The sequence below is a fragment of the Cellulomonas terrae genome (genome assembly GCF_007990265.1).
GTDB lineage: Bacteria > Actinomycetota > Actinomycetes > Actinomycetales > Cellulomonadaceae > Cellulomonas > Cellulomonas terrae.
Genome location: NZ_BJWH01000026.1, coordinates 1 through 56,428, shown reverse-complemented (window position 1 = coordinate 56,428; position 56,428 = coordinate 1). Strand labels below are relative to the sequence as shown.

At 69.1% G+C, this 56,428-nt stretch carries 38 protein-coding genes and 1 other RNA gene; 24 read left to right on the top strand and 15 right to left on the bottom strand.

The genetic code is table 11. From position 1 onward, the window contains the following. The first annotated feature begins 392 nt into the window (after positions 1–392). From CTE05_RS18060 to CTE05_RS18020, 9 genes are all read left to right on the top strand, one after another. Positions 393–1,514 (top strand): sugar ABC transporter substrate-binding protein, encoded by a 1,122-nt coding sequence (locus CTE05_RS18060; RefSeq protein ID WP_222595512.1) that lies wholly within the window; start codon positions 393–395, stop codon positions 1,512–1,514. A gap of 155 nt (positions 1,515–1,669) precedes the next feature. Continuing rightward, the gene (locus CTE05_RS18055) at positions 1,670–2,536 is read left to right on the top strand and encodes an ATP-binding cassette domain-containing protein (RefSeq protein ID WP_186814930.1); all 867 of its coding nucleotides are present in this window, start codon (positions 1,670–1,672) and stop codon (positions 2,534–2,536) included. Then, positions 2,533–3,810, top strand: a complete 1,278-nt coding sequence (locus CTE05_RS18050) for a sugar ABC transporter permease (RefSeq protein ID WP_146847685.1) — start codon at positions 2,533–2,535, stop codon at positions 3,808–3,810. Before CTE05_RS18055 ends, CTE05_RS18050 begins: the two co-directional genes overlap by 4 nt. 22 nt (positions 3,811–3,832) lie before the next feature. After that, entirely contained in the window at positions 3,833–5,077 is a 1,245-nt protein-coding gene (locus CTE05_RS18045) for an ROK family transcriptional regulator (RefSeq protein ID WP_146847684.1), read from the top strand. Between the two features lie 149 nt (positions 5,078–5,226). After that, the gene (ftsE, locus tag CTE05_RS18040) at positions 5,227–5,916 is read left to right on the top strand and encodes a cell division ATP-binding protein FtsE (RefSeq protein WP_055920845.1); all 690 of its coding nucleotides are present in this window, start codon (positions 5,227–5,229) and stop codon (positions 5,914–5,916) included. Further along, complete coding sequence (gene ftsX / locus CTE05_RS18035; protein ID WP_146847683.1) at positions 5,916–6,830, top strand: permease-like cell division protein FtsX; 915 nt, start codon at positions 5,916–5,918, stop codon at positions 6,828–6,830. Before ftsE ends, ftsX begins: the two co-directional genes overlap by 1 nt. 2 nt (positions 6,831–6,832) lie before the next feature. Further along, on the top strand, positions 6,833–8,128 hold the full coding sequence (locus CTE05_RS18030) for a M23 family metallopeptidase (RefSeq protein ID WP_146847682.1): 1,296 nt from the start codon (positions 6,833–6,835) through the stop codon (positions 8,126–8,128). A gap of 73 nt (positions 8,129–8,201) precedes the next feature. Continuing rightward, complete coding sequence (gene smpB, locus CTE05_RS18025) at positions 8,202–8,672, top strand: SsrA-binding protein SmpB (protein WP_056592414.1); 471 nt, start codon at positions 8,202–8,204, stop codon at positions 8,670–8,672. Further along, positions 8,669–10,519: a DUF2207 domain-containing protein gene (locus tag CTE05_RS18020; RefSeq protein WP_246123739.1), complete on the top strand. Its 1,851-nt coding sequence runs from the start codon at positions 8,669–8,671 to the stop codon at positions 10,517–10,519. The genes smpB and CTE05_RS18020 overlap by 4 nt, the downstream gene beginning before the upstream one ends. 7 nt (positions 10,520–10,526) lie before the next feature. Here CTE05_RS18020 and CTE05_RS18015 read toward each other — a convergent pair whose 3' ends face one another. Next, positions 10,527–14,108, bottom strand: coding sequence for a glycosyltransferase (locus CTE05_RS18015; protein ID WP_146847680.1), 3,582 nt, complete (start codon positions 14,106–14,108; stop codon positions 10,527–10,529). A 170-nt stretch (positions 14,109–14,278) separates the two neighbouring features. On the opposite strand from CTE05_RS18015, the gene CTE05_RS18010 reads away from it, so the two are divergent. From CTE05_RS18010 to ssrA, 3 genes are all read left to right on the top strand, one after another. Further along, entirely contained in the window at positions 14,279–15,334 is a 1,056-nt protein-coding gene (locus CTE05_RS18010) for an ATP-dependent DNA ligase (RefSeq protein ID WP_146847679.1), read from the top strand. Between the two features lie 537 nt (positions 15,335–15,871). Next, the gene (locus CTE05_RS18005) at positions 15,872–16,726 is read left to right on the top strand and encodes a S1C family serine protease (RefSeq protein WP_246123738.1); all 855 of its coding nucleotides are present in this window, start codon (positions 15,872–15,874) and stop codon (positions 16,724–16,726) included. A gap of 78 nt (positions 16,727–16,804) precedes the next feature. After that, positions 16,805–17,171, top strand: a transfer-messenger RNA (tmRNA) gene (gene ssrA / locus CTE05_RS18000). 206 nt (positions 17,172–17,377) lie between these two features. Here the strand turns inward: ssrA and CTE05_RS17995 are convergent. The 5 genes from CTE05_RS17995 to dcm all read right to left on the bottom strand — a co-directional run bounded on the left by CTE05_RS17995 (position 17,378) and on the right by dcm (position 25,407). Continuing rightward, positions 17,378–17,890: a very short patch repair endonuclease gene (locus tag CTE05_RS17995; RefSeq protein WP_281286198.1), complete on the bottom strand. Its 513-nt coding sequence runs from the start codon at positions 17,888–17,890 to the stop codon at positions 17,378–17,380. A 47-nt stretch (positions 17,891–17,937) separates the two neighbouring features. Next, positions 17,938–18,882: a PD-(D/E)XK motif protein gene (locus CTE05_RS17990; protein ID WP_146847677.1), complete on the bottom strand. Its 945-nt coding sequence runs from the start codon at positions 18,880–18,882 to the stop codon at positions 17,938–17,940. A gap of 100 nt (positions 18,883–18,982) precedes the next feature. After that, entirely contained in the window at positions 18,983–21,805 is a 2,823-nt protein-coding gene (locus CTE05_RS17985; RefSeq protein ID WP_146847676.1) for a Z1 domain-containing protein, read from the bottom strand. Next, entirely contained in the window at positions 21,802–24,048 is a 2,247-nt protein-coding gene (locus CTE05_RS17980; RefSeq protein ID WP_146847675.1) for a DUF262 domain-containing protein, read from the bottom strand. The genes CTE05_RS17985 and CTE05_RS17980 overlap by 4 nt, the downstream gene beginning before the upstream one ends. A gap of 15 nt (positions 24,049–24,063) precedes the next feature. After that, complete coding sequence (gene dcm / locus CTE05_RS17975; RefSeq protein ID WP_146847674.1) at positions 24,064–25,407, bottom strand: DNA (cytosine-5-)-methyltransferase; 1,344 nt, start codon at positions 25,405–25,407, stop codon at positions 24,064–24,066. Between the two features lie 1,041 nt (positions 25,408–26,448). Here dcm and CTE05_RS17970 point away from each other — a divergent pair. The 3 genes from CTE05_RS17970 to CTE05_RS17960 are packed head-to-tail and all read left to right on the top strand — an operon-like array spanning position 26,449 to position 35,995. Next, a complete protein-coding gene (locus CTE05_RS17970) occupies positions 26,449–29,406 on the top strand; it encodes a hypothetical protein (protein ID WP_146847673.1) in 2,958 nt (985 codons plus the stop codon). Continuing rightward, positions 29,406–34,826, top strand: a complete 5,421-nt coding sequence (locus tag CTE05_RS17965) for a DEAD/DEAH box helicase (protein ID WP_146847672.1) — start codon at positions 29,406–29,408, stop codon at positions 34,824–34,826. The genes CTE05_RS17970 and CTE05_RS17965 overlap by 1 nt, the downstream gene beginning before the upstream one ends. Then, on the top strand, positions 34,823–35,995 hold the full coding sequence (locus CTE05_RS17960; RefSeq protein WP_146847671.1) for a PD-(D/E)XK nuclease family protein: 1,173 nt from the start codon (positions 34,823–34,825) through the stop codon (positions 35,993–35,995). The genes CTE05_RS17965 and CTE05_RS17960 overlap by 4 nt, the downstream gene beginning before the upstream one ends. A gap of 170 nt (positions 35,996–36,165) precedes the next feature. Here CTE05_RS17960 and CTE05_RS17955 read toward each other — a convergent pair whose 3' ends face one another. The 3 genes from CTE05_RS17955 to CTE05_RS17945 all read right to left on the bottom strand — a co-directional run bounded on the left by CTE05_RS17955 (position 36,166) and on the right by CTE05_RS17945 (position 40,529). Continuing rightward, on the bottom strand, positions 36,166–37,731 hold the full coding sequence (locus tag CTE05_RS17955) for a DEAD/DEAH box helicase (protein ID WP_186814929.1): 1,566 nt from the start codon (positions 37,729–37,731) through the stop codon (positions 36,166–36,168). 89 nt (positions 37,732–37,820) lie between these two features. Further along, complete coding sequence (locus CTE05_RS17950; RefSeq protein ID WP_246123737.1) at positions 37,821–39,482, bottom strand: nuclease-related domain-containing DEAD/DEAH box helicase; 1,662 nt, start codon at positions 39,480–39,482, stop codon at positions 37,821–37,823. A 102-nt stretch (positions 39,483–39,584) separates the two neighbouring features. Then, positions 39,585–40,529 carry a hypothetical protein gene (locus CTE05_RS17945; protein ID WP_146847668.1) on the bottom strand — a complete coding sequence of 315 codons (945 nt, stop codon included), beginning with the start codon at positions 40,527–40,529 and terminating at the stop codon, positions 39,585–39,587. Between the two features lie 172 nt (positions 40,530–40,701). Here CTE05_RS17945 and CTE05_RS17940 point away from each other — a divergent pair, with 172 nt between their 5' ends. Together CTE05_RS17940 and CTE05_RS17935 are read left to right on the top strand one after the other, a co-directional pair. Next, complete coding sequence (locus CTE05_RS17940) at positions 40,702–41,820, top strand: M10 family metallopeptidase domain-containing protein (RefSeq protein ID WP_146847667.1); 1,119 nt, start codon at positions 40,702–40,704, stop codon at positions 41,818–41,820. 553 nt (positions 41,821–42,373) lie between these two features. Continuing rightward, complete coding sequence (locus tag CTE05_RS17935; RefSeq protein ID WP_146847666.1) at positions 42,374–43,531, top strand: class I SAM-dependent methyltransferase; 1,158 nt, start codon at positions 42,374–42,376, stop codon at positions 43,529–43,531. On the opposite strand, the gene CTE05_RS17930 is transcribed toward CTE05_RS17935, so the two are convergent. Together CTE05_RS17930 and CTE05_RS17925 are read right to left on the bottom strand one after the other, a co-directional pair. Next, complete coding sequence (locus CTE05_RS17930) at positions 43,516–43,953, bottom strand: hypothetical protein (RefSeq protein ID WP_146847665.1); 438 nt, start codon at positions 43,951–43,953, stop codon at positions 43,516–43,518. The genes CTE05_RS17935 and CTE05_RS17930 overlap by 16 nt on opposite strands. Before the next feature lie 68 nt (positions 43,954–44,021). Next, the gene (locus tag CTE05_RS17925; RefSeq protein ID WP_146847664.1) at positions 44,022–44,483 is read right to left on the bottom strand and encodes a putative universal stress family protein; all 462 of its coding nucleotides are present in this window, start codon (positions 44,481–44,483) and stop codon (positions 44,022–44,024) included. A 69-nt stretch (positions 44,484–44,552) separates the two neighbouring features. Here CTE05_RS17925 and CTE05_RS17920 point away from each other — a divergent pair, with 69 nt between their 5' ends. The 5 genes from CTE05_RS17920 (at position 44,553) to CTE05_RS17900 (ending at position 50,608) form a co-directional block, all read left to right on the top strand. After that, positions 44,553–44,864 carry a putative quinol monooxygenase gene (locus CTE05_RS17920; protein WP_146847663.1) on the top strand — a complete coding sequence of 104 codons (312 nt, stop codon included), beginning with the start codon at positions 44,553–44,555 and terminating at the stop codon, positions 44,862–44,864. 73 nt (positions 44,865–44,937) lie between these two features. Next, on the top strand, positions 44,938–46,278 hold the full coding sequence (fucP, locus tag CTE05_RS17915) for an L-fucose:H+ symporter permease (RefSeq protein WP_146847662.1): 1,341 nt from the start codon (positions 44,938–44,940) through the stop codon (positions 46,276–46,278). A gap of 32 nt (positions 46,279–46,310) precedes the next feature. After that, positions 46,311–47,696, top strand: coding sequence for a MoxR family ATPase (locus tag CTE05_RS17910; RefSeq protein WP_146847661.1), 1,386 nt, complete (start codon positions 46,311–46,313; stop codon positions 47,694–47,696). After that, positions 47,689–49,671, top strand: a complete 1,983-nt coding sequence (locus CTE05_RS17905) for a vWA domain-containing protein (protein ID WP_146847660.1) — start codon at positions 47,689–47,691, stop codon at positions 49,669–49,671. The genes CTE05_RS17910 and CTE05_RS17905 overlap by 8 nt, the downstream gene beginning before the upstream one ends. 40 nt (positions 49,672–49,711) lie before the next feature. Next, positions 49,712–50,608, top strand: a complete 897-nt coding sequence (locus CTE05_RS17900; RefSeq protein ID WP_146847659.1) for an SDR family oxidoreductase — start codon at positions 49,712–49,714, stop codon at positions 50,606–50,608. A 3-nt stretch (positions 50,609–50,611) separates the two neighbouring features. Here CTE05_RS17900 and CTE05_RS17895 read toward each other — a convergent pair whose 3' ends face one another. The 3 genes from CTE05_RS17895 to CTE05_RS17885 are packed head-to-tail and all read right to left on the bottom strand — an operon-like array spanning position 50,612 to position 52,577. Beyond that, a complete protein-coding gene (locus CTE05_RS17895) occupies positions 50,612–51,388 on the bottom strand; it encodes an SCO1664 family protein (protein ID WP_246123736.1) in 777 nt (258 codons plus the stop codon). Continuing rightward, complete coding sequence (locus CTE05_RS17890) at positions 51,367–51,885, bottom strand: DUF3090 domain-containing protein (protein WP_146847658.1); 519 nt, start codon at positions 51,883–51,885, stop codon at positions 51,367–51,369. Before CTE05_RS17890 ends, CTE05_RS17895 begins: the two co-directional genes overlap by 22 nt. A 5-nt stretch (positions 51,886–51,890) precedes the next feature. After that, complete coding sequence (locus tag CTE05_RS17885; protein ID WP_146847657.1) at positions 51,891–52,577, bottom strand: histidine phosphatase family protein; 687 nt, start codon at positions 52,575–52,577, stop codon at positions 51,891–51,893. A 138-nt stretch (positions 52,578–52,715) separates the two neighbouring features. Here CTE05_RS17885 and CTE05_RS17880 point away from each other — a divergent pair, with 138 nt between their 5' ends. Both CTE05_RS17880 and CTE05_RS17875 read left to right on the top strand, forming a co-directional pair. Further along, positions 52,716–54,146 carry a glycoside hydrolase family 18 protein gene (locus CTE05_RS17880; protein WP_146847656.1) on the top strand — a complete coding sequence of 477 codons (1,431 nt, stop codon included), beginning with the start codon at positions 52,716–52,718 and terminating at the stop codon, positions 54,144–54,146. 51 nt (positions 54,147–54,197) lie between these two features. Then, positions 54,198–54,824 (top strand): DNA alkylation repair protein, encoded by a 627-nt coding sequence (locus tag CTE05_RS17875; RefSeq protein WP_146847655.1) that lies wholly within the window; start codon positions 54,198–54,200, stop codon positions 54,822–54,824. Positions 54,825–54,831: 7 nt separating this feature from the next. On the opposite strand, the gene CTE05_RS17870 is transcribed toward CTE05_RS17875, so the two are convergent. Further along, positions 54,832–56,428 (bottom strand): phospholipase D family protein (locus CTE05_RS17870; RefSeq protein ID WP_307724303.1); only part of this gene is annotated, 1,597 nt, incomplete at its 5' end.

The following is a 56,428-nucleotide window of genomic DNA, read 5'->3' as shown; positions in this document are numbered from 1 at the left end:
CTGCGACCCGGCGACCCGGCGACCCGGCGACCCGGCGACCCGGCGACCCGGCGACCCGGCGACCCGGCGACCCGGCGACCCGGCGACCCGCGCGTCCGCACCTCCGGTCGCCGGGACGTGCTGAGAGCCGGAGGGGTTTGTTGCCGGGGGGAACATGGTTCGCCCAGGTGGGCGAATCGGACATCCCAGAAAGCGCTTGCTGAGCCTGCTAGGTCACGGTTTGACCACAGAAAGCGCTTCTGACCTTGTGAGACACCCTGCCCCGCCATATGTTGTCGCCCGCAACATAGTCCGAGCGTCCGAAAAGCGCCGGGTGGAGACGAGCGCAACGGGGCGTCGTCGAGAGAGGGAGCACGATGCGACGAAGCATGATCCTGGCGACGGCGGCTGTCATGGCCTCCGGATTGCTGCTGGCCGGCTGCGGCAGCGACACGCCCAGCGGTGACAGCACGGAGAGCGGCGACGGCGGCGGGACCACCCCGAAGGTCGGTGTGATCCTTCCGGACACGAAGTCCTCGGCCCGGTGGGAGACCGCCGACGCCAAGTACCTGGAGGAGGCCTTCACGGCTGCGGGTGTCGAGTTCGACATCCAGAACGCCCAGGGCGACGTCAGCCAGTTCCAGACGATCGCCGACCAGATGATCACGAGCGGCGTCAACGTCCTCATGATCGTCAACCTGGACTCCGGTTCGGGCAAGGCGGTGCTGCAGAAGGCTCAGGCGCAGGGCATCGCCACCATCGACTACGACCGGCTCACGCTGGGCGGCGGCGCGGACTTCTACGTGTCGTTCGACAACGTCAAGGTCGGCCAGCTGCAGGGCGAGGGTCTGGCGAAGTGCCTCGCGGACGCCGGCAAGACGACGGGGAACATCGCGTTCCTCAACGGCTCGCCGACGGACAACAACGCCACCCTGTTCAAGGAGGGTGCTGCCACGGCGCTCGGCCTGGCCGAGGCTCCGGACCCGGTCAACCTCAAGGGCCAGACGGCGACGGTGGACGGCGCCGAGTACGCGGTCGTCGCCGACCAGGCGGTCGAGAAGTGGGACAACCAGATCGCCGGCACGATCTTCGAGCAGATGTGGACGGAGAACGCCGGCAAGATCGACGGCGTCCTCGCGGCCAACGACGGTCTCGGCAACGCCGCGATCGCCATCCTGAAGAAGAACGGCGCCAACGGCACGGTCCCCGTGACCGGTCAGGACGCGACGGACCAGGGCCTGCAGAACATCCTCGCGGGCGACCAGTGCATGACCGTCTACAAGGCCGTCAAGAAGGAGGCCGACGCCGCGTCGGCCCTCGCCGTGGCGCTCGCCAAGGGTGAGGACACGGCCGACCTGGCCACCGGCACCGTGACGGACACCGAGACGAACGAGGAGGTCGCGTCGGTCCTGCTGGACCCCGAGGCCATCTTCTTCGACTCGGTCAAGAACGTCATCGCCGACGGCTACACCACCAAGGAGAACGTCTGCACCGCAGAGCTCGAGGCCAAGTGCACCGAGGCCGGGATCTCCTGACGCACGACTCCCGGGAGCACGACCCCGGGTGACCAGGCGGGGCCGGTCCGCGAGAGCGGCCGGCCCCGGCCTGGCGTCCGGAGGAGCCAGGACGAGAACGACTGCACAGACCCGCGACGACGCGGGGTGAACCGACGGACCCGACGAGGTGGACGATGACACAAGCACCTGACCTGGCACCTCCGCCGACCCTCGAGGTCCGGGGCGGCAGAAAGAACTTCGGGGCGGTGCACGCGCTGCGCGGCGTCGACCTGGTCGCGAGGGCAGGCGAGGTCACGGCCCTGGTCGGCGACAACGGCGCCGGCAAGTCCACGATGATCAAGTGCGTCGCGGGGATCTACGCGTTCGACGCCGGTGAGGTGCTGTTCGAGGGCGAGCAGACGCACATCAGCGCCCCGGCGGACGCGAACGCGCTGGGCATCGAGGTCGTGTACCAGGACCTCGCGCTGTGCGACAACCTCGACATCGTCCACAACATGTTCCTCGGCCGGGAGCTGAAGAACGGCTTCCGGCTCGACGAGTCCGCGATGGAGACGCGCGCCGCGGAGGTCCTCGCCAGCCTGTCGGTGCGGACGGTCCGGTCGATCCGCCAGCACGTCGCGAGCCTGTCCGGCGGTCAGCGCCAGACGGTCGCGATCGCGCGGGCCGTGCTGTGGAACTCCAAGCTCGTCATCCTCGACGAGCCGACAGCCGCACTGGGCGTCGCGCAGACCGAGCAGGTGCTGCAGCTCGTCCGCAGGCTCGCCGACGCGGGTCTGGCCGTCGTGCTGGTCTCGCACAACATGAACGACGTGTTCGAGGTCGCGGACTCCATCAACGTGCTCTACCTGGGCCAGACCGCGGCGCAGGTGCGCACGAAGGACACGTCGCGCATGGAGGTCATCGAGCTCATCACCAGCGGCTCGGCGGGCATGCCCCCGGGGACGGTGGCTCCGAGGATGTCACCGGACGCGCCGGACCGGGCGGCCACGCCCGTGATCAGCGACGCGTCGACCACCACGAACGGGAGCACCTCCGCATGAGCACGTCCACGGTTCCCTCGGCGCCCCTCGCGCCGTCGCTGCTGGCCGGCTCGGTCGAGCAGCCCACGTTCCGCGAGGCCGTCGGCAGCTACGTCAGCAAGGTGCGCGGCGGCGACATGGGGTCGCTGCCCGCCATCCTCGCGCTGACGGTGCTGACGCTCGCCTTCGTCATCCTGAAGCCGGAGACGTTCGCGTCGACGCTGAACATCGCGAACCTGTTCCAGCAGGGTGCGGTCGTCGTGACCATCGCGATGGGGCTCGTGTTCGTCCTGCTGCTGGGCGAGATCGACCTGTCGGCGGGCTTCGCGTCGGGTGTCTGCGGCGCGGTCCTGGCCACGGGGCTGACGGTCTACGGCTGGTCCTGGTACGTCGCCCTGGCCGCGGCGCTGGCCACCGGCATCATCATCGGGCTGCTCATCGGCGTGCTGGTCGCCAGGGTCGGCATCCCGTCGTTCATCACGACCCTCGCGGCGTTCCTCGCGTTCCAGGGCATCGTGCTGCTGATCATCGGTGCGGGCGGCAACATCTCGATCACCGACCCGGTGATCATCGCGCTGCAGAACCGGAACGTCCCGCCGCTGCTCGGGTGGGCCCTGGCGATCATCGCGGTGCTGGCGTACGCGGGGACGAGCCTGCGGACGTGGCAGCTGCGACGCAAGCGCGGTCTGCTCGCCGCCCCGCTCGGCATGGTGGTCCTGAAGATCGTCGCGCTCGGTGGGGTCGTCCTGGCGATGGTCGCGATCCTCAACCAGGAGCGCAGCCTCAACCCGCTGCGGACGTCGATCATCGGCGTGCCGATCGTGGTGCCGCTCATCGTCGTGCTCGCGCTGGTCCTGGGCTTCGTCCTCACGCGGACGGCCTTCGGTCGGCACATCTACGCGGTCGGCGGCAACGCCGAGGCGACGCGTCGCGCGGGCATCAACGTCAAGGCCGTGAAGATGGCGTGCTTCATGATCTGCTCGTTCATGGCCGCCATCGCGGGGGTGCTCGCGGCGTCGCGTGCGACGTCCGTCGACCCGAACGCAGGCGGCTCGAACGTCCTGCTCTACGCCGTGGGCGCCGCGGTCATCGGTGGCACGTCGCTGTTCGGTGGCAAGGGCCGGATCATCGACGCCCTCATCGGCGGTGCGGTGATCGCGGTCATCGACAACGGCATGGCCCTGCTCGGGTACTCGTCGGGCATCAAGTACGTTGTCACCGGCGCGGTGCTGGCGGCCGCTGCGGCCGTCGACGCGATCTCCCGTCGGCGCGCGAGGGCCACGGGACGCGGCTAGAGGAACCTGAGGGAGGCTGCTGGTGCGGCTCGGCGCTGGTCCGCCGGTCCGGCGGGCCGACGCGGCCGCGCAGGACGACGTGCGACGGGCCAACCTGTCGGCGGTCCTCCGCCTGCTGCACTTCCACGGCCCGGCGACGCGGTCGGACCTCGTGGCCTCCACCGGCTTCAACCGGTCGACGGTCGGGTCGCTCACGTCCGAGCTGGTCAAGCTCGGGCTGGTGCGTGAGCGACCCGGCGTCGTCTCCGGCAAGGGCCGGCCGTCCAACGTGGTGGAGCCGGTCAGCACGAGCGTGCACGTGCTCGCGTTCGACGTGACGCCGTCGAGCGTCGGTGCTGCGCGCGTGGGGCTGGGCGGCTACATGCTGCAGGTCCGCCGCCGTCTGCACAGCACCTCCCCGCACGACGTGCCGGCGGTCGTAGACCTGATCGCGACCCTCGCCCGGGAGATGCAGGCGAAGTCGGTGCCCGGGTCGGTGTGCCTCGGCCTGGTGGTGAGCGTGCCCGGGAGCGTGCGGCAGCCCGACGGGATGGTGCGGCGCTCGCCCCCGCTGGGCTGGCACGAGGTGCCGTTCGCGGAGATGCTCGGCGAGGCCGTCGGGCACGAGTACCCGGTCGCCGTCGGCAACGACGGGGATCTCGGGGTGGTCGCCGAGTACCTGCGCGGCGCCGCGCGTGGCAAGCAGGACGTCCTGTACGTCCGCGGCGAGGTCGGGGTCGGCGGTGGCGTCGTCGTCGACGGCGAGCTGCTCAAGGGCGCCGGCGGGTACGCGGGCGAGGTCGGGCACATCGTCGTGAAGCCCGGGGGCCGGGTGTGCTCGTGCGGGGCCCGCGGCTGCTGGGAGGCGGAGGTCGGCGACGCCGCGATCATCCGCGCCGTCGGCCGCGACCCGCGCGAGTCCGACATCGAGGACGTGCTCAACGACGTCGCCGTCGGCAACCGCCGCAGCATCGCGGGGGTGCGCAAGACGGGGGAGTGGGTCGGGCTCGGGCTGGCCAGCCTGGTCAACCTGTTCAACCCGCACGTGGTCGTCCTCGGCGGGTCGCTGGGCGCGCTCTACCCGACGATGGAGCCGACGCTCGCCGCGTCGTACTCGCGGGCGCTGGGACCGATCCGGGAGCAGGCGCTGCTGGTGCGCTCGGACCTGGGCTCGGACGCGCAGCTGGTGGGCGCCGCGGAGGTGGCGTTCGCGGACGTGCTGGAGGACCCGGCGGGCACGCTCGGGGGACGGTCCGACCAGGAACCCGAGCTGCTCTCGGGCACCTGAGGACCCGACATTCTGCACCAAAGCAGACGTCCGCCCGTTCTCACAGGCAACCGTCGGCGTGTCACCACCGTGCCGGGGCGGGCCCGCTGCCTACGCTCGTTCAGGCCAGCAGCAGTACCCCGTCCCCGAACCTGGCCCCCGCGAGCATCGTGATCAGATTCGAGAACGTCACCAAGGTCTACGCGCGCGGCGCCCGACCGGCGCTGGACCGCGTGTCCCTGGACGTCGAGCGGGGCGAGTTCGTGTTCCTCGTCGGCGCCTCCGGCTCCGGCAAGTCCACGTTCCTGCGGCTCGTGCTGCGTGAGGAGCGGGCGTCCGCCGGCCGGGTGTTCGTCGCCGGCAAGGAGCTCGGCACGCTGTCGTCGTGGAAGGTGCCGACGCTGCGCCGCCACATCGGTGCGGTGTTCCAGGACTTCCGCCTGCTGCCCAACAAGACCGTGTTCGAGAACGTGGCGTTCGCGCTGCAGGTCATCGGCAAGCCGCGCCACCACATCCTCACGACCGTGCCGGACACGCTCGAGATGGTCGGCCTGGCCGGCAAGGAGAAGCGCCGTCCGCACGAGCTGTCCGGTGGCGAGCAGCAGCGCGTGGCCATCGCGCGCGCGTTCGTGAACCGCCCGAACATCCTGCTGTGCGACGAGCCCACGGGAAACCTGGACCCGACGACGTCCCTGGGGATCATGCGCCTGCTCGACCGGATCAACCGCACGGGCACGACGGTCGTCATGGCGACGCACGACGACGAGATCGTCGACCAGATGCGCAAGCGCGTCATCGAGCTGTCCACCGGCGCGCTGGTTCGTGACCAGTCGCGCGGTGTGTACGGATCGGACCGCTGATGCGCCTCCAGTTCATCCTGTCCGAGATCGGCCTGGGTCTTCGGCGCAACCTGTCGATGACCATCTCCGTCATCCTCGTGACCTTCGTGTCGCTCACCTTCGTCGGCGCCGCTGCCCTGCTGCAGACGCAGATCGGGAAGATGAAGGACGACTGGTACGACAAGGTCGAGGTGTCCGTCTTCCTGTGCCCGCAGAACTCCACGGCGCCGACGTGCGCGAGCGGTGAGGTCACCGACGACCAGAAGGCCGACATCCAGGCGGCGCTCGCGTCGCCCGAGGTCGAGCCGTACGTCGAGAAGATCTACACGGAGACCAAGGAACAGGCGTACGACGCGTTCCAGAAGCAGTTCAAGGACCAGTTCTGGGCGTCGGCCGCGACGGTCGACGACATGAACTCCTCCTACCGCATCAAGCTCACGGACCCGGAGAAGTACTCGGTCGTCTCCGAGGTGATCTCGGGCCGCGCCGGCGTCGAGGAGGTCAAGGACCAGCAGCGGCTGTTCGACCGGCTGTTCTCGGTGCTGAACAACGCGACCCTGCTGGCCGGTGGTCTCGCGGCGGTGATGCTGCTCGCCGCGGTGCTGCTGATCACGACGACGATCCGGCTGTCGGCCCTGAGCCGCAAGCGCGAGACCGGGATCATGCGCCTGGTCGGTGCCTCGACGGTGTTCATCCAGCTGCCGTTCATGCTGGAGGGCGCGATCGCCGCAACGATCGGCGCCCTGCTGGCGGTCGGCGGGCTGTGGGTGGGTGTCACGTACCTCGTCGACGACTGGCTGGGGGAGTCCGCGGGCTGGATCCCGTACGTGAGCACCTCCGACGTGCTCACCATCGCCCCCGTCCTCATCGGCGTCGCCATCCTGCTCGCGGCGATCTCGTCCCTGGTCACCCTCAGCCGGTACACGAAGGTCTGACGATGACCCGACTGCGCCTCTCCGCCTTCCTGGCCGTGCTGGTCCTGCTGGTCACGGGCGTGCTCGCCGGCCCGGCGTCGGCGGACCCCATCGACGACCGCCGCCGCGCCGCCGAGGCGCAGCGCGAGGCCATCGCGAAGGCGCGCGAGCAGACCGAGGCGGCCATGGAGGGCGTCAGCGCCGAGATCCAGGCGCTCGCCGTGCAGCTCGCGGACACGCAGGCGAAGATCCCCGGCGCGCAGGCGGTGCTCGACGCCGCGAAGACCGCCCTGGAGAAGGCGCAGCGTGAGGCGGCGATCATCGCCGCCCGGCTGGTCGACGCCGAGGAGCAGCAGGCGACGATCACCACGACGATCGCCCAGGACACCGAGCATGCCGCCGCGATGCGGGCCGCGATCGGGCAGATGGCCCGTGAGGCGTACAAGGGCGGCGGTGGCGTGTCGAGCGTCGACGTGATCCTCGACTCCCAGAGCACCGACGACTTCGTGCAGCGGTACGGCCTCATGGCCACGGCGCTGCGTACGCAGGCGCAGATCCTCGACGAGCTCAAGGCCGCCGAGTCGGCCAACCGCAACGCGGAGGCCCGGCTCGTCGCGGTCAAGGAGAAGATCGCCGAGCTGAAGGCCGCCGCCGACCAGAAGGTGGTCGAGGCCGACGCAGCGAAGGCGGCCGCGACCGCGGCGAAGAAGGCACTCGACGACCTGCTGGCTCAGCAGGTGCAGCAGCAGGCGGCGCTCGACGCCACCAAGGCGGCCCTCGAGGCCGAGCTGGCACGCGCCGACGCCGAGGCTGCGCAGGTGCAGCGGGAGCTCGAGCAGGCGATCGCGGAGCAGCGTGCGCGCGACGCCGCGGCCGGCAGGCCGCAGGGTCCGCCCGGGGCGATCGGCGGCGGGCTGTTCGGCAACCCGACCAGCATCAGCCCGATCTACGTGACGTCCGACTACGGCATGCGGCTGCACCCGACGCTGCACTACGTGCGCCTGCACGCCGGCATCGACCTGCGCACCTACTGCAACACCCCGATCTACGCGGGGCGCGGCGGCACGGTCACGTGGGCGAAGTCGCGGTTCGGGTTCGGCAACCAGGTGATGATCGACAGCGGGTTCGTCAACGGCAACGCCCTGTCCGCCAGCTACAACCACCTGACGAGCTTCGCCGTGAGCAGCGGGCAGCACGTCGAGCGGGGCCAGCTGATCGGCCGCTCCGGCAACACCGGCACGTCGGCGGCCTGCCACCTGCACTTCGAGGTGTACGTCAACGGCAGCACGACGGACCCGCGGCCGCTGCTCGGCCTCTGATTTCGGCTGGCGCCCGGACGGTAGTCTCGACCCCGCACACTTTCCCTTTCCGCAGGAACGAGGTTCGACCACCGTGGCCAAGGACGTCGGGCGCAAGGTCGTCGCCTCGAACCGCAAGGCACGGCACGACTACGTCATCGAGGACGTGTTCGAGGCCGGCCTGGTGCTGCGCGGCACCGAGGTCAAGGCGCTGCGGATGGGCCGGGCGTCGCTGGTCGACGGCTGGTGCGAGGTGACCAACCACGAGCTGTGGCTCGAGGGCGTGCACATCCCCGAGTACTCGCAGGGCACCTGGACCAACCACGCGCCGCGGCGCAAGCGCAAGCTGCTCCTGCACCGCCAGGAGATCGACCGCCTGGAGTCGAAGACGCGGGAGAAGGGGCAGACGATCATCCCGCTGTCCCTGTACTTCCTCGACGGGCGCGCCAAGGTGGAGATCGCGCTCGCCCGAGGCAAGCGCGAGTGGGACAAGCGGCAGGCGCTGCGCGAGAGGCAGGACAACATGGAGGCCACCCGCGCCATCCGCGAGAAGCGCGACCTGTGAGGGCACTGCGGGCGGTCCTTCTCGCCCTGGGCCTCGTCGTCGCCCTCACCGCGGCGGCCCCCGACCAGTCGAGCGGTCGGGAGATCACGCGCTACGACGTCACGGCCGACCTCGCCGCCGACGGCACGATGCGCGTCACGCTCGACTTCGACTTCGACTTCGGCGACGACCCCGGGCACGGCCCGTACCTGACCTTGCCGACGAGGGTCTCCTACGACGACGAGCTGGACCGCGCGTTCCGGTACACCGACATCTCGGCATCGTCGTCGACGGGTGCACCGGCGGACGTGAACCAGGAGTCCTCCGACAGCGCCCTCATCCTGCGCATCGGCGACGAGAACATCGACGACGTCTCCGGCGTGCAGACCTACAGGATCGAGTACACGGCCGACGGGCTGCTCAACCCTGCGAACGCCGAGCACTCCGGCGACGAGCTGTACTGGAACGTCATCGGCGCCGGCTGGGAGATCCCGCTCGGCGACCTTGCCGTGGCAGTCACCGGCCCCGCCGCCGTCGAGGGGGCCGTGTGCTTCGCCGGACCCTACGGGTCCACCACCCCGTGCACGTCCGCGTCCTTCACCGGGTCGTCCTCGGCGTTCACGCAGGACCTCGTCCCCGTCGGCGACCAGTTCTCCACGGTCACCGGCTGGCCCGCCGGCACGTTCCCCGGGGTCGAGCCGATCCTCGTCGACAAGCCCGACCCGCTGGCGCCCGTCCGGCCGAACTCCGCGTTCGGGATCGTCGCGCTGCTCGTGCTCGTCGGCGGCGGCATCTTCGCGTTCACCCGGTTGCGCCGCGTCGGCCGCGACAAGGCCTATCTCGGCCTGACCCCCGGCCTGCGCCCCACCGACAACCAGCCGGGCGGCGCGTCCGTCGGGTTCCGCGACAAGCGCGGCCCCGTCTCCGTGCAGTTCCAGCCGCCCCAGGGTGTGCGACCGGGGGAGGTGGGCACCCTCGTCGACGAGAAGGCCGACCCGGTCGACGTCACCGCGACCCTCGTCGACCTCGCCGTCCGCGGCTGGCTGCGCATCGAGGAGGTGCCCCGGTCCAACCCGAAGAAGAAGGCCAAGGACTGGACCCTGGTGCAGCTGAAGAACAAGGACGGTTCGCTGCTGCCGTACGAGGACGAGCTGCTGGCCTCGATCTTCGCGTCGTCGACGAGCGTCAAGCTCTCCGACCTGAAGACCACGTTCGCCGCCTCGATGGCCAAGGTCCAGGACGGCCTCTACGACCACGTCACGGAGTCCGGCTGGTTCCGGGCCAACCCGAAGTCCGTCCGCGCCACCTGGCACGCGGTCGGCATCGTGCTCGCCGTGGCCGGCGCCATCCTCACGTTCTTCGCGTTCGCCGCCGGAGCGTCCGTCGCCGGCATCGCCCTGGTGCCCATCGCGCTCGTGCTGGTCGGCATCGTCGTCACGATCATGGGCAACGCCGCGCCCGCCCGCACCGCCGACGGCACCGCCGTCCTCGCGCAGTCCCTCGGGTTCCGCCACTACCTCGCCACCGCCGAGGCCAACCAGCTGCGGTTCGAGGAGGGCGAGGACATCTTCAGCCGATACCTGCCCTACGCGATCGTGTTCGGGCTCGCCGACCGGTGGGCACGCGTGTTCTCCGAGCTCGCCGCCCAGGGACGCGCCTTCGAGCAGCCCGGCTGGTACGTCGGCGGGTACTACCCCGGGGCCAACATCTACTGGGCGACCGCGTTCGCGTCGTCGCTCGACCGGTTCGCCGCCGTGGCCACCGAGTCGATCTCCGCACCCACGCCCGGCACCTCCGGCGGCTCCGGGTTCAGCGGCGGCGGGTTCTCCGGCGGTGGTGTCGGCGGCGGTGGTGGCGGGGGCTGGTAGCGCCCGCTCAGAGCAGCATCGACGGGTTCACCGGACGACGCAGCGGCTCCGGGAGGCGCCGGTTGATCCCGAGCGCGGCCTGCACGGCGCGCGGGTGCTCGAGCACCTTCAGGCCGCGACGACGCCGGGCGCTCATCCGTCCGTACGTGGCGACGCCGCGTAGGGTCCCGGCGATCTCCCGGGCCAGGTCGTGGTCTCCGGTGCGCAGCGCCAACGCGTAGTCCGCGAGGGTGATCTGGAACATGCGCGGGGCCACGAGGTCACGGACGTAGTAGCGGTGCATGCGGGGGTCGTCCGGCACGTCCTCGGCGAGCTTCGCCAGGAACCGCAGCCGGCTCTGCCGGAACCGGGCACCGGCCGACGAGCTGGTCGAGTGGATGCGGAACTTGGTGAGTGGCTCGCGCACGAACGTCGACCGCCAACCCGCGCGGAAGATCCGCACGAAGAGGTCGTCGTCCTCGTAGCCCACCAGCTGCTCGTCGAACCCGCCGACCTGCTGGAACGCGGTCGCCCTGATCAGAGAGGCGGACGGGATGACCATGAGGTCGGCGGACAGGAGCTCGATCAGGTTCCGGTGCGGGTGCTGCAGGCCCGCGGTCTCGATGTAGGAGTGGGTGACCGTCCGGCCCAGGTAGTCGATCTCGTCGAAGTCGGTGTACGCCCAGCCCACGTCGGGCGCGCGCTTGTACGCGCGGACCAGTCGGGTCAGGTGCCGAGGGTGCCAGAGGTCGTCCTGGTCGAGGAACGCGAGGAGCTCGCCACCGGCGAGGGCAGCAGCCGTGTTGCGTGCTGCGGACTGCCCGCCGTTCTCCTTGCGCACCACCTTGAGCGGGACCGGCGACTCGAAGGCTTCCGCCACGGCCGCCGAGGCGTCGCTCGAGCCGTCGTCGACGACGATGATCTCCGCGGGCAGCAGCTCCTGGCCGACGATCGAGCGCAGGGCGGCCTCGACGTAGTCCGCGCCGTTGTACACCGGAACGATGGCCGTCACGCCGGGCACGACCGGCGAGATCCGGGCGGGGGCGATCTCCACGGGCTGTGGCTCCCCGACGGTGGGCAGGGGACGCACAGCGGGGGCCAGGCCCGCGGTGGGGTAGCGCCGCGCCAGCTCGGCGCTGCCCTCGACGTCGAGCGGCCAGTCGACCCCCGAGGCGCTGTCGTCGACCTTGCGCGCCGCGATCCAGGCGCCCGAGTGGCCGCCGAGAGCGGGCATCGTGATCGAGTCGGCCCGCCACGCGCTGCTGGGCACGACGGCGGCGGGTCCGAAGAAGCCGGAGCCGATGGGCTCGAACCCGGTGACCGGGCCGAACAGCTGGCGCAGGCCCTCGTCGGACATCCGCCAGAAGTCGTTGGGCGCGGCGTGCGTCGGCCACGTCCAGGGAACGATGTGGATGCTCAGCCCGCCAGGCACCAGCACGCGCGAGATCTGCGCGGCGACCAGCCACGGAGCCGCCACGTGCTCCAAGAGGCTGGCGGACACGACCGCCGCGAAGTGGTCGTGGGGGACGGCGTCGGCGAGGCGGTGCACGTCGGCCACGACATCGACCCCGAGGCCCGGGTGGATGTCCACCGTGACGACGTCGCGCCCACCCAGGCTGGCCAGCCGAGCGGCGAGCACCTCGGGGGAGTCGGCGCGGAACCCGAGCGCGAGGACCGGACCCGGCGGTGCCTGCGCGACCCAGCGCTTCAGCACCTCGTCGGCGCGCTCGTCGTCCCCCGGGAGCAGGGGGAGCGTGTGCGCGGGCAGGTCGAGCGGGACCACGTGGTCACCCCGCGGCGTGTGGACCCGGAGCGTGACCGGAGCGTGCGGGCTCGACGGGACGTACGCGGCGAATCCGGCCCGCATGACGTCCGGGAGGTCCGGCCAGTGGTTCAGCAGGTCGGGTCGGGGCCGTCGGTCGGCCGGCACGCTCACCTCGCCGACGGACACCGTGACGCCGGAAACCTCGACCGCACCCGCGTGCGCCCAGCCCTCCAGGTACACGCCCGACGGGTCGCACCAGTAGACGTCGATGCCATGATGGGGGACCCCGGAGGGCTGAAGGTCGAGCGTGGGCTCGTCGACCGCACCCTGGGCCACCGCGAGCTCCACGTGGTGGCGAGCCGACGCGGCGAGCGTCGCGGCGTGGACGTCGTCGGCAGGCTGGTCCTCCGCGGCGAGTGCCGTGTGGGTGAACCACCGGCGGGCGGACACGGGGTCACCCGTGTTCAACGACCTGATCCCGAGCGAGAACAACGCGTCGAGCGCCGCCACACGGGCCGTCGGGTCGCGATGGACCAGCCGGGGGGCGGCGTCGGCGACCACGTCGACCAGGACGCCGGCCTCCTCCAGCCCGCCGCGGGCGACGATCTCGACGAGCACCCGGCACTGCACCGCGGCCACCTTGTCCTTGCCGGCGTCGGTGCTCGTGTCGACGTGCTCCGCGAGCTCGAGGGCGAGGGACGCGCCCTGCTCGGGCCGGGTCCGCGCGAGCGCGATGGCGCGATGGCCGGCAGCCTGGAAGCGGAGGTCGACCGAGTCGAGGTCGAGGGGGGAGTGCTGCGCCTCCCAGGCGTCGACCGCGGCCGTCGTCAGCTGGAAGTACTGCCCCGCGCGCTCGTCGTCGCTCCGGTGGAGCAGACAGGTCATGCCGACCGCGAAGGCGGCGCCGGCCAGGTGGGACGTCGCGGGTGCGTCGACGGCGAGGGCGGCGCGCACGCCGTCGGGGTCGTCGAGGTCGATGCCGTGCCGGGCGCGGAACGCCGAGGCCACCACGGCGATCGCGTCCTCGGCCTCGACGAACGCGCCGCGGCTGGTCAGGGCGCGCAGCCAGCGCACCGCCATGCCGCCGGTGAGCGCGGACCCGGGTTCGCCCGACTGTGCCCGAGCCGCGTAGTAGTGCTCGAGGAAGCTCGGCGTCGTCCCGCGCTCCCAGCGGGGCGCGGTGGTCGCCGGGTCGTTGCTGGCGAGCGCGAGCAGGGAACCGCGCTCCCGGACCACGTCGACGACCGCGAACCCCGCCCGCACCAACAGATCGTGCAGTCCCTGCCGGCTCGCCAGCACCGTGTGGTACCAGGGGCTCAACGCGGAGAGCACCTCCGCCTGCGGCTCGACCGGGCTGACGATCTCGGCGGCGGGGGTGGTGAGCAGCAGGGTGCCGCTCGGGGTCAGGCGCCGCCGCAGCATCTGGGCGAACAGCAGCGGGTCCTGCACGTGCTCGATGACCTCGCTGGCCAGCACGAGGTCGAACGGCTGGTCGATCGGCGTCTCGTCCGTCAGGTACTCCTGCAGGATCGGCACGCCGAGCTCGAGAGAGCCTCGCGCCGCGGCCATCGAGGGTTCCACGCCCAGCACGTCCCACCCGAAGGCGAACCGCCCCAGGTCCAGGGAGAAGCCGTAGTTGCAGCCCACGTCCAGGAACCGGTGGACCCGCTCGGGCGGGACGGCCGTCAGGGTGGCCGCGATGACGCCGAGGCCGACACCGCCCTCGAGGTAGTTGTCGACGGACCAGTCGTCCGGTGAGGTGTCCCGCGCCTCGTCGACCAGCCCGACGGACCCGCAGGCCTCGCAGCGGATCATCGGGATGTCGTCCTCGCCGGGAGCGCTCACCCGCCCGAGGACCGCTCCCTCCGACTGTTCCGCGCAGATCCTGCAGGCCAGTGCACTCCGACCCCGCTGCCAGACCACCGTCGTGGACACAGAACCCCCCGCCTTCGTCCGACCGAGGCTATCGGCACGCTACGGCTGCGGAGCGCAGCCGCGCAGGCCAGACTGCGGTCATGGTCCTTCCTGTCGAACCCCCGGTCGACCCGATGCTGTCGAAGTCGGCGGCGTCCATACCGGCGGGCAAGCTGTACGAGCCGAAGTGGGACGGCTTCCGGGCGATCGTGTTCCGCGACGGGGACTCCGTCGAGATCGGCTCCCGGAACACCAAGCCGATGCAGCGGTACTTCCCTGAAGTCGTTTCCGCTGTACTCGAACATCTTCCGGAGAGGTGCGTCGTCGACGGCGAGATCATCGTGCCGTCGTCGTCGCACAGCGGCCTCGACTTCGAGGCGCTGCTGCAGCGGGTGCACCCCGCGGAGTCGCGCGTGCGGCTGCTGTCCGTCGAGACGCCCGCGCTGCTCGTGCTCTTCGACGTGCTGGCGCTGGGGGACGACGACCTGACGTCGTTGCCGTTCTCGGAGCGGCGCGCGGTTCTGACGTCTCTTGTGAAGCCCGGGGGGCCCGTGTCCATCACGGCGCAGACCGACGACATCTCTGTGGCCGAGCGCTGGTTCTCGCAGTTCGAGGGCGCTGGACTCGACGGGATCGTCGCCAAGGACCCTGACGGACCCTATGAGCCCGGCAAGCGGACGATGCAGAAGATCAAGCACGAACGCACCGCCGACTGTGTCGTCGCTGGATATCGACCGCACAAGTCCGGTGACGACGCCGTGGGGTCGCTCCTGCTCGGGCTGTACACCTCCGAGGGTGAGCTCGCGTCCGTCGGTGTCGCCGCATCGTTCCCCATGGCGCGACGCAAGGAACTGGTCACCGAGCTCGCTCCGCTGGTGGTGCCCCTGGAGGGGCATCCCTGGGACTACTCGGCGATGGCCCGCACTCCCCGCGAGGCGGCGGGGAGTCGATGGTCCGCCGGGAAGGACCTGTCGTTCGTGCCACTCGAGCCGTCGCTCGTGGTCGAGGTCGCGTACGACCACATGGAGGGTGTGCGGTTCCGGCACACCGCGCAGTTCCGCCGCTGGCGCCCGGACCGCACGCCGTCGTCGTGCACCTTCGAACAGCTCGAGGAGCCGGTGTCCTACTCGCTGAAGGACGTCCTCGCGACCCTCTGAGCGGTCCACAGGCTGCGCACGGGTCTGCTCCAGCGGCCTCCCGGGTACGGGCGGTTGCCTCGTCCTTGACGGCGCCACCCGGGCGCTGCTGGGGAGGTTCTGGCCATGGATGAGGTTGCGGGAACGTCGGGCGAGTCGGTGCCGGCGGGGTCGGTGCCAGGTGGAGCGACGGAAGCCACGGCTTCGTCGAGCGACATGCCTTCGCCGTAGTCATCGACCGGGGCCGTCCTCCCGACGCCAGGGGGAGTCGCCGTCGCGAGCAAGCCCGTCGTCCGACGTGGGGTCGCGTTCGGCGCTGCGGGCGGGGCGCTCGCCCTCGGCCTGCTCGCCGGCGGCGTCAGCGGCGGTCTGGTCGCGGCGGCGCTGGCGTCCTCGGACAACGACACCGCGGCGACGTCGACGATCGAGGGGGCCGCGTTCGCGCCGCCGTCGACCGACGAGCAGGTCCCGTCGTTCGTCCCGCCGTCCTGGGGCGAGCCCTCCACCTCGGACCAGTCGTCCGCCACCACAGCGACCGCCGACCAGCAGGTGGGCGTCGTGACGATCGCCAGCACGCTCGGCTACCAGGACGCGCAGTCGGCCGGAACCGGCATGGTTCTGACGTCCGACGGCCTGGTGCTCACCAACAACCACGTGATCGAGGGCTCGACCTCGATCGAGGTGACGGTCGAGTCGACCGGCGCGGTGTACACGGCCGCCGTCGTCGGCACGGATGCGTCATCGGACGTCGCGCTGCTCCAGCTCCAGGACGCGTCCGGGCTGGCCACGGTCGCGCTGGACGACGACAACGGTGCGGCGGTCGGCGACGCGGTGACCGCCGTCGGCAACGCGAACGGGGGAGGCGAGCTGCTCGCCGCGACCGGCAGCGTCACCGCCCTCGACCAGACGATGACGGCGTCGTCCGACGGATCCTCCGCCGAGACGCTCGACGGGCTCATCCAGTTCTCCGCCGCCGTCGTGCCGGGGGACTCGGGCGGACCGGTCTTCGACGACGAGGGCGAGGTGATCGGCATGACGACCGCCGCGTCGAGCGGGACCGTCGAGACCGTCGCCTACGCGATCGACATCGAGGACGCGCTGGTCATCGCACACCAGATCCAGTCCGGCATCGACTCCGACACCGTGACCATCGGGTACCCGGCGTTCCTGGGGGTCTCGCTGGCCTCCGACGGTTCCGTCGCGGGAGTGCTCGAGGGAACTCCGGCCGCGTCGTCCGGTCTGGCCGCCGGTGACGTGATCACCGCGGTCGACGGAGTACCCGTGTCGTCAACGCTCTCCGACCTGCTGGACACGTACGCGCCCGGTGACACCGTGACGCTGACCTGGACCGTTGCTTCCACCGGTGACTCCACCTCCACAACCGTCACCCTGATCGCCGGACCCGCTGACTGAGGGAATGAGCACGACCAGCCTCCCGTTGAGAGGTAGGCTGGTCGAGCTGGCCTCGGCTGGTGCTTGATAACTGAACATGGGGGTGATCGGTTTCGACGGTGATCGTCGAACCAGGAGAAGCGGGTCGAGGACGCACGGTTATCTCGTCAACGCTCCGTGCAAACCAATAGGTGCCAATACAAACCGCACCGACTTCGCCCTCGCCGCCTGAGCGAGTCCCGAAGTCCGTTGGCCTGAGTACGCTCTCGACTCAGTAACCAGCGTCATCTAGAGAGCCACTGCTGGTAATCCTCGTCAGTGGGGTTGCCGGGACTTTTAGCTGACTGAGCCCGTCCACGGCTTGCCTGTGTGACCGTGGGGGCCGAGAAAATCACAGCAGGCTGCACCCGGAGAATCCCTGGTACTGCGTCACCGGACGCGGGTTCGATTCCCGCCACCTCCACCAATCTGATCTGCGGAAACGTTGGTCTTGTTGACCAGGAGTAGCCATTCGTCGACACGGATGGCTATTTCTGTTTGTGTATCGAGCATCCGTTCGCATCGACCTCCTGGCGTCTTTCTGTCGGTCCACTCGCACTAGTGACGGCGGCTCGCGGTGCACGTCAAGTCGAGGCGCGCGTCAGCCCGGTGGGACGTCGGTCTCGTAATTCACTAGCGGCCGCGCCCGAAAGCCACAGGAGCCGGGCGGGACGCAGGTCCGACCAGGCGAGCGAGCGTCGCTTCGACGAGATCGGCTGCTTCGCCACTCTCGACGTGCTCCCAGAGTCGCAGCACGGTCCATCCCGCAGACGCCAGGAGTCGATCCGTGTCGTCGTCGCGAAGGCGATTCGCAGCGAGCTTTCGCGCCCACCAGTCCCGGTTGGCTGTCGGGTGGGTCCCGTGCGTGGGGCAGCCGTGCCAGAAGCAGCCATCAACGAGAACGGCGAGCTTGTACCGGGTAAACGCGATGTCGACGGAGCGCCTGTTGTTACCCGGCACCCGCATGACGACGCGGAACCGGCGGCCCCGCTTGTGCAACTCGCGCCGGAGCAGGACTTCCGGCTTCGTGTCCCGACGACGGGCGGTAGACATGCGGCGCGAGATCGCCTCGGTGGACGGACCGGGGTGCGGGGGAACGCTGAAGGCGGTGATGTGCGACCCTCCCTGAATATCCGGCTCTCCCACATCATGCGACAACTTCGCGCCAATTAGCTAAGCCGCCCTTCGAGCGGTCACGGCGAAATCGCCAGCAGAGCCGACAAGCTGGCAGCGAGGCCGACGACGGGGTTGCGATCACCCCGCACGCGCTCTGGCAGCTCGATCTCGAAGGTAACCGAGTCGGAGACGAGGTTAGTGAAGAGGGCGAAGTCGTCGGACCGTGGGAGACGGATGCGTTCGTCTTGGAGGTCGTAAAGGCGCTCGTAGGTCGAGATGAACGGCCGGCGGAGCGACGCCTGCGCGGCTGCGCCGTTGTCTTCAATGGCGAGGTTGAGACCACCGTACCCCCGAACCCCACCCACGAAGTCTTGTCGTCGCTGTGCTGGCAACGCACCGACGATCTCCTGCACGAGCGACTCGAGGGTCGTTCCCGGGCCGTCGATAGGGAGCCACCGGATCCCGATGGAGAGCAGATGCAGGCCGGTCTCGACAGCCCCGTCCGCCGCCACGCCGCACTCCACCTGGTACCAGCCCTGGACGTGGTGGCGGCTCGCGCTCGTCGTGGATGTCTTCACCTCGAGCCCCAGGGGGCCGAGTTGGAAGTCGCGGCTCGACCTGGTCCAACCTTGCCAGGAGTCGAGGAACGCCTCGGACGATCCGGGTTCCAGCCGAATCAACGAGGCGAGAGCGAGGAGCTCGCCGGCTAGTCCGGTCAGCGCAGCGTTCTCGGCACGCGCTGGTTCGAGGGCCAGAGCAATCAGCGGCTCTGTGCGCCGGAACGCTTCAACCGCCTGGTACTCGTACCCCTTGTCGAGGAGTTCGAGGAGGATCGTGGCAGCGATGGCGTCGTAGTGGTCGTCGTAGGGCAACCTGAGCCGGTTGGCGGAGAGATAGTCCCCTCCCGATGTGTGCCATGTGTCATGGAGCAATCTCTCCCGCACCGTGCGTTCGCGGGGGTCGAGGGGATCCCCGACGAGAAACACCTCGAGGCGGCCTTTGGCGTCCCGGGCGAACGCCATCCGACGCTCGCTACCCACCCAGGATATGCGCCGTTCGTGTGCTGATGGCGCCCGGACTGCTGCCTTGAGCTCGCTCCGGAGTGTCTCGAACGTGGTGTTGTCACTCTCCAACAGTCCGCGCCCCCTTCCGGCGAAGCGTGCTCACGGCTTCCACGTGGTCAGGGCCGCCACTAGGGATACTGAGCCCGACAGCGAGAGCGCCGACGTCGGAGCGCTCGACCAGATGGAAGAGGACAAGCCCGGGTGCCCCCTCCATTCTCGTGCCGTCAGGGTGCAGAGGGACCGTCTCGCTCAGGAGCGATGCATCGAAGACGTCATCGCCGACGTATCCGCTCCCCGTCGCCTTGCGGGAACCCCAATCCGCCGCGAGGCCGTCAGCGGTGGTATGCCGCGCCATGGGCCGAATCTCTAGCCCGAGCTCTTTGCCAAGGTTCGCGAATGGACCCGCGGCGAGCGGTCGACCAGCACCGAATCGGATGCCGACGCGGAATCGCGGCTGGTTGAGGCGCTTCGCGTCGCGGCTCAGCAGCGACCATCGTTGGGGTGGGAAGTCATCCGTGAACAACCCGCGCACTTCTCGGTCGAGGCATGCGGACCAGAACCGCAGGTACGCAGCGATGACGAAGGGCGAGCGACTTCCGAGATCCAAGCCCGCCCCGGTCATTGCGGGCGCACGGTAGAGCGGATGCTCAGGATCCCCCACCTCGATGGCAGCTTGTCTCTCCAACGCGCGCCAGCGGTCCGACTCGAGTTGCAGCCGCCCGTGGTCCGAGTAGCGCATCCGATCGAGGATGTCAGCGCACTCGAGCAGCGAGATCTCGTCGAGGGCGAGAAGCCCGCGCGGATCCTTCATCAGGTGGCCAGACCGCTCGGCGGCAGCGAAGTGTTCGCTTACTACTGCGAGGTTGACGTCGTACTCGCCCTCGGGGTTGAGGTGACGGACGAAAGGCCGCGAGCCGGGTCGGAGCTGCCGTCCCACGAGGCCGGCGACTTTGCCCGTCGCCTGGAACGAGTGACCTTGCAGCACCGTGAAGTCCGGGAGAATCTCCGACGACTCCATCGCCGCCAGGACCTGGGATCTCAGCGCATGGTCTGCGTCCGCGTAGCGCGTGAATAGCTGCAGCTGCTCAGACGAGAGAAAGACGCGACACAGGTCGACGTAGGCGCCTCGGTACCCGAACCAGCGTTGCATCTGCATCTGCGTGTCAGCCAACGGCGCCGACGACCGGCGCGTGAACATGGTGGTCAGCAGCCCTTCGAGCGTGAGTCCACGTGACATCACGTTGCCCGAGACGAAGATCGTCGAGTGATTGCGAGGCGCGTGCCAACCGTCCCCGTCGCGCCAGGGGCTGAAAGAAGGGCGCTCATCGGCGTTCGGGTCGCTGTTCACGACGGCGATCGACGTGCCTGGCACGATCTCGCCCAGGACGAGCGGCCGGAGCGCATCCCACTCCGGCACTGAGCGACCCGCCGGCACACCGCCAGGAACCTGATGAGCGGCGAGGACCGCTTCGCTGGACGCCCTGTAACTCGCGACCCACGCGATCCACGCCTCCTCGTTGCCCTCGACGTCGGCAAGCACCCCGGCACCGTGCTGGCTCGCATCGCCGTCCCACCACTCGCGAAGTGCGTCGGCCACTTCGAACTGCGACTCCATGGCTGAGGACGGGTGGATCAGCATCGAGGAGACTGGAGCGACGTGGCGCTCGACGTCCTCGGAGGACGCGAACGAGACCGTCCCGGCTGACGCTGGCCCGATCCGCCCTGGAGCTCTGCTCAGCCGGATCGCCGCAGCGAGGAGATATGCGCGAGTTGCGTCGATGATCTCCACGATCTCGGTAACCCGAGAGGCGAGGGCGACGCTCTTCGCCTCCGCGACGGTCCCCTCGTCGGCCGCACCGTCGGCAGGGTCGCCACTACCTGGATCGGTGGCGGCACCTACCAGGCAGAGCGAAGAGGCCAGATCGCCGTAGAAGATGTCAGCGCCCGTGTACCAGCCTCTGATGCCTTCAGGCACTCGGTACGTGAGCGTGCGAGGGCTGAGGGTGCCTGTCGGCCCAGGCGTCCGGAGGGACGCCACGAAGTCCCGCGGTGCGAGAGGGTTTTCCGGGTCCTGCAAGAAGTTGGCCTGCGGTGTCGCGGTGTAGGCAAGGTAGGTGGCGAAGACGTGCTCCGAGACGGTACGACCGGGAGAACTCCTGTCCTCCCACAGATCGACGATCCGTCGGGGGATCTGCTTGTAGACGTCCAGCCCGGGCGCCCCCCACTGAAGACCGTCGTCCGCGACCGAGGAGTCGTCCGCCTCGTCGTCCACGACGAGGAGGCGAACCGGCACGCCGGCAGTCGCGGCCGCTGGAAAGACGACGTTCTGGAGCACTTGACCGAGGTGCAGGAGGTGATCGACCTGCTTCATGGCCACGAAGATGATCGGTCGTCCCCGTCCAAGCGCACGGGCAGCCTGCCCTGCAGGAATGCCATAGGCCTCCGCCGGGCCTGCTCGCCGCGGCTGGCTCATGTCGTCGGGGTTGGGCATGAAGACGCGACGAAGCAGGGGCTTTGCGCCGCTATCGAGCTGCGACTGGATCCTGCTCATGCTCTGGTGCCACAAGGACACCTGCGTACCTGCAAGGACGACGACGAGGTTGACACCGTTGTCGAGGCTGCGTGCGACCACACCGATCATTGACGCGGTCTTGCCCGACTGAACGGCACCCATGACCACGCCTGTGCGCACACGCGACGTACCCCACTGCGGGTCGCTCACGTCGAGCGCAGCGCGATCTGCGATGAATCGTGAGTCATCCAGGACCACACGCCGGCTGGTCTCCCCGAGGCCGGTCGTTGCGAGCGCCAGCTCGTAGTCGGTCGACCAGTCAGCCGACGACGTGGCTAGATGGATGACCTCGTGCCCTTCGACCGTCATAGGTCAGGCCACTCCAGCAGCCGGGGGAGCGAGACAAGCGACTGGAGGCCGGACGTCCCGAACCGGGAGCGAAGCTCTTCGTCGGCTGCCACCGCATCCACCCCGAGCACGTCGAGGAATTCACGCACGACTCCGCCGATGAACTGCCATTGCTCTCTCGACTGCGATTTCCTCGGACGCACCCACCGGTCCGAGGCCGAGCGAAGTTCGTCAGCGCACTCGTCGATGCGGTCAGCGAGCCCGTCACCGAGCTTCGTGCTCGCCGCAGCCAGCGCGACGAGCGATGCGACGAGCTGGAGCTCCTGCCATCGCGTCTGAGTACCCCGAAACTTCGGTGCCCAGATCTGGAGCGGTGCACTTTGGTGCGCATCCACCGCAGCGTCGAGCAGGCGCATCGCCTGCGTGACCGCGTGCTGGTTCCGCAGCGGGTCGTCCCCGTGTGTCTCGATCCTCTTGAGCAGGTTGTTGACGTGGGCGGTGGTCGACCGGGTCGACGCGCTCTCGTCCTCCATCAGCAGTGCTGCAGCGACCCACGACAGCGCCTTGGTGCGCTTGTAGCCTGCGTCGGGCATGGAGTAAGGGGATGCAGCAAGCGCCGGGCCCGTCGAGCGGACGTCGTCCCACACGGGACCAAGGAACGGGGCGACGCGCTCGATCCCATCTGTGTCGCCTGCGGTAGCCAGCAGTGCTCGCATGAAGTCGAGCTCGTGGAACGCCGCGTTTCGGATCTCTTCGGCGTTGAGGTGCTTGCCCTGCTTGTTGTAGAGGCTGAAAACCTCGTGTATCTGACGGCTCGTTGCCTCGAAGTAGAGGATGACGGGGATCTGGTAATCCGACACCTCTTCGAAGAGTGCCCGGATCTTTTTTTTTGCGTTTCCGACCTGGATCGCCAAAGACCTCATGTCGGAGTAGTAGCGACCCCTTAGCTGCTCAAGATCACCGCTGAGCGCGGGGGCGTTGGTCGAGCGCAGCGCAAAGGGGAAGTAGAGCTCCTTCTCGTGCCTGGCACTGAGCGTCGTCGCTTCGTGCTTGCGCCACGTCTTCTTGAACCGGGGGTAGTCGGTGGTGAAGAGATTGACCATCTCGTCCGGATCTTCGCCCCACGCAGCGGCCCTTGCCCGCACCGTCGCAAGGGCGCGGGGGTGCGCGGCGGTGAAACGCAGCAGCGACGTGAGCCGCTGCTTGCCGTCGACGATCTCGTAGCGGTCGCCGTCACTCGTGTTGCGCTGAAGGAGGATCACGGAAGGGAGAGGGATGCCCCGCAGAACGGACTCGATCAGAAGCTGGGCGTCCGCAGTCGGCCAGACGTCTGCACGCTGGTAGGACGGGCTGAGGTCCATCTCGCCGTCCATTGCGTACTGCCGGAACTGGGCGATCGGCCATGTCGTCGCCTTGGCCGAGATCGGACCGCTGGTCTCGGCTTCTTCGCTCTCGTCGGCTTCCCCCCACGCGGCCTCCCACGCGACCGACGCCGACTCGAGAGTGGCCGATCCTTCAGCATCCGTCTCGATCGCGTCGAGGAACGTCTGCCGGTGCGACACGGCCCGCTCGAGCCGCTGCTGGAGTCGTTCGAAGAGCTCGACCGCGGGCGTTTCCGCGGTTCCCTCGATCCCGAGCAGCTGGCCCAGCGAATGGTCGAAAGACGGCCCGTCCGTCTCATCGATCGATGCGGGGAGAAAGAGCCAGCCCTGGACCGCTGCAAGAGGCGTCCGCCAGCTCCCGTCGTCGAGGGAGACTGCCGTGCCGTTCGAGGGCGGCAGGCACGAGATGTCGACGTTCAACGGCGTCGCGCCTTCTGAGGCGAGCTCTGCGATGGCCTCCGCGATGTTCTGCTCGACTTCAGAGAGGTCCGCAGGCACGTCATCATCCTCCCGTTCATCCCAGCGGGGCGCTGGGTTCACGCTGGCGAGTTCTCGTACGAGCGACCGTACCGGGCCGGAGCCGGACTCCATGTGCGCTCGGACGGCTCCGTCGACGAGACGGTTGAGACCAACAAGCGTGATCGTGTCGCCCGCAGACATACATTCCTCATCCCACGGTATCCCCAGGGTGTCCGCGATGGCTCGGCCGCATTCATGCTTACCCGGAATGGGCTCGAGATCGAGGTGAACAAATCGTCCGAGAGCAACGAGCGCCGACTTCTTCTCCTTGCTGCCTGGGCCGAGAGGTTCGACCCCTCGGTTGCCCAGGAAGTACATGCGCGCGACGGCCTCAGCCTTCGAACGAGCGCTCTCGTACCTCATCTCCCGTCGGTCCGCTCACACCAGGACCGGTTCGCGCCCCGAGGCTGGAGCAACGGCGAAGCCCAAGCTGGCCGCCAGATCGGGCGCGATCTCCTGGATGCGGTCAAGGTCTCGCGAGACATGCTGACGCAGCACGTGCTGCACCACCCCCACATTCACGCCGTTGCCCAGCTGCTTGTACGACGCGGAGTCGGGCTGGTCCCCGAAGGTGAATTGAGGAGGGAGGCCCTGCAGCACAGCAGCCTCGGCGACTGACAAACGGCGCCGCCTCGGGCCAAGGATCGGCGTCTGTGCCATGGCGACCAGCGCCGGAAGGTGGGTCATCCGCTTCGCTCGGATGCCTGACGGTCGGAGTTGGATGGCGCAGTTCCACAGGGACGTCTCCTGCTGTGCCTGCCACTCGAACTTCCGACGTGATGGCGGGAAGGACTGAACGCCGTGCTCCTGGAGCCACGGGTCGAGCACCGATCGATGCTGCGTGTAGAAAGCAGCGTTCTTCCGAAGGAAGACTTCCTTCCAGCGAGGCGTCCCTGCCGGAATCTGGAGAGAGGAGTCGTCGACCCAGGCGTCCACCCAGATCGGGAAGCCAGGGAGCCTCACTTCGTCCAGCAGCCGGTTCGGCGTGGTGTGCATCAGCCGAGTGACGACGAGCTGGCGAAAGTTCTCCCACGCGTCGATCCATCGCCGCTCGTCGGCCGACAGCTCGCATCCAGGGATGTACCGACGGGAGTCCAACGGCAAGTCACATTCGAGGTCCCACGGCTCGGTGCGGACCATGCGGTTCTGAACAGCCGGCGCGGGATCGTCCCAGCATCGCTCAGGCCAGTAGGTGGCGGTGATAAACACCCGTTCGCGGATCTGGGGCTTGCCGCCCATCGCGGTCGGGAGCAGATGCGGCGAGAAAACCGCCGGGCGGGAGGAGACGTGGTAACCGGCCTGGCGAAGCGACTTGACGATCACGTCCCACTCGTGGCGGTGCCTCGGACCGGCCAGGTTTCTGACATTCTCGAGCAGGAGGACCGGAGGGCGGCGCGCCTCGACGATCTTGAGGATGTTCCAAAAGAGTGTCCCGCGAGCCTCGTCCATGCCTCTCTGAGCACCGGACTTTGAGAACGGCTGGCACGGGAAGCCCGCAGTCATGACTGTGTGCTCGCCGAAGTCGACGCGATCGTCGTTCGCCATCGCGGTGATGTCGCCGAGTGGGCTGGTGCCGTGGTTGAGCGCGTAGACCGTCGCCGCCTGGCGGTCGATCTCAACGGACCCGACGCACTCGCCACCGAGGCCCTTCAGCGCAACGGCGAAGCCCCCGATCCCTGCGAATAGGTCGACGAACGTGAAACCGCCCTGGGAACTGCTCACTCTTCTCCTTCACGCTCCGCTGGACCACGCGCACCTATACGAGGCTGCCGAGGCAGCCAGGGTAGAACCTGGCGCCGACACCGCTTCCGAGCGAGCACGGAGGAGGCAAGCGGGAGCTCGTCGCGATACTGACTCAACCTAGGTGCTACCGAGGTGATCAGGGCATGCAGAGGCGAGGACGCGCCGAACAGCCACTTCGTAGCGAGCCGCCGGACCCGACGCCGGCAGACCTTCTGGACCCGGAGTCGACTCCAAAAGTCCGTCCAGCACATCAGCGTCGACCGGATGTGCAGGGCGACGCGGGATGACGCCCGTCGATCCAAGCCGTCAGAGCTGTCGCGGTTTCGTTCGGGAAGCCCTGACCGCCGTGACGTGACACGCGGGTCGAGACCTCGAGCGCCGCGGATGACTTCACCGCGACAGCCGTGTCCGGGTGCGAAGCGAGTCGCCCTTGTGCCCCTGCCTCGACTGCGACAAATTGGCTCGTGGGCAAAGCCGCTCCAGTCAATCGATCTTCAACCCGATTGAACTGTGGGCGCGCCACTGGGTTCGCCGCGGAGCCTACGGACCGCCTTTGCCCGGGCGAGTTCGTTGATCTCGGCGCCGCATGGGGCGCGACGAGGGGAAGGGGGACGGGTGCCGAGCGACGGATCGTTAGCGGAGATCAGAGCCGATCTTTCCGATCTCCTTCACGACAAGGGGGGCCTCACGACGCTGGAGCTCACGGAGGCGCTGCGCACGCGGGGATGGCACCTCCCGATGCACGAAGTCCTGAGTGCGCTGACTACGCGGGGCGCCAAATTCCATAGCGACGACGGAAGTCCCGCTCGTTGGTACGCCGGCGCGCCATCTGCGCCGTTGGCGGCGAAGCCGGCTGACGACCCGCAGTTGGACGGCTCCTTCCCGGGTCGCATTCGCAGCACGGAGCCATCCGCTCCGCGTGACGGTCATCGCCCCTCCTCCGGGGCCAACGCTTCGCGGAACGCATCGTCGCGCGAGACACCACGTCGCGCGCCAGCTAGAGCGACCGGCGCGGACCGAGTGGCAGCCTGGGACCGAGCGCTCGCCGAGGTCGTGTACGGCGCAGATCGATCCGGCCTGCCGACGTACCTGGATCTTGAAGATGAGGTCCTGATCGCGGCGGCAGCGAGAGCCGGGCTGGGATCGGCCACGGCAGAAGAAGCGGAGCTCGATCTGGTCGACGCCGTCGTCTCGCGGTTCAACCGTGAGGGCGGCGGCAAGACGTTCTTCGACTACTACTCGGCCCGGCTCGCGCTTTGGTACGCCGCAAGGCGACGGCGGACGAGCGGCTCCGACGATCCGCCGCCGGTCCTTGCCCTGCTGGCAGTCTTCGCCCGAGCGGCGGATCGAATGGGAGCGGACAAGACGTTCTCTGCTCAGGCCTTCTACCCGCGCCTCCTCGCGCTCCTACGCCTCGACGGCGACGTGGCGCAACGCCTGAGAGCGGCGTTCCAGGTGCGGTCCGAGCAGTACTGGGGCGCTCTCAACGAATGGCTGGACGGGCTCGAAGGGACGCGCGGAGTCGCAACAGCAACGTCCGTCGGGCACCGATACGTCGGCATCCCCATGTCGCAGGCGCTGATCAGGGACGCAGACCGCGCGAGCTTGCTCGACTTCCTCTCGGACGCTGGCCTCCAGGGCGGCATGCAGCTGTCTCCCGAGGACATGATGGTCGACCTGGAGCGGTGGTTCGCGGCCGGTCGCGCACCGGCTGACCTGACGAGGCTGTGGCGTAGCAAGGATGGACAGTTCCTCGTCGCGGAGGCAGCGGCGCAGGCCCTGCTGCACTGGGACGGGAGCGGTAAGCCGGGCGAGCGAACCCCTCGCGGTGGGCGCCCGCGACTGACCGTCCGGTTTGCCCGTTCCGGGCTCGGGCCCCGGCGCCCGGTGATGTCGTTCGTCGTCCCGGGAGGTGACGACGACGCTGGTACGTGGAGCGTCGACTCCGCGCCTGGGCATCCAGATATCGATCTCGAGCCAGTCACCTCTTCCGTACTGGCGCCGTCTCCAACCACTGCTCTGACCAACACGGACGTCGCTGCAGCTCTCGGTGGAACGCTCGCGCTGACACGTGGGTCACGCCGGGCTGAACGGCGCCCGGAACCGATCGTTCCGTTGGTGCTTGTCGAAGAGCTCGGGATGTTCGTCGAGACCGATCACGTACGGCTAGGCGAAGAGCACATCGTCCTTGCGAACACGTCGGGCGGTTCCCGCGGTCGAGTTCAATGGGACGTCGCGGCGGCCCTGGAGGAGTCTTCTGCCCCGGGGTGGTCGACGCTTGAAGTCAACTGGCTCCCCGCAGGCTGGAGCGCCTATCAAGGTGTGATCCCAGTGGGGGTTCATGGCCAAGTCCATGAGTCGCTCTCGTGTCTCAAGCCTTTGCAGAGCAGTGCCTTGACGGCGGCTGGCGGTCTCCGCCTGCCGGGCCGCGCCCAACGTTGGAGCGCGTTGCTCCCAGTCACCCTCCGAGCGGTCTCGAGTGACGCGAAGGCCGAGCTTGTAGTGACGCGTGTCGATGCTGACGAGCCCGAGGAGATCGGGCGGTGGTCATTTGTCGGCGAGATCGAGATCCCGATCGACGCGCCGAAGATCGGCCCGGGCGGATACCTGTCGACGATCGCGTCAGCCGACGGCACACCGCGCCGCAACATGCAGTTCTCCCTGTGCACATCCGACAATCCTCGACCGTCGGGTCGGGTCGACGAACGCAATGGCGAGGTGCTGCCGGCCGAAGTCTCGGCCGAGTCTCGGCCGGATCCGGCAGACCTGGACCTCGACGCCGAAGACATCGCGGAGTGGCGCGCATTGCCGGTGCCGGCCGCACAACACTGGAATCGCGGCAGGGTTGCGCCGACGAAACAGCGTCCCATCGCCGCTGTGGACGAGAAGTCGTGTGCGATCACGCTCGCGCACAGGATGGACCTAGTTCAGATCTCGAAGACGTGGGACCGAGGAACGTGTTCGGGTTGCGGTCGCGTGAAGTTCTACAAGCGATGGCTGCCGAACGAGCCTGCACCTAAAGTCCAATCGCCAGTTGTGCCACCCCAAACGCGTCGATCGAGTCTGCTCGGGACGGTCCCAAGCGAGTCCCCCATTGCCGGAGCCGAGATTCTGGATGCGCTGGTCTGGATGGGATCGGGCACCGCAGCGGAAGCGGAGAACGTCATCCGCCAGGCCGCGGACTCGGCGCTCGCGGTCGACAACGTCCTTCGTGCGCTCGAAAGCGTCGGCCACATCGACCTCCTGCGCTCCTACGAGTCGGGCGCGGTCAGTGGCTGGCGCATCGCGCGCAGACAGCTGCTCGAGCTCGCGGATGGTTCGTGGCTTGCAGTCGGCTCATGGGACATCGCCTCGCTTGTTCTGCTCGAAGCAGAGGCTCCCCGGCACGGTGCGAGGCTCGTCCATGATGACGACGACTGGATCCCCCGACGTGCTCTGTCGAAGGTTGAGCGGGATGCGGCTGCAGTGATCGCGGGGGTGTGTGACGCGACTCTCGTGACAGACGGGGCCCGCCGAACTCTGGCTTCGCTAGCTCCGATTCTCGACGTCGTCGCGGCCCTCCCTCGCTGCTCAGTCGCGGGTCTTCGGGAGCTCGAGGTGTTCTCGGCCAGGGCCGCGTCTTGGATTGCCTCTGAGGGCATCGCATCGGTCGGGGCATTCCGCACGAGCGGCTTCTCTCGCCGGCATCTCTTCGTCGGGCACCAGGACCTCTCGCCTTCGACCGCGGCCGTCGGCTCCGTCTACCTCGTGAAGCACGCCGGAGCCGCAGCGCAGGGGACGACCCTTCTAAGCTATGACGGCGACACTCGTACCTTGGTGGTGCCGCTAGGAGCCGACCTGCCCGGGCTGTACGGCCGCGCGCTTGCCCAGTGCGCTGGCCGTCCTGCGTCGGGGGCAGACCGAGCGGCCGTGCAGCAATACCGAGATGTGCCAAGCGATGTCGCGGCGAAGATCGCGCAGCTGATGAGGAGTGCGTGATGCCCGGTAACTCGAGTGATCCACTTTCGCTGCGCGACACGCTCACGTCGACGTACCTCCGGTACATCGACACCGCCTACTGGCTGAGCGACGCGGAGCTTGTCGCCGAGCGACGAGCCCTGCTCCTGGACGAGTCGATGCTGTCGGCCGAGGTCTTTCTGGAGCCGGTGCGCTCTTACGCAGCGACCGAAGACCTCGCCACGGTGTGCGAGCGTGTCGGTGTTCCGAGGGACTCGACCCAGGCGGTGGGTAGGGCGCTCTTCGGTGACTTCACCCCCGCGGGGGAGGCGATCCGACTTCGTAAGCACCAGGCCGAAGCGGTGGAGGGCACGTTTCGACCGGGCCGGGCGGACGGACGAAATGTCGTCGTGACGTCTGGAACGGGTTCCGGCAAGACCGAGAGCTTCCTGCTCCCCATGCTGCTGAGGCTCGCCGCCGAGGCGCGCGACTGGGGACCGCAACCTGATGCGAGGCCGTGGTGGAACGACGGGGCTTGGTCGCCGGCGACCTCCTTGAGGTCGGCCGAGACGCGCCCCGCGGCCGTACGGGCCATGCTCCTTTACCCGACAAACGCCTTGGTCGAGGATCAGATGGGCCGGCTCCGCCGGGCGGTACACCGACTTGACGAGGCGGGAATCCGCCTGTGGTTCGGCAGATTGACCGGCGCGACCCTTGGACGGGTCCGGTCGCCAAAGCCGCCCAGCGCGGCTGCCGGCACAGCCAAGGACGTCAAGGACGTCGTGACCGAGTACGAGAAGATGCGGACGGCACTCCGTCAGGACGCGGACCTCGCGAGTCTCGACGACCTGACGCGGGAACGCCGGATCGAAGAGCGCCTCGCCCTCTTCGCCGACCCGCGTCGCAACGAGATGACCGTGCGCTGGGACATGATCGAGCAGCCTCCGGACATCCTGGTCACCAACTTCTCGATGCTCAACGCGATGTTGATGCGAGAGGCCGAGGAGCGCCTCTTCGAGCAGACCAGGTCGTGGCTCGCATCCAGCCCGTCGAACGTCTTCACGCTGGTCGTGGACGAGCTGCACTTGCAGCGCGGGACCTCGGGCAGCGAGACGGCGATGGTCGTGCGGTCGCTTCTGATGCGTCTGGGCCTGACTGCCGATAGCTCCCAGCTCAGGATCATCGCGACGAGCGCGTCGTTGGCCAGCGACGGGTCGGGTGGCCAGTTTCTCGAGGAGTTCTTCGGAGTCGAGCGCGCGAGCTTCCAGGTCGCTCCAGGCGAGCCGCGACCACTCTCTGCTCCGGTTCAGCTCGACGCCTCTCAGGTCTCCGGCGCAGCGTCGCTCTCCGAGCTCGGAAGCGCCCTCGGTGTCTCCGACACGATCGCGGCAGCGTGCTATGCGGCAGGGGACCCGGGTCGCTTACGCGCGACTGCCGCGCCCGAGGTGGCGGCTCGTCTCTTCGGCGCGCCGGACACGGCCGCGCTCGGTGCGCTGCTGAGCCTCCTGGCGGAGGCGGGCGATGTCGAGAAGACACAGATCCGGGCTCACCTGTTCGTCCGGACGATGCGGGGTCTCTGGGCGTGCGTGAACCGAGACTGCTCGGGCATCGTCCGTTCGACTGAAGCGTCAACATCCGACCGCGTGGTCGGAAAGCTGTTCGTTCGCCCGCGAACGACCTGCGACTCCTGCCAGTCCCGCGTCCTCGAGCTTCTCTATTGCTACGAGTGCGGTGACGTCAGCCTCGGGGGGTTCGCCGACAGCATCGACGGAGATGAGCACCTGGCAAGCACGTCGCCGCGCGTGCCCGAGAAGAACCCTCAGCTGGTGTTCAAGCGCAACCGTTCGGACTATCGCTGGTTCTGGCCGGCGGCCGGACGTAGTCCGGGGTCGGAACTGACGTTCTCCGCCGGGGGATGGGAGCACAACTACACGCGTGCGTCTCTTGAGCCGATGACCGGGCGTCTCGATGTCGGCCAGTCGGAAGGCATCGCGGGTTGGGTCGTCGAACCAAAGCCACGTAAGGGGCACGACGCACGGGTGCTGCCAGCGCTGCCTGATCGCTGCCCGTCCTGCGCGCAGGTCGGGCGAGTGAGCGGTCAGGACAAGGAGCAGTTCGGCCGAGGCACGGTGCGAACACCGATCCGTGCGCACACTGCTGGTGCGTCGGCGGCAATCCAGGTCTACCTCGGAGAGTTCATCCGTCAGATGAAGTCCAGTGGAGATGGTCGGACGCTCATCTTCACCGACAGTCGTGACGATGCGGCGCGCACGAGCGCCGGCGTGGCTCTCAACCACTACCGCGACCTCGTGCGACAGCTCGTCCGCCAAGCCCTCGGGCAGGAGACTCGCCACGTCGTCGAGATCATGTTGGACGCGGGTGCGCACAAGCCCCTGTCCGCCTCTGAGACGGCGATTCTCGAGAATGCCAAGCTGACACACCCCGAGGTCTGGAACGCGGCCATCGTGGCCTCAGCGATGACGGTTGCGGGGGCCCCGGTTCCGGCCGATCAGCAGGCCGTGCTCGACCTGGCTCGGACGGACCTCGCTTCGACCAACTCTCGGGACTGGTCTGAGCTGCTGGCAGGCTTGAGCGAAGGGCTCGTGGCTATGGGAGCTAACCCCGCAGGACCCGGTCGAAGCCTGAAAGAGCTAAACGGCAACGCCTGGTTCCGCCACTACACCCCACCGGGGCCGAATCTCTGGGACGAGCTGCCCTTTGCAGCGGCGGAGGCGGGACGAAGGGCCCTGACGCAGCGAATGACGATCGGCGTCGCGGAAGCCGTGTTCGACCGCGCTCGCCGCGACATCGAGAGCATCGGCGTCGGGTTCGTCGACACCATCGCGGCACCACGACCCTTTCCAGGTGCGAGCGCAGCGTCGTCTCGCGAGGCGCTCCGATCGGTCATCCGACTGCTCGGCTGGGCGAAACGCTACTCGGACGGTACGCAGATCGGGTTGGTATCGCCGCCGCGCGCCGTGTCGGCGTACCTTCGCAAGTTCGCCGCAGCCAATGGGAGCCCGGATGACGTTGCCGCCGCCCGCGAGTGGGCATACTCCTCGCTCTCCTCGCTGGGGCTGATGCTCGGCGACCAATGGGTGCTCGACACGTCAAAGAGTGGAGTCGGCCTGCGGATAGTCGCCGGAGAACAGCAGGTCTGGGAGTGCGACACGTGCGGATTCAAGCACCTGCACCCATCGGCGGGACTCTGCGCGAACGCCTCCTGCCGGTCGACCACTCTCACGGCACGAGCTCGCACCAGTGCGGAGGAGGACGACTACATCGCCTGGCTCTCGAGCCGCCCTGCGTCTCGCCTGAATATCGAGGAGCTCACAGGACAGACCAAGCCGCTGTCGGAGCAGCGCAAGCGTCAGCGCGCATTCAAGGGCGTGCTGCTGCGGCCCGAAGAGAACGCGCTCACGACGCCGATCGACGTGCTCAGCGTCACGACGACCATGGAGGTAGGCGTTGACATCGGCTCGCTCCAGTCGACCGTCATGGCGAACATGCCCCCTCAGCGCTTCAACTACCAACAGCGCGTCGGACGAGCGGGGCGCGCTGGTCAGGCGCTGTCGTATGCATTGACGGTCTGCCGGGACAGGTCGCACGACGACGACTACTTCCGTGACCCGTCACGTATGACTGGTGACATGCCTGCCCAGCCGTTCCTCGACCTAGCCCGCCCGAGGATCGTGCGGCGGGTCGTTCTCAGCGAGCTCCTGCGCCGGGCGTTCCTGTCGCTCCCCGATCCCCCCGCCTGGGACCGGGAGTCGATTCACGGCAGCTTTGGTGCGAGAGACCAGTGGTCGGGGTTCCGGGCGGGGATCGCGAAGTGGCTGCTTCGTTCCACGGAGGTCACCGATGTCGTGCAACGGCTCGCGGCGTTCACCGCGCTCTCCCAGGGCGACATCGACGAGCTGCAGAAGTGGGCGCGGGCCGATGCAGTCAGCGAGATCGATCGTGTCGTGAGTCACGGCGAGTCGGTCGGAGCGCCGGATGGTCCGCTCAGCCGAGCGCTTGCCGAGGCCGGCCTGCTTCCGATGTTCGGTTTCCCGTCTCGTGTACGAAGCCTCTTCGGAGGACATCCCGGACAGGACCCCGATCGGGACACCGTCTCGGATCGGCCGCTCGGCATGGCGATCAGCGCATTCGCCCCCGGCTCTCAGGTGGTCCGGGACGGCCAGCTGCACACCGCAGTCGGGTTCGCTGCGTACATCCCGATGGGGGTCGGCAGAGCGAAGGCCGTTGATCCCCTCGGTCCGGCGACGCAGACCACGGTCTGCGACGCGTGCGGTGCCCTTGTCCTCGACGCACAACCGGAGATCTGTGTCGTCTGCGGGGAGCCGATGCGGTCCTTCAGCGTCCACCAACCCCTCGGGTTTCGAACGACGTGGGCGCCGATCGACTACCGGGACGAGAACGACGACGTCACACGAGCATCGGACTCGTCGCTCTCAGTAACCTCACCGAGCACGCGCACCAGTGATTGTGGAGCAGCGAACCTCGAGCTGTACGAGCAGCAGCGTCTCGTCCAGTACAACGACAACAATGGCCGGCTGTTCGAGATCGTGTCGCAAGGTGGAACCTTCGTCGTCCCGGACACCGGCCTGTACCGCCGCGACGACATCGCAGGATGGAAGCCACCAACAGCCGCGCCTTCCCAGGCGATAGCGATAGGCGAAGTCCGGGTGACGGACGTCCTGACGGTGGAGATCGACTCATCACGCTCGATGGCCCCAGGGCCCGGACTCGTGCCTTACAGCCGGGACCTCGTACCTGCGAGCGTGGCCGCGTTCCGCTCGTTCGCCGAGGTCCTGCGCCGCGCCGCGAAAGCCGAGCTCGAGATCAGTCCCGACGAGCTCGTCGTCGACATCCAGCCGATGCCGATAGAGAGCATTCCGTCGGCGCGAGTCTTCATCGCCGATGCTCTCGATAACGGCGCTGGGTACGCAGTGGAGCTGGCTGACCCGTCTCGCTTCGGCAGGATCTTGGGTGCTGCGCGCGAGCGACTCACGGAGCAATTCCAGAGCGAGCCACATGCGACGTCATGCCTACCCTCCTGCCCTGACTGCCTTCGATCCTGGGACAACCGACGGCATCACGCCGCCCTCGACTGGCGACTGGCCCTCGACATGCTGGACCTTGCGGCTGGCAAGGAGCTGGCTCTTTCTCGCTGGCTCGAGCTCGGTCGCCGCCAGGTGCACCGCCTTGCCGGGCAGGCAGGAACGGACCTCTCCGGGGAAGATGTGGCCGGGCTTCCAGTCCTGAAAGTAGACGCGGGGCAAAGGCGGGCCGTCGTGATCGGACATCCCCTGTGGTGGCACGACGGTGACGCTCACCTCTCACCGGAGCAGGCCGAAGCGTCAGTGGAGCTCGAAGCCCAAGGCTTTGCGGTCGTCTTCTCCGATCCGTTCCAGCTCGAACTTGCGCCCGCGCGAGTCCTGTTGCCCCTGTTCGCATGAGTTCTATCGATTGGCCCACGCCGGCGAAGCCTCGGCTCGATGACATGACGTGGACGCAATGGTCAGCATTTCGCACATGCGGCCTCCGATTTGCCTACCTTGTCGACCCCCTAGGGGAGGCCTGGAATCGGACGACTGAGGCGATGGCGCTCGGCACGGTCAGCCACGTCCTTGCAGACGAGGCCGCGCGCGGCAAGATCACCACGTCGGACAACGACGATCCTGTGAAAGTGATTCATGAGCGGTTCGACGAGCTGGCCCTCGAGCAGCACGCGTCGATGGTCAACCAGTGGGGGACGAGTGCCGTTCCGGCGCCACGCCGGTGGCCTCGGTACTTTCACCTGCGGGCCACGGTCGGTCATGAGCTTGCCGGGGCAGTCCTGCAGCGATCGCCCAATAGCGCGCGCGTCAACTTCTGGCCGCCGGAATCGGTGACGCCCCCAGGGAATCCTGCCCCGCCTGCGCCCGGAGAGAGACGAACTGAAATCTCGCTGGTCGACGCCGAGCGGGGACTCCGCGGCAGGCTTGATGTAGTTTCTACCGCGCGAGACGGCACCATCGAGGTTATCGACCTCAAGTCGCGCATCGATGGCGACGAGGCCAGCATTGCGCTCGGACGCGCCCAGCTGACCTTTTACGCTGGCCTCGTTGAAGCGGTATGGGGCCAGGTTCCGGATCTCTTCCTCGTTGCACCCGACGGATCGCGGATCCGAGTCCCCTGCACGGCTGCGGATATCGCACAACTACGTTTAGAGATCGACGGATATCGCCGCGAGGCCGCCTCCCAGAGCATTCGAGAAATGGCGAATGCCTCCGCGAAGAATTGTGCACGGTGCCCATTCTCAGTCCTGTGCCCTGAGTTTCGGGATTTCCTTCGACTGGAGCAGCACGAAGAGAGCGTGCCGTGGGGGATCAACGCCGCATGGGGCGTGGTGATCTCCGTGACTCACGCGGCGTCGAGTTCCAGCATCACCATCCGTCAGCAGGATGACCTGAGCATTGGACCGGGCGATGTCACCGTCACGCGGCTCGCGAGAGATCTTGCGGTGAGCCCGGGCGACTCCGTGGTTGTCGTAGGTGGAACCGTGCAGGGTGAGCGCTCCTACCTGCACGCGACCTGGAGCTCGAAAGTGCGGGTCGGCCCTCAAGCGGCGCTGTCTGCGAACTGATCCCACGTGAGCGGCGGAGCTCGGCGGACCGGATTTGCGCGGCGAGGACCTCGACCCTGCAGCGAACACGCCCGCGAACGAACACCGAGCCGCGCGGCGGCGAGCCGCTCGCGGTAGGGCGAGCGCAGGGTGCTCGATTGCGCGGCGCGGACGCTATCTCCGCAGGGGCGTCAGCCGCGGATCCACCGCGCCAAGGTGACGGGGTCGTTGACGTCGAGCCGGGTGATGTCGTCGGCGAACCCTGTAATGGCGTCGAGGAACGTCTCGTCGGTGCTGATCTCGGGGTCTTCCATCGAGTCCTCGACGTAGAGCACGACGAACGTCGCGCGCTGCTTCCCGTCCGCCTTGCGCAGGACGCGGCCCATGCGCTGGATCATCTGGCGTCGGCTGCGGCTGGCGGCGACGATCACGCCGACGTCGGCGTTTGGGACGTCGATCCCCTCGTCCAGCACGCGCGGCGCGGCCAGCGCCTTGAGCGTGCCGGCGTGGAACTCGGCCAGCAACGCGCGGCGGGTCTCGCGGTCGTCCTCGCTCGAGAAGCTGGTCGTAGGCACGCCTTGGTCGTCGAGCACCTCGGCCGACCGCTGCGCGCCGGCCACCGTCTCGGCGAACACCAGCGACCCGCTCGACGCGGCGAGCAGCGGGGCGAGCTTGTGCAGGGCCTCGAACTTGCTCTCGGCTTCGGCGACGGTCTTCTTGCGAGTCGTGAAGGCGCTGAGGTAGGCCCGCGCGGTCTCGCGGGCCTCGTCGCGGGGTCCTGCAGCGAGCACCGACACGTCGCGCATGAACTCGCCGAAGTTGTACGGGTCGCACCCGAAGTCCTTGATCAGGGACTTGCGGGTCTTGCTCACGCGCTCGTCGGCACGGTCGTAGGCCACGCGTTCGTGTGCGCGCAGCGGCACCGGCACCAGAGCGACGCGGAAAGGGGACAGGACCTCGTCGGCGAAGGCCCGCTCGAAGCCGCACCGGAAGACCACCTTGCCGAAGTACGGCTTGAGGTACTCGTCGACTCCCTCGTCGAGACGCTCCAACGTCGCGGTGAGGCCGAGCCGCCTTTCGAACTCGGGTTGGAGGGCCGCCGCGAACTTCTCGGCGCCGTACCGGTGGACCTCGTCCGCGATCAGGAGCGCGCGATGCTTGTCGGAACCGATCCGGTTCTGGTGCCCGGACTGGACCGTCGTGATCAGGATGTCGCATTCGTCGAGACTGGCGACCGAACCGCCGCCCAGCCGCCCGATGCGTTGGCCGGGCAGAGCCTTCTCGATTGCCTTGTGCCACTGGTCGAGGAGATCGAGCGTCGGCACGACGACCGTCACGCGTCCCCCGGACTCGAGCATCTTGTGCGCGGCGAGGATCGCGACCCGCGTCTTCCCCGTTCCAGTGACGGCTTCAACGATGCCCCGACGATCGTTCTTGCGCCACGCCTTGAGCGCGTCCGTCTGCCAGGTGCGGGCGGGCGGCCCGCACAACTCGACGTCTCGTCTCTGCTTTCTCTTCGTGGGCTTCGACCTCTGCGTGGGGATCGTGAACCAGAGCCTGGGTGCGTCCGAGATGTAGCGGAACCGGTCCGTGCGCTCGTACAGGATGCTGTTGAGCTCGGCCGGTGTGACGGGCGTTCCGTCGCCGATGCTGTTGATCGTGCGCGCGATCTGCCTCTTGTCCGAGCCCGGGCGGAGCTGCAGCGCAATGTCGATGATGTCCGCGAGGATCTCGCGGTTGGTTCGCGTTGTCGGCACGGTGGACACCCCCACCTACCAATCGGCTTGGCGCCAGGGAGGGTTAAGTCCATCTAGCGACTCAGGTGACTCGGCGCCCGTGCGTCCTGTCACAGCGCAGGCGGCGCCCCGGCGAACCAGGTCTCGGCATGCGCGAGCCGCTGGCGGGTTCGCTCGCCTCCCAACCCCTCGATCGTGCCGCGTGGTCCGACGACCACCAGGAGCGAGCGGGCGCGCGACATCCCGGTGTAGAGCAATGACCGTGCACGTTCCAGCTCGCGGAACCCGTTGACTGCCAGGACGACGGCGCTGCGCTCGAGGCCCTTGAACCCGAGGACGTGCCCGTAGAACACGTCGTCCTCGGCGAAGAAGCCGTCCCAGTACTCGTCGTGCCCGGACGCGGTGAGCTCGACCTGCAGGGGGTGTCGGCGACCGGTGGCCAGCAGGGCAATCTGGCCGGGGTACCAGCCCTCGGCGAGGAGCTGCTCGACCATGTCGTCGGCGGCACCGATCGCGTCGTCCGCCGGGACATCGACGATCCGTACCGGTGACCCGTCCCAGCCCCGTGGTCGTGTGACCCCGTCGCGCAACGACCCGGAGAGCTGCGCGATCTGCTTCGTGGAGCGGAGGTTCTCGTCCAGGACGACGGGATCGACGCTGATCGGAACGACGCCGTCGCGGGCAAACACCCGCTGCGCCTCATCGAGGAAGACGTAGAGCCTGCCCTGCTCAGGATCGCGAAGGCAACGGAGCAGAGGCGGCCACCAGTCGTCGCCGAAGTCCTGGGCCTCGTCGACGACAACCGCGTCGAACAGGTCGCGCGGCCCACGCGAGGCCGCGAGGCGCCCCAGGTGCGCGGGAAGCTCGGACTCCCAGTACGCACTGTCGTCGTCGGAACCCGCCGGTGCACCCCAGCGGACCGGGAGGTCGTGGAAGAGGCCGACGAATGCCGGTCGCTCCGCGGGTCGCCAGGTTTGGGTGACGCGGACAAGGTAGCGGGCGAGGCCACGGGAGTAACAAAGCAGCGCAACGCGGTCGCCCTCCTTGGCGCGCCGGCGTGCCTGTTCCAGCGCGAGCCACGTCTTGCCCGTGCCGGCGGCGCCGACGACCTGTAGGCGTCGGAAGGTGCGCAGTGCATCGAGCAGACGGGCCTGATCGCGCGTGAGCTGGTCGAGGTGGTCCTCATGCTCGGCGGCGTGCGTCAGCGCATCGACCTGCGAGGGGAACGAGCCCGTCAGGTAGGTGATCAGGGCCTCGAGCGCTCCAGCGTCCAGGCCGGCGCGACCGACACCGTGGTCCTCGATCGCGCGCTTCACGAGGAACGCGATGTGCGACAGGTCGTCGCGGTCAACGAGCATCGCTCGCGGAAGGTCCGGTGCCTCGAGCGTGCGCGGTACAGGCGTATGGGGAAGGGCGACCAAGTGAGCGATGCGCGCGTGCGCGGCGTCGAGCCCGTTCTGGCGCAGAAGACCGGTCAAGACATGGCGGGCATCCTGGACCTGGTGCACAGGATCGATCGAGTGCTGAGCCTCGCCCGATCCCTGCCACCATCGGCCGTCCCGGCGGGTGATGTAGCCGCCCTTCACCTCGATGGCCGCCAGTCCGACCCCGGGCCACGCGACGAGGAGATCGATCTCCCGCTCGGTCGCGCCGTCCTGCAGGCCGACGCCTGTGAAGACGACGGCGTCGTCGGGGAGCTGGCCGCGCAGGGCCTCCCACGCCGCGCGCTCTGCGACGCCGCCGTCCCGGAAGTCCGGGTCCGCGGGCAGCATGCGAGGCATGAGCACTGTCTATCGCATCACCTCTGCGGGGGAGTCTCGCGCCGTCGCGACCGCGGGTGAACTGCGGGCCGGAACGGGACCCCCGCGCCGGCGTCAATGCCGGGGATCGGAAGTCGATTCGAAAGTGTTAGTTTCCGCCAGCCACGCAACCCACTGGTCGATTGCTGCTTGGCTGACGTCTGCCCAGTCATCAGGGTTCCGTCCGTAGTGCTCGAGAACGCGCCACATCGACGCATTGAGGGCGCCGAGCACCGAGGACGTCAGAATGCAGAACCACGCGAACGGCAGACCGAACTCTGCGCGAAGCGCGCCGGGAACCGTTGACGGCGTGTCCGACAACAAGAATGGGTGGAATCCGTGCATCTGTCCGTGTACGACGGCCGAGGTGCGCCGGTAGACGAGGCCACCGACGTCGATCGTCTGGCTCGCGGGCGCGGCGAGTCGCGTGATGAGAGCCTCGCCGGTCGGGACTGGAGGACCGAGGCGGCCCGGATGGACGATGCCTCGCTTGGTCGTCGTCGGAGCATTGAACCTAAAACCGTGGTTGTCGGCCCCAGTGGCTATGTCGTCGATCGTCCTCTGGAAACGTCCATCTGACTTCCCGAGCATGTTCGCGAGGTTCTCCTCCTGAGCGAGTGAGACGAGGCGCAGGTTGAACCTGCGTCGTATCCGCTCGCGGCCGCCGATCCCGTCCTCGTACAGCCACGACAACGTCGCGAGCGCTTCGAGAGTGGGGCGAACGAGCGACGAGATGGAGAGGCTGACTCCGGGTGTACCGGTGAGGGCGGCGAGCCCGCGCAGGTGGTCCGCGATCGCTGCGACCCGTGGCACGACTTCGATGCAGACCATCTCGGAGCCCAAGCCCCACTTCCCGTCGTACCGGCTGTCGGCGCGTTCCTCGGCCGCGACGCTGCCGTCCGCGACGAGCACGGACTCATCGACGACATAGGCCTGGGCGGCGTCGGCGAGTTCTTCCAGGTGGCTCGCCGCAAGGCGAAGCTCGTCGGGCTCGGCCCGGCGGACGTAGGGCGTCTCCACCGCCGCAACATAGCCGAACGGCAATTGTCGACCCCGGTAGTGACCAGTGCGGAAAAGTCCGAGCCGCCCGCGCACGCAAGCGGATCCCCGAGCTGCGATTCGACTTCAGTTACGACCTCGGCGAGCCGATGACCAGTGCGAACGCCAACCTGAAGGGCACCAGAGCCAGCCTGTGAACGAGATCCCGCACGACGACCTGCCCCGGTCACCATCCGGTCGTGTCCCCAAGTGGGTCGCCGACGAAGCCCGCACCGGAAAAGAGAACGTCCCCGACCTGTGGCGGCAGGGACCCACGGTGTACGGGCCGCCGGCAACCGTCCAGACATCGAGACCGGCGCGGCACGGTCGCCGCGCTGGGCGCGTCACTCGGCGCAGCGTTCGCGTGTCGCGGCGTCCAGCCCGGGGCATCCGGCAGTCCGCGGGGTACCAGAACACGCTCGTCGTGTTCGTCGTGGTCGTGTTCATCACAGGGGCCTGGTTCAAGTACGGGAACGCGTTCGGGACGCACACCCCGGTTGCCGGAGCGCCCACTGGCCTGGGTGGCATCAACGTCCCCGTGCCGCCCGCACCAGGGGCGGCGGCGGGCACGACCATCCCCGAGAACGTCCGCACAGCGATGGGGTTCCCCACGCCCGGATTCGAGGCGGGCGCCGTCTCGCTCGGGCAGCCGACGGTCGTCTCCCCAGCGTCGAGTTCGTACAAGTTCCTGCACGTCCAAGCCGACGGCATCACCCCGGTCTCGTGGGACCCGTGCCGCCCGATTCACTACGTGACCCGGACCGCCGGCGCACCACCTGGCGGCAACGACATGATCGCGGCCGCGGTCTCGGCAGTGTCGGCAGCGAGCGGGCTGGTGTTCGTCAATGACGGCGCCACCGACGAGAGCGACCCGCTGCGCAGCACGCGGCCGCTGTCCCAGCCGGCCCTGTATGGCGACCGATGGGCCCCGGTCCTCATCCAGTGGGACACCGAAGCGCAGAACATGCGTCTTGCCGGCAAAATCGCCGGCGTTGGCGGACCGACACCGGTGTCCATCGACGGCCAGTTGCTGGTCAACGTGACCGGCGGCATCCAACTGGACGTCGAGCAGGTCATGGACGCCCAGGCGTACGACGGGCAGGGCGTCACGATCGTGATGCACGAGCTCGCGCACCTCGTCGGTCTGGACCACGTCGCCGACCCCGGCCAGATCATGAACCCGTCCGCGGTGCCCGGCGTGAACACGTTCCAGGCGGGAGACCTGACCGGTCTGGCCCTGCTCGGTAAGGGGTCCTGCGACCCACGCCTCTGACCAGGTTCCATACCAGCGGACCGTGCCGAGCGACATGTCTGGCCCAGGTTCAGTGAAGGCTGGGGCTCTGCAACTGACGAATCGGGCCGTTCGCGATGCCCGCGCCAGCCACGAACCTCACGACCGGCGGCGACGAGCTCGACGCCCGTGGGCAACTTGCTACCGCTCCGCTGCCGACGGAAGAAGGCCTTCTAGCGTGGGCACCTGGAGCGTCCGCTCAGTTCAAGCGCCACCACCAAGCCAGAGTCGAAATCGGAGGCGAGATCCAGTACCGGCTCCTCGGTCCAGAAAGGAGCGTTGATCTTGTCAACGCCAGGGCCCCAGGGCCCGACACGACCCGCTGGGCCGCGAGTGGCCTCCGTGCATATCCGCAGGTACGGGCTTCGGACCAACGGTTCACGACGGCATTCAACTGGTTCGATTCCCGCCACCTCCACCAACGAAGCGCCTTTGACCTGAACTAACCGGGTCAAGGGCGCTCGTTGTTCTTGCCGCCTTCGCCGAGTCCGGCTGCCGCGCCGTCCAGTCCGCCCCGGCCGCTAGCCTCGGGGGCGTGGACACGGCGGCTGAGCACTCCGAGACCGACGTGTTGGCCAACCTCCGGCGCTACCCCGACGTCGAGGCACCGAACCTGTACGCGGTCGACGCGAGCGACCGGCTGATCCTCGACGAGGCCGCGCCCGAGCTGGAGAAGGCAGCGGGAGGCGTCGTCGTGATCGGCGACCATCACGGCGCGCTGACGCTCGGTGCGATCGCGCGCTACGGGTTGTCCGGGGTCCGCACGCACCAGGACCGCCTGCTCGGCGAACGGGCGTTGCTTGCGAACGCCGAACGGCTCGGCATCGACGGGTTCACGAGCCACGGGCTGACGCCCGAGGTCGTCGCGGGTGCCCGTGTAGTCCTCCTCCAGCTGCCGCGGTCGCTCGACGCGCTCGAGGAGATCGCGGGCCTGATCGCCGACCATGCCGACCCTGACGTGGTCGTCGTGGCGGGGGGCCGGGTCAAGCACATGACGACGGCGATGAACGAGGTCCTGGCGCGTCACTTCGTGAGCGTGCAGGCGCACCTCGCCCGGCAGAAGTCGCGCGTGCTCGTCGCCAGGGAGCCGAAGGACGAGCGGCCGGAGAAGCGCTGGCCCGAGCCCAAGGAGCACCCGGACCTCGGCATCACGGTGTGCGCCCACGGCGGCGCGTTCGCCGGCACCGGGATCGACATCGGCACGCGCGCGCTGCTGCAGCACCTCGATGCGATCCCGCACGACGCCACGAGCGCGGTCGATCTCGGCTGCGGCACGGGTGTGCTGGCCGTCCTCCTGGCACAGAGGAGCGAGAACCTGGTGGTCACCGCCACTGACGAGTCCGCGGCGGCGGTGGCCTCAGCCGAAGCGACGGTCGCCGCGAACGGCCTGGAGGGCCGCGTGCGGGTCGTGCGTGCGGACGGTGCTGAGACGGTTCCCGACGCGAGCGTCGACGTCGTGCTGCTCAACCCGCCGTTCCACGTCGGCGCGGCGGTGCACGACGGGGTGGCCAGGTCGCTGTTCGCGGAGGCCGCGCGAGTCCTCACACCCGGCGGCGAGCTGTGGGCGGTGTGGAACTCGCACCTGCGCTACCGGCCGGCGCTGGAGCGTGTCGTCGGGCCGACTCGGCAGGTCAGCCGTGACCCGAAGTTCACGGTGACTGTCTCGACGCGCGGGGGTCAGTCGCCGATCTGACGATCGGCGTCGTCGATGAGCGAGGTCAGGACCTCCGCGACGAGCGAGTCCGCCATCGCCTCGATGCGGGGGAGCTGCGACTTCTGCATCTTGCGGGGCTGGTGCTGGAGGATCCGGAGCGCCCGCTCGACCTGGTCAGCCCGCTGCTTCCAGCCCGTGGCCTGGACCGCGGCCACGGACTCGGCGCCGGAGGACTCAGAACGTAGGACGATCTCGGCCTGCTCCCGCACGGACTCCATCGCACGCGCGATCTTGGCCTCGGGGGTGCGGGCGCGTTGGACGTCGGCGAACTTCTTGCCCAGGTTCTCGAGGCGCTTCTGGAGGTCGGGATTGTTGGCGACGATCACGCTGACCTGGGCCGCGACCTTCTTCGCCAGCGGCCAGGCGACCGCCAGCGCGACGCCTGTCTTCTTCTTCGCCATCTGACTCACGACCTCCGGTGCCGGCTCCGCGACCGACCCTGCCCCGAGGTCCGCCCGTCGGCAACCGCTCAGACGTCCTCCGTGGCCACGGCGGTGACGGGGACCTGGAAGTGGTGGGCGAGCCGGTCGGGGAGGTCCTGGTGGATCCAGAGGGAGAACCGCGTCGGGAGCGTCACGACGACGATCTCGTCGAACGTCCGGCTCGCGGCGGCTTCTTCGACCGCGTGGAGGGGGTCGGGGTCGGCGACCTCGCCGTCGACGGTGATCCCGGCCGCGGTCAGCCTCGTCAGGGCGGCGTCGAGCTTGGACTGTGCGAGCTTGCGCGACTCGGCGGGTGGGTGCGGGAGTGCGAGGGTGCCTCCCATCACGGGCATCGGCATGGAGATGACGTTGGAGGCCAGGTCCTTGATGGGGGTGGCCGGCACGACGAGCCAGAACTCGGCGGGGCCGTCGGCCGCGCGCTCCTGGACGACGCTCAACAGCTGGTCGCTGTCGAGGGTCTGGTTCGCCACGATCGCGTATCGCCGCATGATTCCCCCTTGGTCCGTTCTAGCACGTTCGCGTGCGCGGGAACGGACACACAGGTGTAGACCGAGGGTATGAGCGAACAGGACGAGCAGGACCGAGCGCTTTTCCTCGTCGTCACGATCAAGCCTCGACAGGACCGGCTGGAGGAGGCGGAAGCGCAGCTGCAGTCCATGCGTCGCCACACCCTCACGGAGCCGGGGTGCGTGTTCATGCACCTCACGCAGCCGCAGGACGATCCTGACTCCTGGGTGATGCTGGAGATGTTCCGCTCCCGTGCCGCCTGGGACGAGCACATGCTGCAGCCGTACAACACCGAGGGGAACGCGATCCTGGAGGGTCTGCTCCGGGAACCGTCGGAGCTGCGGCTGCTGGACGAGAAGTGACCGAGTGGTGGGTTCGGTGACTAGGGCTTAGCGTCGAAAGACTCGTATTTTCGCGCTGGCAAGGGGGCCCCGCGTGAGCCGTCCGACAGTCATCAAGCCCGAGCCAGAGCTCGAGAGCTCGCGGAAGAAGGGTCTGGTCTATCCGGGCCTGACGGTTCCGTTCATCCTCGTCGTGACGTGTTTTGCCGCGTGGGGGTCGGCGGCCAACCTCACGGACGTCCTCGTCGGGGTGTTCAAGCACATCTTCCTGATGACGCACTTCCAGTCCGCGCTCGTGCAGTTCGCGTACTACGGCGCGTACTTCGCGCTCGCGATCCCGGCGGCTCTGATCAACAAGCGCTTCGGTTACAAGGTGGGGGTGCTCACCGGACTGGGCCTGGCGACGGTGGGCGGGTTCCTGTTCATCCCTGCGGGCATGGTGCTGGAGTACGGGTTCTTCCTCATCGCCCTGTTCGTGCTGGCGGCGGGCCTGTCGATCCTCGAGACGTCGGCGAACCCGTTCGTGATCTCGATGGGGCCGGAGGCGACCGCCACGCAGCGGCTCAATCTCGCCCAGGCGTTCAACCCGGTGGGCGCGAACGTCGGCGTGCTGCTCGGTGCGGTGCTGATCCTGCCGAACATCACGCCCGAGGATCAGAAGGCCGAGATGTCGGCGCAACAGCTCGAGGCGTCCCAGGAGAGCGACCTGTCGCTCGTGCTCGGGCCGTACACCGGCATCGCGATCGCGCTGCTGCTGATCTGGTTGCTGATCGCCTTCCGCAAGATCAACGTGCCCGACGATCACGTCCACTTCGGGCTCGAGGAGAGGTCCGGCGGAGCCTTCGGGCGGCTGTGGCACAACCGCCACTACCGGTTCGGTGTGGTCGCGCAGTTCCTCAACGTCGGTGCTCAGGTCTGCGCGTGGAGCTTCACCATCCAGTACGCCCAGGACGTCGTCGACGTTCCCGCCTCGCAGGCCGGGTGGTACCTGCAGGCGAGCCTCATCCTCTTCCTGATCTCGCGCTTCGTGATGACGTACCTGCTCGGGATCATCCGGCCGACGAAGCTGCTGTTCGCCATGGGGCTGCTCGGGGTGGTGCTGTCGCTCGTCGCCGTGGTGTCGCCGAACATGATCGGCCTGATCGCCGTCGTGGCGATCTCGGTGTCGCTGTCCCTGATGTTCCCGACGATCTACGGCGTCGCGCTGCAGGGCCTGGGTACGGACACGAAGTTCGGGGCCGCTGGTCTGGTGATGGCCATCCTCGGCGGCGCCCTCATGCCGCCGATCATGGGGCTGATCATGGATTCGTCCGGCACCGCGGCCGGGTTCATCGTCCCCGCGCTGTGCCTCGCCGTCGTCGCCGCGTACGCGCTGTTCGACCTCCGGTCGAAGCGCCACACCGGGCCGCTCGTGACGGAGGGTGCCTCGCACTGACAGGCGTCGGGTGCAGGCTTACGCTCGACCGAATGATGCGTCCCACAGCCACAACCGTCGGCGAGCTCCGCGCCTCCGGCCATGTGCACACCTCGGTCCGGGAAGAGATCCGCGCCAACCTCCTCGCTGCCCTCCGGGAGGGCAGCGACCCCTGGCAGGGCATCCACGGCTTCGACGACACGGTCGTCCCGCAGCTCGAGCGGGCGCTGATCGCCGGCCACGACATCGTGCTGCTCGGCGAGCGCGGTCAGGGCAAGACCCGTCTGCTGCGCACGCTGCAGGGTCTGCTCGACGAGTGGTCGCCGGTCATCGACGGGTCGGAGATCGGCGAGCACCCGTTCGAGCCGATCACGGCCGCCAGCAGGAGGCGCGCGGCGCAGGAAGGCGATGACCTCCCGATCACCTGGCGGCACCGCGACGAGCGCTACGTCGAGAAGCTGGCGACGCCGGACACGAGCGTCGCGGACCTCATCGGCGACGTGGACCCGATGAAGGTCGCGGAGGGCCGCGCGCTCGGCGACCCGGAGACCATCCACTTCGGCCTCGTCCCGCGCGGTCATCGGGGGATCGTCGCCATCAACGAGCTCCCCGACCTGGCGGAGCGCATCCAGGTCGCGATGCTCAACGTGATGGAGGAGCGGGACATCCAGATCCGCGGGTACGTGCTGCGGCTGCCGCTGGACGTGCTCGTGGTGGCCACGGCGAACCCGGAGGACTACACCAACCGCGGGCGGATCATCACGCCGCTGAAGGACCGGTTCGGGGCGGAGATCCGGACGCACTACCCGACCGAGCTCGCCGACGAGGTGGCCGTCATCCGGCAGGAGGCGGTCCTCCAGGCGGAGGTGCCGGACCACCTCGTCGAGATCCTGGCGCGCTTCACCCGGGCGCTGCGGGAGTCGAGCGCGGTGGACCAGCGCAGCGGGGTGAGCGCGCGGTTCGCGATCGCCGGTGCGGAGACGATCGCCGCGTCGGCCCTGCACCGGGCGGCACGGCAGGGGGAGCAGCACGCCGTCGCCCGGCCCGTCGACCTGGAGACCGCCGTGGACGTGCTCGCGGGGAAGATCGAGTTCGAGGCGGGGGAGGAGGGGCGCGAGGACGAGATCCTCGACCACCTGCTCCGCACCGCCACGGCGGAGACCGTCCGCGCGCACCTGCGGGGCATCGACTTCGGGCTGCTCGTGGACGCGATCCAGGGTGGCGCCATGGTCACGACGGGCGAGCAGGTCACGGCGCGTGCCGTGCTGACCGGTCTGCCGTCGCTGGGGGAGTCCGAGCTCTACGACGAGGTCTGCGCGCGGCTCGGTGCCACCAACGACGGCGAGCGCGCGGCCGCGATCGAGCTCGCGCTGGAGGGCCTGTACCTGTCCCGACGGATCAGCAAGGAGTCCGGGGGCGGCGAGACGATCTATGGCTAGGGCCAACCGCCGACTGGCACGCCGGACGCGGTACACCCCGTACGTCGACGGGCCGGACCCGCTCGCGCCGCCGGTCGACCTGTCCGAGGCGCTGGACGCGATCGGCGAGGACGTCATGGCCGGCTACTCGCCCGAGCGGGCGATGCGGGAGTTCCTGCGGCGCGGCGGCCGCGACCAGGTTGGCCTCGACGAGCTGGCGCGACGGGTCGCCGAGAAACGTGCAGAGATCACGCGCACGCACAACCTCGACGGCACCCTGCAGGAGGTCAAGGAGCTCCTCGACCGGGCGGTCCTCGCCGAGCGCAAGCAGCTCGCGCGCGACGTCGACATGGACGAGGGCGACCGGGCGCTGGCGCAGCTGCAGCTCGACAACCTTCCGTCGTCGCCCGCTGCCGCCGTCGAGGAGCTCAACGGGTACGACTGGCGCAGCAGCGAGGCACGGCAGGAGTTCGAGAAGATCAAGGACCTGCTCGGCCGCGAGGCGCTGGACCAGCGCTTCGCGGGCCTGAAGCAGGCGCTGGAGAACGCGACCGACGAGGACCGGGCGGCTCTCCGCGAGATGCTGGCCGACCTCAACGGGCTCCTGGACAGCCGCAGGCGAGGCGAGGACACCCAGGAGCAGTTCGACGACTTCATGGCGAAGCACGGCGAGCACTTCCCGGAGGGCCCGACGACCCTCGACGAGCTCCTGGACTCGCTCGCGCAGCGGGCCGCGGCCGCACAGCGCATGCGGAACTCCATGACGCAGGAGCAGCGCGACGAGCTCGACGCGCTCGCCCAGCAGGCGTTCGGCTCGTCGGACCTCATGAACGCGCTCGGCCAGCTCGACGACAGCCTCAGGGCGCTGCGACCCGGCGAGGACTGGGGCAGCTCCGAACGCCTGGACGGGGAGAACGGGCTCGGGCTCGGCGACGGGACGGGCGTGTTCCAGGACCTCGCCGACCTCGACGCACTCGCGGAGCAGCTCGCGCAGTCCTACGAGGGGTCGCAGCTGGACGACCTCGACCTCGAGAAGCTCGCGCGCCAGCTCGGGCAGGACGCGGTCGTCGACGCCCGAACCCTGCAGCGGCTGGAGAAGGCGCTGAACGAGGGCACGATCCGTCGCGGCTCGGACGGCCAGCTGAGGTTGACGCCGAAGGCCATGCGCCAGCTGGGGAAGTCCGTCCTCAAGGCCGTCGCCGACACGATGTCCGGCCGCACCGGCGGCCACGAGGTCCGCCGCTCCGGCGCCGCCGGCGAGCCGTCGGGATCCACGCGCCCGTGGGCGTTCGGCGACACCGAGCCGTGGGACGTGAGCCGGACCATCACCAACGCGCTGACGCGCGGGTCGCGGACGATCCAGGTCGACGACGTCGAGATCCAGGAGACCGAGGCGCGGACCCAGGCGTGCGTCGCGCTCCTCGTCGACACCTCGTTCTCCATGGCGATGGAGGGCCGCTGGGTGCCGATGAAGCGCACCGCGCTGGCACTGCACACCCTGGTCACGACCCGGTTCCGCGGGGACGACCTGCAGCTGATCGGCTTCGGGCGCGCCGCGCGCGTCATGCAGATCGAGCAGCTCGTCGGGCTGGACGAGAAGTGGGAGAAGGGCACCAACCTGCACCACGCGCTCCTGCTCGCCAACCGGCACTTCCGCAAGCACCCGAACGCCCAGCCTGTGCTCCTGATCGTCACGGACGGCGAGCCGACCTCCCACCTGGAGGCCGACGGCGAGGTCTTCTTCGACTACCCGCCGCACCCGATCACGATCGCGCTGGCGGTGCGCGAGCTCGACGGATCGACGCGGCTCGGGGCGCGCACGACGTTCTTCCGCCTGGGCGACGACCCGGGTCTCGCGCGCTTCGTCGACGCCATGGCCAGGCGCGCCGGCGGCACCGTCGTCACCCCCGAGACCGACGACCTCGGCGCCGCGGTCATCGGGTCCTACCTGAACGCCCGCCGCAACGGCGGCTGGGGCCGCGACGAGGAGTGGTGACGGACCGATATCGTTATCGAACCCACTGGAGGAGATGACGATGTCGCCTGACCAGCTCACGTTCGACAACCCCGTCGAGCGCCACTCCCACATCAAGCCCCACGCCTCGTGGCAGCCGCTGCCCGGCCTGGACGCCGAGCTCGACCCGAAGGCCGACCACGGCGAGACGACCTACCGCGGCACCGGTCGCCTGCCCGGCCGCAAGGCGCTCATCACCGGCGGCGACTCGGGCATCGGCGCGGCGGTGGCCATCGCGTTCGCGCGCGAGGGTGCGGACGTGGCGCTGAGCTACCTGCCGGAGGAGCAGGTGGACGCGGAGGCCATCGCGGAGCTCGTGCGTGCGGAGGGCCGCACGGCGGTCCTGCTCCCGGGGGACATCCGCGACCGGGAGTTCTGCCGGACGCTGGTCGCCGACGCGGTGGAGGGCCTCGGGGGGCTCGACATCCTGGTGAACAACGCGGCGCACCAGGTGTACCACCAGACGTTCGACGAGCTGGACGAGGACGACCTGGACCGCACGATCCAGACGAACCTGTACGCGATGTTCTGGATCACGCGGGACGCCCTGCCGCACCTCGGCCCGGGCGCGACGATCATCAACAGCACGTCGGTCCAGGGCTACAACCCGTCGCCGATGATCATCAACTACGCGTCGACCAAGTTCGGGATCATCGGGTTCACCAAGGCGCTCGCCGCCGACCTCGCGCCGCGCGGGATTCGCGTGAACGCCGTCGCACCGGGGCCGGTGTGGACACCGTTGCAGGTCTCGGACGGGCAGCCGACGGAGAAGCTGAACGGCTTCGGGGAGTCGTCCTGGCTCGGCCGGACGAGCCAGCCGGTCGAGCAGGCGCCGGCCTACGTGTTCCTCGCGTCGCCCGAGTCCAGCTTCGTGGTGGGCGAGGTCATCAACGTCAACGGCGGGGCCAACGTGCCCTGAGGCTCAGAAGAACGGCCACGGGAACGCCGGCATGTCACCGGACGGGCCCGGGAAGACACCGTCGTGGACCAGCCGCTCGCAGCGCGCGGCCAGCGCGGCGACCTCGTCGTCGTCGAGAAGCTCGGAGAGGCGCTGACCGAGGTCGCCGTCCACCGCGGAGAGCACCCGTTCCACGCCCGCGAGCTCGACCGCGTCCAGTGGTTCACCGCGCCAGCCCCACAGGACCGTGCGGAGCTTGTGCTCGACGTGGAAGCTGACGCCGTGGTCGACGCCGTAGCGGTGCCCCGCGGCCGTCGGGAGGATGTGGCCGCCCTTGCGGTCGGCGTTGTTGACGACGACGTCGAACACGGCCATGCGGCGCAGTGCGGGCGAGTCCTCGTGGACCAGGGTCACCGGCCGGTCGTCCTCGTCGACGCCCCGGAAGACGGAGCGCCAGCCGTCCTGAGGGACGGCCGCCACGACGTCGACGGGGTCCTGCGACGCGTCGGGCTGCTGCCAGACCTGCACCATGCCGGGGCCCAGCGGACCGTCGCGCAGGAGCGTGCGGGGGACGACGTCCCACCCGAACGCCTCCGAGACGAGGTACGCGGCCGCTTCCCGGTTCGCCAGCGTCCCGTCCGGGAAGTCCCACAGGGGGCGCTCGCCCGCGACGGGCTTGTAGACGACGCTGACGTCGCCGATCGTCGCGAGGAAGGTCGCGTTCGAGGCGACGGTGATGCGTCCGACGAGCTCGAGCTCACCGCCGACGAGGTCGGGCGTCACGACGTGGGCGCGCCGCACACGTGGCCGTCGTCGAGGGGTTCGCCGCACGTCGGGCACAGCGGCCGGCCCGACGCGACGACCTTCCGGGTGCGCTCGACGAACGCCCGCGCGGTCCCGACGGGCATCCGGACCTGGAGCATCTCGGCGTCCTCGTCGTCGCCCTCGGTCATGGCGAACGCCTCGACGACGACCTGAGCGGTCGACGGGTCCCACGCGAGGCGCAGGAGCCCGGTGCGGAACTGCTCCTCGACGGGCTGGTCCAGCGGGTCGTTGTCGACGAGCTCGGCGGGCGTGGCGGCGGGGACGCTGAACCGGTTCTGCTCGTCGGCCATCAGCGCGTCCAGGATCTCGGCGATCTTCTCGGCGAGCACGGCGGACTGCTGCTTCTCCAGCCCGACGCTGGCGTTCCGGGCACCGTCGCGGACCTGCAGGTAGAAGGCGCGCGAGCCTGGGGGACCGACGGTCCCGATCACCACGCGGTCGGGCCAGTCGAACTGGTGCACAAGGGCCGGCATGTCCGTCACTTTACGAGCGGCCCCGCGCCGCCGCCGACCGTGGCGTCGCCGACCGGACCGGCCGCGCGCAGCCACGACAGGTCACCCGAGTCGGTGTTGGTGGCCACGACCTCGGGGCGGGCCCTCCCGTACCGGACGATCGACACGGACCCGGGGTTGACGGTGATGCGCTGGAAGAGGTCGAGGTGCATGCCGAGGGCGTCGGCGAGGACGGACTTGATGATGTCCCCGTGCGTCACCGCGACCCACACCGCGCCGGCACCGTGCTCGGCCACCAGCGCTGCGTCGTGCCGGCGGACCGCCGCGACGGACCGGTCCTGCATGGCCGCCATCGACTCGCCGCCGGGGAAGGTGACCGCGGACGGCTGCGTCTGGACCGTCGACCACAGCGGCTCCCGGGTGAGCTCGCGCAGCGGCCGGCCCTGCCACTGCCCGTAGTCGCACTCGGTGATGCCGGGGTCGACCTGCGTCGCCAGGGTGTGCTGCTCCGCGATGAGTCGCGCCGTCTGCCGGCAGCGTGCGAGAGGGCTCGACACGATCGCGACCAGGGGCACCGCGGCGATCCGTTCCGCGGCCCGCGCGGCCTGGCCCCGGCCGACCTCGTCGAGGTCGACGCCGGCGGCCCGTCCGCTCAGGATGCCCGCGACGTTCGCCGTGCTCCGACCGTGCCGGACGAGGAGGACTGTGGCCATGCGAGGAGCCTAGGCACATCGCTGCGAACCGGACTCTTGACGTGGATCGGACACCCGGTCATAGGGTGGGGGTACCCGCATTTGGTAGGAGTACTTACTAATCCACGGTCAGACCTCCACAGCGTCGAGGAGAGCCCCATGCGCCGTTCCCGCCGGTTGTCCGTGCTCGTGGCCCTGGCCGTGACGGGGAGCCTCGCGCTCGTCGCGGCCCCGCCCGCGCAGGCGTCGTCGGCGCCCAGGCCCGACGGGCCGAAGAAGGTGGTGACGGCGTACTTCGCGGACTGGAACGTCTACGGTCGCGGCTACTTCGTCAAGGACATCCCCGTCGACAAGCTGAACGTCATCCAGTACGCGTTCGGCGTCCCGGGCTACGACGAGGCGACGGGCAGGGCGAGCTGCGACGTGCTCGACCCGTGGGCCGACTACCAGCAGGTCTACTGGACGGGCGACAACACGGTCGACGGTGTCGCGGACGACCCGAGCAACCCGGACCAGCACCTGTTCGGCAACTTCCACCAGCTCCGCAAGCTCAAGGCGGCGAACCCGCACCTCAAGGTGCAGATCTCGCTGGGCGGCTGGACGAAGTCGACGTGGTTCTCGACGCTCGCCAGCACGCCGGAGCTGCGCAAGGCGTTCGTGGCGTCGTGCATCGACACGTTCATCAAGGGCAACCTGCCCGCCGGCGGGTGGCCCGAGAACGCCGGGGGAGAGGGTGCGGCGGCGGGGATCTTCGACGGCATCGACCTCGACTGGGAGTACCCGACGCAGGTGGCCGGCGGGAACGTCAACCCCGGCCCGGCGGACCGTCGGAACGCGACGCTGCTGGCCGCCGAGTTCCGCAAGCAGCTCGACGCGTACGGCGCCGTCACCGGCGACTACTACCTGCTCACGGCGGCGCTCCCGGCGGCCACGAGCTCGACGAAGTACTTCGAGCTGAAGGAGATCACGAAGTACTTCGACTGGAACAACGTGATGACGTATGACTTCAACGTGCCGAGCGGGCCGAAGGCGTCGCACAACACCCTGTTCACGCCCGACCCCCGGGACCCGAACGCGCGGAACCTCAGCTGGAACACCACCGGCACGGTCGCCTACTACCTGCTCCAGGGGGTGCCCGCGAACAAGATCGTCGTCGGCGTGCCGTTCTACGGCCAGCAGTACCTGCGCACCAGCACCGCGAACCGGGGCCTCTACTCCGCCTTCGACAACACCGGCACGGACGCGAACGTGCTGACCGTCGACGTGACGCCCCAGCCGACCTACCACGCGCTGGTCGACGAAGGGGGCTACGTGGACGCGGCCGGCACCACGGGCGGCGCCGGGTACACGGCGTACTGGAACCCCCTGGCCGGGGAGCCGTACCTGTTCAACCCCGCGGCGGCGCACCCGAACCTGACGACGGGTCCGGCCACGGTCCCGACGCTGATCTCGTTCTCCAGCCCTCGCTCCATCGGCGAGCGCGTGAAGCTCATCAAGGCGCTGCGGCTGCGCGGCGCGATGGCGTGGGAGATCAGCCAGGACTCGGACAGCCACGCGCTGATCAGCGAGCTCGCCCGCGTGCTTGAGTAGGAGGCACAGCCGCAGAGGGGGCGCGACGTGCAGGCATCCGAGGTGCTGGACATGCTGCGCGACCACGCGTCTCCCGATGCGCGCGCACTGCTGGGTCCGCGGTACGGGATCCACGTCGACGAGGCCCTCGGGGTGTCGATGGCGGACATGAAGCGTGTCGCCCGTGTTCTCGGCCGCGACCACACCCTCGCCGCGGACCTGTGGGCGACCGGTGTCTACGAGGCGCGGGTCGTGGCGGGGCTCGTCGACGACCCGAGGGCCGTGACGGTCGAGCAGATGGACTCCTGGTGCGCGGACTTCGACAGCTGGGCGATCTGCGACACCGTGTGCTTCACGCTCTTCGACCGTGCGCCGGGTGCGTGGACCCGGCTCGGCCCGTGGGCTGCGCACGACGCGCTGTTCGTGCGCCGGGCATCGTTCGCCCTGCTGTGGAGCCTCGCGCTGCACGACCACGCGGCCTCCGACGATGCCTTCCGCGCAGCCCTCGACCTCGTCGAGAAGCACGCGGGCGACGAGCGCCCGCTGGTCGGCAAGTCGATCTCGATGGCGCTGCGCGCCGTGAGCAGGCGCAGCGCGGACCTGCGGGCGGCCGTCGTGGCGACGGCGGAGCGACTCGGGGACTCCGACAGCCTCCCGGCTCGACGTGTCGGCCGCACCGCGCTGCGGGAGCTCGGGTAGTCGGCGCTCAGTGGTGCCCGCGCAGCTTCATCGAGGTGGACCGCCCGTCCGGGTCCACGATCACGTGGTAGGCGGGGGACGCCAGCAGGCGCTGCCAGAGGGGCAGGCGCACGATCGCGTGGGTGCGCAGCCGGCCCGGCGGACGCGGACCTGAGCACCCGCCGTCGTACCACGCGTCGAGGGCGGCCGCGCTCGACCGCATCGCCTCGATCGCGTCGGCGGGGTCGATCAGCCCGGTGTCGTCGTCGCGGTCGAGGTGCTCGCGCCACAGCGTCAGCCGGAGCTCGCGCGCGAAGGCTCGTGCGCCGTCGCCCAGGCCCGCGGGATCGAGCGGCTCACGCCCGTCCGGCCGCTGGTCGAGGATCGCGGCGGTGAGCTCGGAGTCGTGGGTCCAGGACCGCCGGTTGAAGTTGTCGCTGCCCACCGTGGCCCACACGTCGTCGACCACGCAGACCTTGGCGTGCACGTAGACGGGGTTGCCGGCGTGGTTCTCGACGTCGAGGACCAGGACGCGGTCGCCGCCCGCGGCGCGGACGATCTCCAGGGCCTGCGCATGCCCGAGGCGCACGGGCGGCAGGCCGAGCCGGTCGTCCTGGTCCGGGTAGCGGGGGACGACGGCGATCAGGTGCAGGCCGGGTTCGCGACGGAGCGCGGCGGCGAAGACGCGGGCGACGTCGGCCGACCACAGGTACTGGTCCTCGATGTACACGAGCCGCCGGGCTCGCCGTAGCGCCTTCGCGTAGCCGCGAGCGGCGCTGCGTTCGCCGGCGGGCGCGAACGGGTAGCGGGGTCGGCGCTGGGGGTAGGTGCGCAGGAGCTGGACCGCGCAGGTGCCGGCCGGCGGCGGGTCGGGCGCCACCGGAGGCAGCCTGCTGGGTTCTCGGTCCTCGCGGCGCAGCACGTCGGGCACGACGTGCCACGGCATCCGGGACAGGGCCGCGGGATCCTCCCACCGCTCCCGGAACACCTCCTCGACGTCGCGCACGGCCGGGCCCCGGATCTCGACGTGGACGTCGTGCCACGGCGGGCGCGGGCCGTATGGACGGGCGAACGGCAGGGCCTGCGGGTCGCCGCGGTGGTCGGCGTCGTCCCGACGGCCGTGCGCCAGGTCGATCCCGCCGAGCAGGGCGACGTCGTCGGCCGGCCGGTCGGCGTGACGGATCACCACGAACTTCTGGTGGTGGCTGCCGACCGCGCGGACGCGCTGATCGAGCAGCACCTCGCCGCCGACGTCGTTGACCCGCTCCGCCAGGGTGCGGTTCTCCTGGTTCGAGAACCGCAGCCGGTCGAGGTGCGACCGCCACATCAGCCCCTTGACCAGCGCGCCGCGGAGCACGGCGGCCGACAGCGCCTCCCGGACGGTCGCGCCGCCCTCCGACAGCTGCTCGTCGGGGTCCCCGCGCCAGTCGCTGAACAGGACCAGGTCGCCCTCGCCCGCGCGCGCCAGCTCCTCCGCGAGCACCGCGAAGTACGTGGAGCCGTGCACGAGCGGCCGCACTGCGTTGCCCTCGGTCCACGGCCGGATCCGCGTCGCGTCGTTGCCGCGCTGCTCCGCCGTGAGGAACCACCCGAGCTCGGTCCGCCCGCCGGTGACCGCCGGCAGG

Bases quoted from the DNA above. Each gene is read 5' to 3' on its own strand.
- CTE05_RS17880 (WP_146847656.1), top strand. From the start codon at position 52,716: ATGCGCCGTTCCCGCCGGTTGTCCGTGCTCGTGGCCCTGGCCGTGACG.
- CTE05_RS18050 (WP_146847685.1), top strand. From the start codon at position 2,533: ATGAGCACGTCCACGGTTCCCTCGGCGCCCCTCGCGCCGTCGCTGCTG.
- CTE05_RS18060 (WP_222595512.1), top strand. From the start codon at position 393: ATGGCCTCCGGATTGCTGCTGGCCGGCTGCGGCAGCGACACGCCCAGC.
- CTE05_RS17925 (WP_146847664.1), bottom strand. From the start codon at position 44,483: ATGCGGCGATACGCGATCGTGGCGAACCAGACCCTCGACAGCGACCAG.
- CTE05_RS17990 (WP_146847677.1), bottom strand. From the start codon at position 18,882: ATGGCGTTCGCCCGGGACGCCAAAGGCCGCCTCGAGGTGTTTCTCGTC.
- CTE05_RS17950 (WP_246123737.1), bottom strand. From the start codon at position 39,482: ATGCTGCCCGCGGACCCGGACTTCCGGGACGGCGGCGTCGCAGAGCGC.
- CTE05_RS18010 (WP_146847679.1), top strand. From the start codon at position 14,279: ATGGTCCTTCCTGTCGAACCCCCGGTCGACCCGATGCTGTCGAAGTCG.
- CTE05_RS17905 (WP_146847660.1), top strand. From the start codon at position 47,689: ATGGCTAGGGCCAACCGCCGACTGGCACGCCGGACGCGGTACACCCCG.
- CTE05_RS17910 (WP_146847661.1), top strand. From the start codon at position 46,311: ATGATGCGTCCCACAGCCACAACCGTCGGCGAGCTCCGCGCCTCCGGC.
- CTE05_RS17985 (WP_146847676.1), bottom strand. From the start codon at position 21,805: ATGACGGTCGAAGGGCACGAGGTCATCCATCTAGCCACGTCGTCGGCT.
- CTE05_RS17965 (WP_146847672.1), top strand. From the start codon at position 29,406: ATGCCCGGTAACTCGAGTGATCCACTTTCGCTGCGCGACACGCTCACG.
- CTE05_RS17960 (WP_146847671.1), top strand. From the start codon at position 34,823: ATGAGTTCTATCGATTGGCCCACGCCGGCGAAGCCTCGGCTCGATGAC.
- CTE05_RS17890 (WP_146847658.1), bottom strand. From the start codon at position 51,885: ATGCCGGCCCTTGTGCACCAGTTCGACTGGCCCGACCGCGTGGTGATC.
- CTE05_RS18030 (WP_146847682.1), top strand. From the start codon at position 6,833: ATGACCCGACTGCGCCTCTCCGCCTTCCTGGCCGTGCTGGTCCTGCTG.
- CTE05_RS18055 (WP_186814930.1), top strand. From the start codon at position 1,670: ATGACACAAGCACCTGACCTGGCACCTCCGCCGACCCTCGAGGTCCGG.
- ftsX (WP_146847683.1), top strand. From the start codon at position 5,916: ATGCGCCTCCAGTTCATCCTGTCCGAGATCGGCCTGGGTCTTCGGCGC.
- CTE05_RS17930 (WP_146847665.1), bottom strand. From the start codon at position 43,953: ATGGCGAAGAAGAAGACAGGCGTCGCGCTGGCGGTCGCCTGGCCGCTG.
- CTE05_RS17980 (WP_146847675.1), bottom strand. From the start codon at position 24,048: ATGAGGTACGAGAGCGCTCGTTCGAAGGCTGAGGCCGTCGCGCGCATG.
- CTE05_RS17920 (WP_146847663.1), top strand. From the start codon at position 44,553: ATGAGCGAACAGGACGAGCAGGACCGAGCGCTTTTCCTCGTCGTCACG.
- CTE05_RS17900 (WP_146847659.1), top strand. From the start codon at position 49,712: ATGTCGCCTGACCAGCTCACGTTCGACAACCCCGTCGAGCGCCACTCC.
- CTE05_RS17875 (WP_146847655.1), top strand. From the start codon at position 54,198: ATGCTGCGCGACCACGCGTCTCCCGATGCGCGCGCACTGCTGGGTCCG.
- CTE05_RS17885 (WP_146847657.1), bottom strand. From the start codon at position 52,577: ATGGCCACAGTCCTCCTCGTCCGGCACGGTCGGAGCACGGCGAACGTC.